At 40.1% G+C, this 57,671-nt stretch carries 48 protein-coding genes and 1 tRNA gene (2 of these 49 cut by a window edge); 24 read left to right on the top strand and 25 right to left on the bottom strand.

Annotated elements, in window-relative coordinates; genetic code table 11:
• Positions 1 to 3,151 carry the 3' portion of a T9SS type B sorting domain-containing protein gene (locus GR160_RS17320; protein WP_160751155.1) on the top strand. The gene continues 791 nt to the left of window position 1, outside the view, so the window shows 3,151 of its 3,942 coding nt (coding positions 792–3,942); the start codon falls outside the window, past its left edge; the stop codon is at positions 3,149 to 3,151.
• 163 nt (positions 3,152 to 3,314) lie between these two features.
• Here GR160_RS17320 and tpiA read toward each other — a convergent pair whose 3' ends face one another.
• From tpiA to GR160_RS17295, 5 genes are all read right to left on the bottom strand, one after another.
• The gene (gene tpiA, locus GR160_RS17315) at positions 3,315 to 4,067 is read right to left on the bottom strand and encodes a triose-phosphate isomerase (protein WP_160751154.1); all 753 of its coding nucleotides are present in this window, start codon (positions 4,065 to 4,067) and stop codon (positions 3,315 to 3,317) included.
• Positions 4,067 to 4,567 carry a TlpA disulfide reductase family protein gene (locus GR160_RS17310; protein ID WP_160751153.1) on the bottom strand — a complete coding sequence of 167 codons (501 nt, stop codon included), beginning with the start codon at positions 4,565 to 4,567 and terminating at the stop codon, positions 4,067 to 4,069. Before GR160_RS17310 ends, tpiA begins: the two co-directional genes overlap by 1 nt.
• A gap of 211 nt (positions 4,568 to 4,778) precedes the next feature.
• Positions 4,779 to 5,855 (bottom strand): ABC transporter permease, encoded by a 1,077-nt coding sequence (locus GR160_RS17305; RefSeq protein ID WP_160751152.1) that lies wholly within the window; start codon positions 5,853 to 5,855, stop codon positions 4,779 to 4,781.
• A gap of 117 nt (positions 5,856 to 5,972) precedes the next feature.
• Entirely contained in the window at positions 5,973 to 7,079 is a 1,107-nt protein-coding gene (locus GR160_RS17300; protein ID WP_160751151.1) for a MauE/DoxX family redox-associated membrane protein, read from the bottom strand.
• 58 nt (positions 7,080 to 7,137) lie between these two features.
• Entirely contained in the window at positions 7,138 to 7,680 is a 543-nt protein-coding gene (locus GR160_RS17295) for a DUF1599 domain-containing protein (RefSeq protein WP_160751150.1), read from the bottom strand.
• 168 nt (positions 7,681 to 7,848) lie between these two features.
• Between GR160_RS17295 and folP the strand changes: the two genes are divergently transcribed.
• The 5 genes from folP to GR160_RS17270 all read left to right on the top strand — a co-directional run bounded on the left by folP (position 7,849) and on the right by GR160_RS17270 (position 13,522).
• Positions 7,849 to 8,676 carry a dihydropteroate synthase gene (gene folP / locus GR160_RS17290; RefSeq protein WP_160751149.1) on the top strand — a complete coding sequence of 276 codons (828 nt, stop codon included), beginning with the start codon at positions 7,849 to 7,851 and terminating at the stop codon, positions 8,674 to 8,676.
• A 206-nt stretch (positions 8,677 to 8,882) separates the two neighbouring features.
• Entirely contained in the window at positions 8,883 to 10,799 is a 1,917-nt protein-coding gene (gene mutL, locus GR160_RS17285) for a DNA mismatch repair endonuclease MutL (RefSeq protein ID WP_160751148.1), read from the top strand.
• Positions 10,796 to 11,545: a rhomboid family intramembrane serine protease gene (locus GR160_RS17280; RefSeq protein WP_160751147.1), complete on the top strand. Its 750-nt coding sequence runs from the start codon at positions 10,796 to 10,798 to the stop codon at positions 11,543 to 11,545. Before mutL ends, GR160_RS17280 begins: the two co-directional genes overlap by 4 nt.
• 3 nt (positions 11,546 to 11,548) lie before the next feature.
• The gene (locus tag GR160_RS17275) at positions 11,549 to 12,457 is read left to right on the top strand and encodes a rhomboid family intramembrane serine protease (RefSeq protein ID WP_160751146.1); all 909 of its coding nucleotides are present in this window, start codon (positions 11,549 to 11,551) and stop codon (positions 12,455 to 12,457) included.
• Between the two features lie 27 nt (positions 12,458 to 12,484).
• Positions 12,485 to 13,522, top strand: a complete 1,038-nt coding sequence (locus GR160_RS17270) for an endonuclease/exonuclease/phosphatase family protein (RefSeq protein ID WP_160751145.1) — start codon at positions 12,485 to 12,487, stop codon at positions 13,520 to 13,522.
• A gap of 1 nt (position 13,523) precedes the next feature.
• Here GR160_RS17270 and GR160_RS17265 read toward each other — a convergent pair whose 3' ends face one another.
• The 8 genes from GR160_RS17265 to GR160_RS17230 all read right to left on the bottom strand — a co-directional run bounded on the left by GR160_RS17265 (position 13,524) and on the right by GR160_RS17230 (position 22,059).
• Complete coding sequence (locus GR160_RS17265) at positions 13,524 to 14,138, bottom strand: WbqC family protein (RefSeq protein ID WP_160751144.1); 615 nt, start codon at positions 14,136 to 14,138, stop codon at positions 13,524 to 13,526.
• Positions 14,139 to 14,272: 134 nt separating this feature from the next.
• Complete coding sequence (gene lepB, locus GR160_RS17260; protein ID WP_160751143.1) at positions 14,273 to 15,976, bottom strand: signal peptidase I; 1,704 nt, start codon at positions 15,974 to 15,976, stop codon at positions 14,273 to 14,275.
• Positions 15,977 to 16,020: 44 nt separating this feature from the next.
• Complete coding sequence (dapB, locus tag GR160_RS17255) at positions 16,021 to 16,719, bottom strand: 4-hydroxy-tetrahydrodipicolinate reductase (protein ID WP_160751142.1); 699 nt, start codon at positions 16,717 to 16,719, stop codon at positions 16,021 to 16,023.
• Positions 16,720 to 16,727: 8 nt separating this feature from the next.
• On the bottom strand, positions 16,728 to 17,297 hold the full coding sequence (locus GR160_RS17250; RefSeq protein WP_160751141.1) for a DUF5683 domain-containing protein: 570 nt from the start codon (positions 17,295 to 17,297) through the stop codon (positions 16,728 to 16,730).
• Complete coding sequence (locus GR160_RS17245; RefSeq protein ID WP_160751140.1) at positions 17,297 to 18,202, bottom strand: ParB/RepB/Spo0J family partition protein; 906 nt, start codon at positions 18,200 to 18,202, stop codon at positions 17,297 to 17,299. Before GR160_RS17245 ends, GR160_RS17250 begins: the two co-directional genes overlap by 1 nt.
• Complete coding sequence (locus GR160_RS17240) at positions 18,199 to 18,975, bottom strand: ParA family protein (protein ID WP_160751139.1); 777 nt, start codon at positions 18,973 to 18,975, stop codon at positions 18,199 to 18,201. The genes GR160_RS17245 and GR160_RS17240 overlap by 4 nt, the downstream gene beginning before the upstream one ends.
• Positions 18,976 to 19,100: 125 nt before the next feature.
• Positions 19,101 to 20,924 (bottom strand): T9SS type A sorting domain-containing protein, encoded by a 1,824-nt coding sequence (locus tag GR160_RS17235; protein ID WP_160751138.1) that lies wholly within the window; start codon positions 20,922 to 20,924, stop codon positions 19,101 to 19,103.
• Positions 20,925 to 21,177: 253 nt separating this feature from the next.
• Positions 21,178 to 22,059 carry an SDR family oxidoreductase gene (locus tag GR160_RS17230; protein ID WP_160751137.1) on the bottom strand — a complete coding sequence of 294 codons (882 nt, stop codon included), beginning with the start codon at positions 22,057 to 22,059 and terminating at the stop codon, positions 21,178 to 21,180.
• Between the two features lie 158 nt (positions 22,060 to 22,217).
• On the opposite strand from GR160_RS17230, the gene GR160_RS17225 reads away from it, so the two are divergent.
• On the top strand, positions 22,218 to 22,700 hold the full coding sequence (locus tag GR160_RS17225) for a hypothetical protein (RefSeq protein ID WP_160751136.1): 483 nt from the start codon (positions 22,218 to 22,220) through the stop codon (positions 22,698 to 22,700).
• Between the two features lie 3 nt (positions 22,701 to 22,703).
• Positions 22,704 to 23,441 carry a hypothetical protein gene (locus tag GR160_RS17220; protein ID WP_160751135.1) on the top strand — a complete coding sequence of 246 codons (738 nt, stop codon included), beginning with the start codon at positions 22,704 to 22,706 and terminating at the stop codon, positions 23,439 to 23,441.
• 109 nt (positions 23,442 to 23,550) lie between these two features.
• Here the strand turns inward: GR160_RS17220 and GR160_RS17215 are convergent, their stop codons facing one another.
• The 10 genes from GR160_RS17215 to GR160_RS17170 form a co-directional block, all read right to left on the bottom strand.
• Positions 23,551 to 23,760, bottom strand: coding sequence for a hypothetical protein (locus GR160_RS17215; RefSeq protein WP_160751134.1), 210 nt, complete (start codon positions 23,758 to 23,760; stop codon positions 23,551 to 23,553).
• 247 nt (positions 23,761 to 24,007) lie between these two features.
• Entirely contained in the window at positions 24,008 to 25,294 is a 1,287-nt protein-coding gene (locus tag GR160_RS17210) for a Glu/Leu/Phe/Val dehydrogenase (protein ID WP_202390810.1), read from the bottom strand.
• 587 nt (positions 25,295 to 25,881) lie between these two features.
• Positions 25,882 to 26,235 carry a 50S ribosomal protein L19 gene (gene rplS / locus GR160_RS17205; RefSeq protein ID WP_160751133.1) on the bottom strand — a complete coding sequence of 118 codons (354 nt, stop codon included), beginning with the start codon at positions 26,233 to 26,235 and terminating at the stop codon, positions 25,882 to 25,884.
• A gap of 579 nt (positions 26,236 to 26,814) precedes the next feature.
• Positions 26,815 to 27,516: a DUF4919 domain-containing protein gene (locus GR160_RS17200; protein WP_160751132.1), complete on the bottom strand. Its 702-nt coding sequence runs from the start codon at positions 27,514 to 27,516 to the stop codon at positions 26,815 to 26,817.
• A gap of 104 nt (positions 27,517 to 27,620) precedes the next feature.
• Complete coding sequence (locus GR160_RS17195; protein WP_160751131.1) at positions 27,621 to 27,863, bottom strand: type II toxin-antitoxin system HicA family toxin; 243 nt, start codon at positions 27,861 to 27,863, stop codon at positions 27,621 to 27,623.
• Position 27,864: 1 nt separating this feature from the next.
• The gene (locus tag GR160_RS17190) at positions 27,865 to 28,335 is read right to left on the bottom strand and encodes a DUF4365 domain-containing protein (RefSeq protein ID WP_160751130.1); all 471 of its coding nucleotides are present in this window, start codon (positions 28,333 to 28,335) and stop codon (positions 27,865 to 27,867) included.
• A 106-nt stretch (positions 28,336 to 28,441) separates the two neighbouring features.
• The gene (gene purL, locus GR160_RS17185) at positions 28,442 to 32,113 is read right to left on the bottom strand and encodes a phosphoribosylformylglycinamidine synthase (RefSeq protein ID WP_160751129.1); all 3,672 of its coding nucleotides are present in this window, start codon (positions 32,111 to 32,113) and stop codon (positions 28,442 to 28,444) included.
• A gap of 238 nt (positions 32,114 to 32,351) precedes the next feature.
• Entirely contained in the window at positions 32,352 to 32,738 is a 387-nt protein-coding gene (locus tag GR160_RS17180) for an endonuclease domain-containing protein (RefSeq protein ID WP_160751162.1), read from the bottom strand.
• 156 nt (positions 32,739 to 32,894) lie between these two features.
• Positions 32,895 to 33,545: a DUF1579 domain-containing protein gene (locus GR160_RS17175; RefSeq protein ID WP_160751128.1), complete on the bottom strand. Its 651-nt coding sequence runs from the start codon at positions 33,543 to 33,545 to the stop codon at positions 32,895 to 32,897.
• Between the two features lie 62 nt (positions 33,546 to 33,607).
• The gene (locus GR160_RS17170; protein ID WP_160751127.1) at positions 33,608 to 35,236 is read right to left on the bottom strand and encodes a hypothetical protein; all 1,629 of its coding nucleotides are present in this window, start codon (positions 35,234 to 35,236) and stop codon (positions 33,608 to 33,610) included.
• 200 nt (positions 35,237 to 35,436) lie between these two features.
• On the opposite strand from GR160_RS17170, the gene GR160_RS17165 reads away from it, so the two are divergent.
• The 7 genes from GR160_RS17165 to GR160_RS17135 all read left to right on the top strand — a co-directional run bounded on the left by GR160_RS17165 (position 35,437) and on the right by GR160_RS17135 (position 43,299).
• Positions 35,437 to 35,862, top strand: a complete 426-nt coding sequence (locus GR160_RS17165) for a PaaI family thioesterase (RefSeq protein ID WP_160751126.1) — start codon at positions 35,437 to 35,439, stop codon at positions 35,860 to 35,862.
• 101 nt (positions 35,863 to 35,963) lie between these two features.
• The gene (locus tag GR160_RS17160; RefSeq protein WP_160751125.1) at positions 35,964 to 37,019 is read left to right on the top strand and encodes an isochorismate synthase; all 1,056 of its coding nucleotides are present in this window, start codon (positions 35,964 to 35,966) and stop codon (positions 37,017 to 37,019) included.
• A gap of 104 nt (positions 37,020 to 37,123) precedes the next feature.
• Positions 37,124 to 37,840 (top strand): bacillithiol biosynthesis deacetylase BshB1, encoded by a 717-nt coding sequence (bshB1, locus tag GR160_RS17155; RefSeq protein WP_160751124.1) that lies wholly within the window; start codon positions 37,124 to 37,126, stop codon positions 37,838 to 37,840.
• Positions 37,841 to 37,904: 64 nt separating this feature from the next.
• Positions 37,905 to 37,980 (top strand) — tRNA-His (locus tag GR160_RS17150).
• 160 nt (positions 37,981 to 38,140) lie between these two features.
• Positions 38,141 to 38,398, top strand: coding sequence for a hypothetical protein (locus GR160_RS17145; RefSeq protein ID WP_160751123.1), 258 nt, complete (start codon positions 38,141 to 38,143; stop codon positions 38,396 to 38,398).
• 629 nt (positions 38,399 to 39,027) lie between these two features.
• Positions 39,028 to 42,312 (top strand): T9SS type B sorting domain-containing protein, encoded by a 3,285-nt coding sequence (locus GR160_RS17140; RefSeq protein WP_160751122.1) that lies wholly within the window; start codon positions 39,028 to 39,030, stop codon positions 42,310 to 42,312.
• 108 nt (positions 42,313 to 42,420) lie between these two features.
• Entirely contained in the window at positions 42,421 to 43,299 is an 879-nt protein-coding gene (locus GR160_RS17135) for a phosphatase PAP2 family protein (RefSeq protein ID WP_160751121.1), read from the top strand.
• Between the two features lie 68 nt (positions 43,300 to 43,367).
• Here GR160_RS17135 and GR160_RS17130 read toward each other — a convergent pair whose 3' ends face one another.
• A complete protein-coding gene (locus tag GR160_RS17130; protein ID WP_160751120.1) occupies positions 43,368 to 43,949 on the bottom strand; it encodes an alkylphosphonate utilization protein in 582 nt (193 codons plus the stop codon).
• A 131-nt stretch (positions 43,950 to 44,080) separates the two neighbouring features.
• Between GR160_RS17130 and GR160_RS17125 the strand changes: the two genes are divergently transcribed.
• The gene (locus GR160_RS17125) at positions 44,081 to 45,490 is read left to right on the top strand and encodes an FAD-binding oxidoreductase (RefSeq protein WP_160751119.1); all 1,410 of its coding nucleotides are present in this window, start codon (positions 44,081 to 44,083) and stop codon (positions 45,488 to 45,490) included.
• A gap of 22 nt (positions 45,491 to 45,512) precedes the next feature.
• On the opposite strand, the gene GR160_RS17120 is transcribed toward GR160_RS17125, so the two are convergent.
• Positions 45,513 to 46,652: an MFS transporter gene (locus tag GR160_RS17120; protein WP_160751118.1), complete on the bottom strand. Its 1,140-nt coding sequence runs from the start codon at positions 46,650 to 46,652 to the stop codon at positions 45,513 to 45,515.
• 672 nt (positions 46,653 to 47,324) lie between these two features.
• Here GR160_RS17120 and araA point away from each other — a divergent pair.
• The 8 genes from araA to GR160_RS17080 form a co-directional block, all read left to right on the top strand.
• A complete protein-coding gene (gene araA / locus GR160_RS17115) occupies positions 47,325 to 48,815 on the top strand; it encodes an L-arabinose isomerase (RefSeq protein WP_160751117.1) in 1,491 nt (496 codons plus the stop codon).
• A gap of 59 nt (positions 48,816 to 48,874) precedes the next feature.
• Positions 48,875 to 50,578, top strand: coding sequence for a sodium/solute symporter (locus tag GR160_RS17110; protein ID WP_160751116.1), 1,704 nt, complete (start codon positions 48,875 to 48,877; stop codon positions 50,576 to 50,578).
• Between the two features lie 20 nt (positions 50,579 to 50,598).
• A complete protein-coding gene (gene fsa, locus GR160_RS17105; protein ID WP_160751115.1) occupies positions 50,599 to 51,264 on the top strand; it encodes a fructose-6-phosphate aldolase in 666 nt (221 codons plus the stop codon).
• Positions 51,265 to 51,269: 5 nt separating this feature from the next.
• Positions 51,270 to 52,115, top strand: coding sequence for a transketolase (locus GR160_RS17100; protein ID WP_160751114.1), 846 nt, complete (start codon positions 51,270 to 51,272; stop codon positions 52,113 to 52,115).
• 96 nt (positions 52,116 to 52,211) lie between these two features.
• Entirely contained in the window at positions 52,212 to 53,174 is a 963-nt protein-coding gene (locus GR160_RS17095) for a transketolase family protein (RefSeq protein ID WP_160751113.1), read from the top strand.
• Between the two features lie 666 nt (positions 53,175 to 53,840).
• A complete protein-coding gene (gene asnB / locus GR160_RS17090) occupies positions 53,841 to 55,457 on the top strand; it encodes an asparagine synthase B (RefSeq protein WP_160751112.1) in 1,617 nt (538 codons plus the stop codon).
• 251 nt (positions 55,458 to 55,708) lie between these two features.
• Entirely contained in the window at positions 55,709 to 57,649 is a 1,941-nt protein-coding gene (gyrB, locus tag GR160_RS17085) for a DNA topoisomerase (ATP-hydrolyzing) subunit B (protein ID WP_160751111.1), read from the top strand.
• On the top strand, positions 57,642 to 57,671 hold the beginning of the coding sequence (locus GR160_RS17080) for a DUF6588 family protein (RefSeq protein ID WP_237421245.1). The gene runs 978 nt beyond the window's last position; the window shows 30 of its 1,008 coding nt (coding positions 1–30); its start codon is at positions 57,642 to 57,644; the stop codon falls past the right edge of the window. The genes gyrB and GR160_RS17080 overlap by 8 nt, the downstream gene beginning before the upstream one ends.

Raw genomic sequence — 57,671 nt, 5'->3', positions numbered from 1 at the left:
CACCGAGCCGGGAACGACGGTTCAGGTAAGGAACTACAATGCAGCTGGTCAACAGCTTGGCACACCCAGAACGTATAACCTTGCCAACGGTGGAGATTTTCAGAGCATACACCATGGCGACGGCATCAACCAATACTCGAGCACCTTTATGGTAGCAAATAAACCAGTAATAGTATATTCGGGAACGGCAGTGAACTGTGAGACTGACATTTCTACGGTACTGCCTATCGGCGGATGTAGTGGCACGACTAATATTATAACTAAAAAGTTTATAGACTATGCAGGCAACAACCTCCCTTATTTTGCTTTTACAATTATAGAAAGTGCTACCGAACCAGTTTTGCTAAACAGTCAGGGTCTTGAAACGCTTACAGGTTTGCCAAGGGTACGCATAGGTACTACCGGTTTTTATATGTTAAGGTTTGATAATGATGCTATTGGTAATCCGCAGGACATAACCATAACCTCTAATGCAAGGCTTACAACAAGCATTGTACAGCAGGGAGACGGTTTTTCTATGTCTGGATTTTTCTCCGCTTTTAGCGATAGTCCTGAACCGCCCACAAGGGTCAGCAGTTCAGATCCGTGTATAGCCACATTAAGTACTACGCCAGGTCTTGCTCCTTACCAATGGTATCTTGACGGGGTTCTTATATCCGGTGAGGATACTGATACCCTGCAAACAAGCCAGTCAGGTAATTATAGTGTAGTGGGTACGAGACCATGTGGTATTACCTTACCATCGGCACCCGTATATGTATCGGTTGCAGGGTGCAGTAATTTAAAGGTAGAAAAGCAGGTGCTATCCATAAACGGAAATCAGGCCGTGTTTGAGGTTAAAGCTCTAAATACAGGCGGTACGGATGATACTAATGTACAGGTAACTGATTTGTTGCCTAATGGGTATCAATATGTCTCATCTACTGTAACATCAGGAACTTATGATCCGGTTACAGGATTATGGAATATAGGAAACCTTGCAGCGGGGGCGGCAGCGACTTTAATGGTTACTGTTACTATAAACAGCACGGGCAATAATGTAAATATAGCTACAATATTGGGCACCAATGTAGATATTAACCCGACAGACAATACGGCGCAGGCGATAGCACAAATCTCAGAATTGCAACTTACCAAAATTGCGCAGCAGCCTGTTTATCATAATGTAGGCGAGGTGGTGGTTTATGATCTTGTATTGACCAATTCTGGACAAACCACTATTACTAATATTACAGTTACCGATGCTAATGCGGATGCAGGAACGGTAATGCCATCTATTATTGCCACGCTTGCCCCAGGGCAAAGCGTTACCATATCGGCATCGCACACCGTTACAGCAGCCGATGCTCTTGTCGGAAATGTAACCAATCAGGCAGCTGCACAGGGCAATAATCCTTCGGGCACGGTTGTAAGCACTGTTTCAGATGATCCGTCGACCACAACTCCTGATGACGCCACCATTACCCCGGTTTTGCTGCGCAGTGCCGATATTGTTACGGTTAAGACAAACAATCAAACTACCTATCAGGCAGGAACGTCTACTACCTATACCATAACCGTTACCAACAATGGGCCTGATGATGCAACTAATATAACGATAACCGATGCTATTCCGGTAGGAATAACAGTTATGAACTGGACAGGTAACGGCGCTTCAGGCAACGGTATTCTTAATAATAACATTCCCTTACTAACAGCAGGAACATCAGTAACCTATCAGGTATCAGTGGATATTCCGCAAAACTTTACAGGTAATTTGGTTAATACTGTGGTGGTAGTTAGCCCTGATGTTACCGATCCTGACCCAACCTGCCTTCAATGTATCGATACTGATACACCTTGCGCAACCCCGGTTATCCAGAATCCTTCAAATCTTGTAGTTTGTGATGATGCTGTAGCCGATGGGCTGACAAGGGTTAACCTGACCGATAAAAATGCAGAAATAACTCTTTCTAACCCTGACCTTGAAGTAACTTATTATCTTGATAATACACAATTGCAATTAGGAAATGCTATAAGCAATCCGCAGGGGTTTGATATTACAACGCCATTTTTACAAACGGTTGTTGCAGAAGTTGTAAACAGATTGACAGGTTGTAAGATACAAACACAGCTTACTATAGTGGTTGACTCTAAACCACAACCCTTAACTTATTTAGAAAAGCATTTATGCCAAACCTCAAACGACCTGTATGATCTGACAGCCTATGAGCAGGAAATTTTAAATAACCAGACAGGTATAATCGTATCAGGCTATTTTACGAGCCTTGCCGATGCAAATGCTAATACAAATGCAATTGTAAGCGAAAATGCCTATCGTATTACATCATCAACCCAAACACTGTATGTTCGCTCAGAGAACAGTGCAGGCTGCCATGCTGTAACTGAACTCAAGCTGAATATATCCGGAGTTATTACCCTTAATTTGCCCAATCAATATAATCTTTGCCTCGATGTTAATGGTAATGTAATGGCCCCTGTCCAAATAAATACAGGCCTGCCGGCAACACAATATTCCTTTAAATGGTATAAAGATGGTGCATTGCTGCCTTCTGCTGAGCCATTTATAAATGTGTCGCAACAGGGTAGCTACAGGGTAGAGGTAACCAATAATTTAGGATGTTCGGGTATTGCTGCTACTGTAAGTGTAGGTGTATCGGCCGGGCCATTATCGTTGACCGCGCGGGTAACTACAGGATATTTTTCTGACAATCCAACCGTTGTGGCTTTTGCGGGGGGCAGTCGTAATTTTGTGTTTTGGATGGATAATGGCCAAGAGCAGAGCAGTACAACATTTACCAACGTGAGTGCGGGTCTTCATACTGTATATGTTAGAGATTTAGGTGGGTGTGGCAACATTTTGTCTTTCGATGTTTTGGTAATTGACTATCCTAAGTTTTTTACACCTAATGGAGATGGTATAAACGATTACTGGAATATTAGGGGGCTTCCACAAAACAGTAATGCCATTATTTATATTTTTGATCGCTATGGTAAACTTATAACCTCTATACTACCCCGCAATACATGGGGCTGGGACGGCACATTAAACGACCGACCATTACCAGCAACAGACTACTGGTTTAAAATTATTTACTTTGAAAACCAACAGCAAAAAGAGTTTAAAGCGCATTTTTCTTTGCTGAGGTAAGTGTTTAGTAACTGTATAATCGCTCAGTTTTGAGATAGTTTTTTTAGTGGAAAATCGCCTGGAGGAATTCAGGCGATTTTTGGTTTCCTATTAATGATCAGACAAATAAAAAAACCGTCTTAAAATCAATTTAAGACGGTTCAGTATTTTTGTATGTTAGGATTTATATTCCTGCAACAATAGCAAGAAAATCATCGGCTTTAAGAGCAGCACCGCCAATAAGGCCACCGTCTACATCCGGTTTAGAGAAAATCTCACGTGCATTGTCTGGTTTAACACTGCCTCCATAAAGGATAGAAGTAGCCTCTGCAATAGCACTGCTAACGTTTGTGCTTATCAGGTTACGGATAAACGCATGCATTTCCTGTGCCTGCTCCGGTGAAGCTGTTAAGCCTGTGCCAATAGCCCATACAGGCTCATAAGCCAATACAACATTAGCCCAGTCTGCCTGGCTGATGTGGAATAATCCTTCTTTCAACTGGCTTTCTACCACGTTAAAATGGTTGTCAGACTGTCTGTCGGCAAGTTCTTCGCCAAAACAAAAAATAATGGTAAGGTTATGTTTTAAAGCTGTAGTAACTTTTTGTGCAAGAAGTGCGTTGGTTTCGCCAAAATAAGCCCTGCGCTCTGAATGGCCTAAAATTACAGTGTTTACTTTAATGCTTTTAAGCATGTTAACAGATATTTCTCCTGTATAAGCACCACTTTCGGCCTGGTGTACGTTTTGTGCAGCAACAATAATGTTGGTTCCGGCAGTTTGTTTTACCGCAGCCTGAAGGTTTACAAATGTAGGTGCTACCACAATTTTAGCCTCTGTAAATTCAGGTTTTTTAGCAAGCAGTTCTTCAAGCAATGCTTCGGTCTGCTGGCTGTCGTTGTTCATCTTCCAGTTTCCTGCAACGATTTTTTTTCTCATTATTTAAGGTTTTTTAGTGTCTCAATAAGTTTAGCGTCGTCGGCTTCAATAGCTTTAAATAATGCTATTTTTCCGTTTTTATCAACCACCATATAACGCGGAATCCAATCCAGTTTTATGGCTTCGGCAAAAGCACCTTCTTTCATGCTTGTACCCACATGGTAGTTATCGCCCACCACTTTATATTTTTCAATACCCTGTTTCCATTTATCATCCTGCCTGTCGTAAGACAGAAAAAGATATTTTACATCTGGAAACTGCTGTTGCAGCGCATGCACTTTAGGCATGCCTTTAATACAATCAGGACACCATGAGGCCCAAACATCTATTACAACCGTTTTGCCTTTGTATTGGCTAAGGATGTCTTTAAAAGCAATTTCTTTACCGTCTAAGGTTTTCATTTTGGCAGAAAGGGCTTCATCGGTAAAAGCCGTTTGCTGTGCCTGAGAGCACGATACCATTGCAAAAAGCAGTATAGGCAATATGAGTAGTTTTTTCATTATACAGAATTAAAGTGTAACAAATTTACGATAACAGTATAAATTAACAGCCTGAATAGCTGCTTTTTTTGAGATTTGAAATGATGAATTGCATATAAAAATTCACTATTTCGATGTAGTGTGTTTGATTTAAAAATTGAAGAATTGAAAGATTGAAAAATTCCAGCTTTGGTAAACCTGCAATAGCTTTTTTATAGCTCAAAACATTAAACTAACTGAGTCTTATCCTTGGGTCGAGCCATGCATAAATAATATCTACCAGTATGTTTATCACTACAAAGGTAGCGGCAATAACCAGTACGCTGCCCATTATTACCGGGAGATCGAGAGTATTGAGGGCTTCCACCACCTCTTTGCCAAGGCCGTTCCATCCAAAAATATATTCTACAAATACGGCACCGGCAAGCATACTTGCAAACCAACCTGAAATGGCTGTAACTACGGGGTTCAATGCGTTTTTAAGTGCATGGCGGTGAATTATATTCAGTTCGCTTAAACCTTTGGCCCGTGCTGTACGAATATAATCCTGGCCCAATACTTCAAGCAGTGAGTTGCGCATTAGTTGTATTACCACACCCAACGGGCGTATGCCTAAAACTACAGAGGGTAGTATAATGTTTTTCCATTTAATGTAAGAGCCTTCGCCAAAATCGTCTACTTCATACAGGCTGCCTGTCATGTCTAAATTGGTGTATTTGTGCAGCACAAAACCAAACAGCCAGGCAAACAATATAGCAGCAAAAAACGATGGCAGGCTCATACCCAGCGTGCTTACCAATGCTATAACCCTGTCAAGCCAACTGTCTTTATATAATGCCGAAACAATACCTAACGCAATGCCAATTACTATAGCTATTACTATTGCAAAACATGCGAGCACTACGGTATTAGGCAGTGTGTCGCCTATAACCTGTGTTACTTTTTTACCACTTTTTTGGAAGCTCTCACGTAGGTAAGGTGCTTTTAAAACTGTAATTGTGCTACCCGCAGTAAAGAGCTTTGCTGCCGTATATTTCCCTTCCGTAAGAAAAGTATAATCGTCAGGATTCGTGCTGTGAAAGGACACAGGCGAAAGATCGTTTAAATAATAAAAATACTGGGTGCTTACAGGCTTGTCAAAGCCATATTTTTTTTTGATGATTGCAAGCTGCTCGCTGTTTTCATTCTGGTCGAGCATCATGCGGGCAGGATCTCCGGGCAGTACTGTAAACAAAAAGAATATGACCGTTACCACCCCAAAGAGCGTTAGCAGAGCATATCCGGTTTTATTTAAAAGGTACTTTATCAAAGTAATGAATTAGTGTTTTTTGTAATCAAAATCAGATCGCTTCTTGCCTCGCAATAACGGTACATGAAAAAAAGTGAAATCTGCATTTGCGTAAGCATCCATGTCATTCGCGTTCCCTTATTTTTTATAAGGCTTGTTATACGCCTTCATAAAATCGGAAACGGTAAACTTCTCTTCGTTAATACCATTCCATTCGGCAATTTTATTGCCATTCCACAGGTAAACCACGCCCGGGGTGTCTTTGCTGTTGCCCAAAAACTTCCAAAACGAAATAACATCCAGTACTTTATAAGGATATTCGGCTCCGGCAACTTTAAAGAAGTCAGGAATAACTTCTGACTCCTCATCCATAAACACAATTTTAAGCTCGGGGAAGTTTTTGTTTTTAGCCCTTAATTCTGTAAGGTCTTTTGCAACGCCCCTGCAATGTTCGCAACCCGGTGCAAAAAGCCCGACTATTTTTTTGCCTTTATCGGCATCAGCAAAATATTGCGAGTATATAGACCTTGCCTGTGCCGGTTCGTTAGCCACTGGCTTAGCTGTCTCAGTCGCTTTAACAGCAGGGTTCTCGGTAGTCTGCGCATCGATAGATGTTGTTGCTTCAGGTGCGGTTGTTGTTACAGTATCTGTAATTTCAGGTTCTACAGGAGCACCTTCAAGTTCAAAAGTGTTTGTAGTTTCTATAGTTGGCTGCTGGTTGCGGGGCTGTATAGGTGCAAGCATGTACACCATTAAAATGCATGCAAGCGTTACGGTTGTAAGCACCCAAAAGTTAGTTTTATCGCCGCTGTTTGGCAATAATTTGTATAGCCATATTAATAAACCTACGGCAACAATGTTTTTAATAATAGCTTCAATTGGTGTCATTGGCAAAAGGCTGCCAAAGCACCCACAGTTGCCCGAATTGCCACCATTACTTATGGTTTCTATACTCAGGTGAATTATGAAAACCACCAGCATTAATATAGTGGCAGGTGTTACTATTTTTTTTAGGTAATGGGGCTGTAACAATAAAAAACCTAAAGCAAACTCAATGCCTATAAGCGTACGCGAAAAATATACGGCCAACTCTTCCGAAAAGCCAAGCGGGTACAATTGCTTAACCTCGAAGGTAGAAATTGCGAAGTAAGGCGACGGATACATTTTGGCTATTGCCGATATAATGAACAAAAAAGAAATTATGCCGCGAAGTATATAAGGCAGATATGTTTTAAAGTCTTTCATTGGTAATACGTTTTTCCAAAAATAATGTTAACGGGGCGTTTTGCCTGTTAATGACTTGTTATTTAGCAAAGCCCATTAAAATAAGGGCAAACACCGCATAGTTCAGCATATCCTGATAGTTGGCATCTATTCCTTCAGAAACCAGTGTTTTACCTTTGTTGTCTTCTATTTGCTTTACGCGAAGCAGCTTTTGAAGTATCAGGTCGGTCAGGCTGCTCACACGCATGTCGCGCCACGCTTCGCCATAGTCATGATTTTTGGCAATCATCAGATTTTTGGTAAGCAGTACCTTTTCGTCATACAATTTTGTGGCTTCGGCAACATCAAGATCAGGTTGCGTAGCTGCACCTTTCTCGAGCGAAATAAGTGCCATTATAGAATAGTTGATGATGGCAATAAACTCGCCCGTTTCGTCTTCGTCTACCATGCGCACCTCATTTTCCTGAAGGCTGCGAATGCGTTGTGCTTTAATAAATATCTGATCCGTTAACGACGGAAGGCGCAAAATACGCCAGGCACTGCCATAATCGGTCATTTTATTAATGTATAATTGCCTGCAAACAGCAATAACCTTGTCAAATTCGGCAGAGGTGTTACTCATTATAAGTAGTATCTTTGTGTTGATTTTTTTTCAAAAGTAATAAAAAACGAACAGTAAGCCACGAATTGCGCTAATCTTCACAAATTTAGTTCTCCACTAATCAGTGATTATTCAGGAACAGAATGAATTAATGTTAATTTGTGTCATTCGCGGCAAAAAAATAAATATATGCTGATTAACTGTAAAGGCAGGCTTATAGACCTTGACGAACCCAAGGTTATGGGAATACTGAATTGTACGCCCGACTCTTTTTTTGATGGAGGTAAATACCATAACGAAACAGAACTGCTAAAACAGGCTGAGAAAATGCTTGCCGATGGCGCCGATTTTATAGATATTGGAGCATACAGCAGTAAACCCAATGCCGAGTTTGTTAGTGAAGAGCAGGAGTTGCAACGTATTGTGCCTGTGGTGCAATTGCTTATAAAACATTTTCCTGATGTAATACTTTCTATAGATACGTTTAGGGCTAAGGTTGCCGAAGCTTCTGTGGAAAACGGTGCAGCTATTATTAACGATATTGCAGCAGGATTGCTTGACGATGCTATGTTGCCAACGGTGGGCAAGCTAAAAGTGCCTTACATAATGATGCACATGCGCGGCACACCCCAAACCATGGTAAAGTTAACACAGTATGACGATATTATTAAAGAAATGCTGTTCTATTTTTCTGAAAGAATTGCTGCAGCACGCAGCTATGGCATAGAAGATATTATTATAGACCCCGGATTTGGCTTTGCTAAAACATTGCAGCAAAATTATGAAGTGTTAAATAAAATGGAATTGTTTGATATTGCCGGATTTCCAATTTTAGCAGGAATGTCGCGCAAATCGATGATATACAAACTGCTTAATATTACCCCACAGGAAGCTTTGAACGGAACCACTGTTTTAAACACCATTGCACTGAATAAAGGAGCTAAAATTTTGAGGGTACACGATGTTAAAGAAGCTGTTGAGGTGGTAAAGATATGGAGGTCTGTTGTGGCTGGGTAGTGTAGTCTAAATTTGTCCATTCCCTTTGTTTTCTCTTGATTTTTCTATTTGAATTCTCTACTTAGTCCCCGTAAATTTCAGTTTTACCTCATTTATCTAAAATTTAATGGGTTATGTAAGAGATCTATTTCAAATGGCGGTATTTATCCCATCCCGCAAAAATTCGTACCTTTGGGCTACTAATAAAAACGCTTTAAACCCACACAATGTCGAGCATTATACAGTTACTTCCAGACCATGTTGCCAACCAGATTGCTGCCGGAGAGGTGGTGCAACGTCCGGCATCGGTAGTTAAGGAACTGATAGAAAATGCCGTTGATGCCCGCAGTACCGAAATTAAACTTATAGTTAAAGATGCGGGTAAAACCTTAATTCAGGTAATAGACAATGGGCAGGGTATGAGTGTTACCGATGCGCGACTGTGTTTTGAGCGTCATGCCACTTCAAAGATACGCATTGCCGAAGATCTTTTTGCACTAAATACAAAGGGTTTCAGGGGAGAGGCTTTGGCCTCTATAGCGGCAATTGCCCATGTAGAGCTAAAAACCCGTCAGGAGCAGGACGAGCTGGGTACGCACCTTGTTATAGAAGGTAGCAAATTTACCAGCCAGGATGTGGCGGTGTTGTCCAAGGGAACATCATTTTCGGTAAAAAACCTGTTTTTCAATATTCCGGCAAGGCGCAACTTTTTAAAGAGCGATACCGTAGAGTTCCGCCATGTAGTAGACGAGTTTGAGCGTGTGGCATTGGCTCATCCAAACATTAGCTTTATGCTGTATCATAACGGCAGCGAAATGTTTAACCTGCCAGCCAGCAACAGTCGTCAGCGTATTGTAAATATTTTTGGCGGGCGTACTAACGAGAAGCTTGTTCCTATAAACGAAAGCACCGAGATAGTGGGGCTACAGGGATTTGTAACCAAACCCGAGTTTGCCAAGAAGAGCAGGGGAGAGCAGTTTTTCTTTGTAAACAACCGCTTTATAAAAAGCGCCTATTTGCACCATGCTGTTATGGCAGCCTATGAAGGTTTGCTGAAAGACGGTAGTCAGCCCGGTTATTTTATTTACCTTGATGTGCCGCCCAATACTATAGATATTAATATTCACCCTACAAAGACAGAGATAAAGTTTGACGATGAGCATGCCATGTATGCCATAATGCGATCGTCGATAAAGCATTCGTTGGGTCAGTTTAACGTAAGTCCTGTACTCGATTTTGACCGTGATGCCAATCTCGATACTCCTTACAGTTATGAATCTAAGGCCGCTGCGGTGCCGCTTATAGAGGTAGACCGCAACTACAACCCTTTTGCAGTAGAGGATAAGCCTGAGCGTGTCGAACCTTCATATTCGGGCGGAAGTTTTTCATCCGGTGGTTCATTTTCATCGGGTGGTGGCAGTTTTTCATCTCCTTCATCTTTCCGAAAAACACAATCGCAGGCCTCTTGGGAAAGCCTGTACACAGGTATAAGTACCTCTAACGAAGAAATTGCCGAGATAAACTTTGAGTCGGAGGAAGTTACAGGTTCGCTGTTTGACGAAGCTGAGGTAGAGCAAACTGTTTATAAAACCTACCAGTTACACAAAAAATATATAGTGAGCCCTATAAAGTCGGGCCTGCTCATATTAGACCAAAAACGTGCTCATCAACGCATACTGTATGAGCAATTTTTGCGTAATATTACTGTGCAGCATGCAGCCAGCCAGCAATTGCTGTTTCCGCTAGTGTTGCATTATAACAAAACCGAACTCGAACTGATTAAAGAAATGCAGGATGCCCTCCAAAATACAGGCTTTGTATTTGCCGAGTTTAATACCGACCATATTGTGGTAAGCGGATTGCCTGTAAATGTGGCAGAGAGCGAGGTGTCTATTTTGCTTGAAGAATTAATAAACGACCTGCAACAGGAGGTGCCGGATAGCAGTTTTAGCCAAAGCGACAGTATAGCAAAATCTATGGCACGAAGTTTGGCTGTTAAAACAGGCACACTGCTAAACGAAAAAGAGCAGGAAAACATGGTAAACTCCCTCTTTGCATGCAAAGAGCCGGATGTTTCTCCTTTTAATAAACCAACTTTCATTACAATGAGTGTGGAAGACCTTGATAAACGATTTGCAATATGATGCGTATAACCGAGACTGTTAAGCATTTAATTATAATTAATGTTATTGTTTTTATTGTCGTCCAATTTTCCGGAGAGGGAGTTTATAGTTTGTTATCACTTCATTATCCTGAAAATACTTCTTTCAAACCATGGCAATTAATTACTCACATATTTATGCATGCCAGTATTGGACATTTGCTTTCCAATATGCTTGGTTTATTCTTTTTTGGACCGTCACTCGAGGAACGCTGGGGAACCAGTAAGTTTCTGTTTTTTTATATTTCATGTGGTTTGGGGGCAGCCCTTGCTCAAATAGGAATAAGTTATCTTTTCTTTCATCGTTCTGTAGATGCACTGATAGAGTTAGGCGTTCAAAAGGATTATATCATGTATACGTTGAAACAAGGTCTTGTTGATAGAAGATGGGCTGAACAGCTTACATCTATAGATTATAATAATTTAGAAGGGAATTTTTTTGCGATTAATTTAGGTGCTTCAGGGGCGATATACGGTATACTTGTGGCATTTGCTTTCCTTTTTCCTAATGTAAATATGTATCTCTTTTTATTACCAATTCCTATTAAAGCCAAATATTTTGTGACCGGAATCATTGCTATAGATCTTTTTTCTGCTCTTAAAGGTCAATCGCTGTTAGGTTCTGTTGGTGGGATTGCGCATTTTGCGCATCTTGGAGGGGCGTTACTTGGTTTTATTATGATGTGGTATTGGAACAAAAATCAATTCAATAATAACCGCTGGAATTAATTTATGAGCATTATAAACGACCTTAAACTCGAATATAAAATGGGAGGCATTACCCAGCGCCTCATTTTTTGGAATGTTGGCCTGTTTGCCATTCCTCTCATTATATTCAGTATCTTAAAGCTTTCGGGAGTTGATGTTTCGGCAGTAGACTGGACCTCCAATTTTTACAACGGAGATTTTTTCAGCCTGTCTTCAAACCCTGCCGATCTGCTTTGGAAACCATGGTCGTTGCTCGGCTACGCTTTTTTGCACAAAGGTTTTTTACACATACTTTTTAATATGCTCATGCTTGTTTTTGCAGCGAGGGTATTTCTTACATTTTTTACACAAAAACAACTGTTTGGGATATATGTGCTTTCGGCCATTTTTGCAGGATTAGTGTATATAGCAGGCTATGCTTTTTTACCCATGCTTGCAGGCCAAATTACAGGTATGGTTGGGGCTTCGGCTGCGATTATGGCCATACTTATCGCTGCGGCTATTTATGCGCCTTATTACAATGTTCGCCTTTTACTTATAGGCACAGTAAAGATTTGGCACGTAGCTATTGTGTTTGTTGTGCTCGACCTTATCAATGCTTCAGTAGAGAACAGCGGGGGGCATATTGCCCATCTTGCAGGTGCTGCATTTGGTTTTGTTTACATAAAACTCCTTCAAAATGGTACAGACCTTACCATTGGTGTATCCCGAACGTTAGATTTTTTTGGTAATTTGTTCAAACCTAAAAAAAAGCAACCTTTTACAAAGGTGTACCGCAATACGGCACCACCCACTCCTAAAGCTGCAGGTATGAGGTCTAAAAATATGACTCAGCAACAAATAGACGATATTTTAGATAAAATTAGCCGTTCGGGCTACGAAAGCCTTACCAAAGATGAGAAAGATTTTTTGTTTAAAGTTGGTAAGAATTAGTTAGCTTTGGTTAAGTAAAACGGCTTAATGAAAAATCTTTCGTGGTTTAATAGAATAATGTTTTTCCTTAATATAGTGCTAACCGTGCTTACGGCTATAGCCTATATTTTGCCGTTCATGGCACCCAAACTTTTCCCTTTGCTTTCAGTATTTACGTTGGTATTGCCATTAATGCTGGTACTTAATTTTGTATGTTTTTTGTATTGGCTCATACAGGCTAAAAAGCAAATGCTGCTAAGTGGCTTAATACTTTTGTTGGGCATAACCTTTATAAGTAAGTTTTATCGTTTTACAGGCACCAATGCTCCCGAAGATAAAGACGATTTTACGCTCATGAGCTACAACGTCAGGTTGTTTAACCTTTACGGATGGCTGCCCGCTCAGGATATACCTTTTGTTATTCCGGCATTTATTAAAGAAAAAGATCCCGATATATTGTGCCTGCAGGAGTACAATAAAATTGGGAATGCTTCAATAAAAGGGTATAAATACAAATATATTTTTAGTATGGAAGGCCAAACGGGTCAGGCAATCTATTCGCGTTTCCCTATAATAGGCAAGGGAGATATACAGTTTCCGGGTTCGGCTAATAATGCGGTATATGCCGATATTAAAAAAGGTAAGGATACCCTACGTGTGTACAGCATGCACTTGCAGTCAATAAAGATAAGCCCTGATATACATGAAAGTATTGACGAAGAAAAATCTAAGGTTATTTTTAACCGTATCAGTGCCGCGTTTACTAAACAGCAACTCCAGGCCGAACTGGTAGAGAAACATAAAAATGAATGCCCTTATCCTATGATAATTTGCGGAGACTTAAATAACAGTGCATTTTCTTATGTATACAGAAGCGTTAAGGGCAACATGAATGATGCTTTTGAAGAGGCAGGAAAGGGCTTTGGAAAGTCTTACAATTTTAAATACTACCCGGCACGTATAGATTATGTGTTTACTGATAAAACTTTGGAAGTAAAAGAATACGCTACTTTTTCAAGTTTTGTAAACTCCGATCATTTTCCTATCATGACACGCTTGTGCTTTGAACCAAAGGAAGAAGAATAAATTACAGCTTTTGTTTTTTAAGATAGTCAAGTGCATAGCGGCCTTCATTAAATAAAAGGTCGAGTATGCTAAGGTTGTTTAAATAGCCGTGTTTATCGCCAAAAACCTGGGTATAGGCATCGAACTCTAAACTGTCTTTTTTTCCATTGGCAAGAGTACGTAAATCGGTCATGTCTTTAGGTTCTCTAAAATATTCTATAGTCTTATTATAGGTTAGGTCTAATCCCAAACATGAAGCTACGATCTCTATAGCTTCAAAGTTGAGGTCCATCATATAGGTGTGTTTTTTTTCAAATAAAGGACGTATATCATCTTCAAAATACTCAAAAAACGGAGATGATCTGTAGGCTGCCTCAAGCGATTTAAAGTGCTGTTTTTGCCAGTCAAAAGCTGGTTCTATTTTTACATCCTTAAACAACTGCCTTTGATTATCTTCGTTGTGCTTTACAGGTATGTTTAGCAATTGCATTCCGTTAGGACTGTAAATATACATGCGGTTACGATTGGTTTGCTTTTGGAAGTTGTCTTCCACTTCAAACGTAATACCATCTGCCTGCACTATGGCTACAAAATGACTTACAGACGGAAAGTAGGTAGGATGTATGAGGATATTCATTCGTTGATTTGGTAATTTGAGAATTCGGTAATTTGAAAATTTTGTTTGAATTAAAAAAAGAAGACACAAATTTCACAAATTTTCATGAATCATATTTGTGAAAATTTGTGGAATTCGTGTCTAAAAAAAAACTATTATGCCTTAACTGCTTTCTTCTTGCGGAAATAATCGAATACAAAATAAGCAATTAGCAATCCAACAAAATATTTAAAATAAGATACAGGTTCGCCATCACCTCCTACGGTTGTAAACATTCTGTCCCAACGTATCTTTTTAGAGATGTTGCTCCATTTCTCATTTTGGTCAATGCTCATCCATATCAGTACAGGTTTGCCCACAATGTGATCCTCCGGAACAAAACCAAAATAACGGCTGTCTAAAGAGTTATGGCGGTTGTCACCCATCATCCAGTAATAGTTTTGTTTAAAGGTGTATGATGTGGCTGTTTTACCGTTAATAATAATATCATTACCTGCAACTTTAAGGTCGTTACGCTCATAATCGCCAATAATAAGCTTATAGAAAGGCAGGTTTTCTTTGGTCAATTGTACCGTTTCTCCTTCTTTAGGAATGCTTATAGGTCCCATATTATCCTGAGACCAGTTAGGCTGGTTACCAGGAAAAACATTGCCACCATTGCCCGGTTCAGATATGACTCTTTCTACAGAAGCTATACCAGCCATTTTTTTAAGCTTATCGGCTTTTTCAAAAGTCAGGTTAGCTACAAAAGAGTTGCCTCCGCCTTCGGTAAGTTTTATCTGTTGCTCTGTTAAAAGGTTTAGAGGGATGCCGTTAAGGTCGGTAATGATATATAGCGAGCCGTCGTTTAGCTGTTTGTAGCCTTTAACATAATAACGTATGGCCTGTAATTGGTCGTTTGTAAAACCCGGAGCAAGAGTATATGATTTTGTAAGATCTGTAATGCCCAGCTTTTCAAGTTCTGCGGCAGAGACCTCGCCGTTTTTAGTTACGGTGTAGTTGTATTGAACCCTAGCCCTATCAGACAGTTTTAGCTCTTGGCCATTTACAAAAACAATCCCGTTCTTAACCTCAATTTTATCGCCTGCTATGCCTACGCAACGTTTTACGTAGTTCATCTTTTTATCTATTGGTTTTTTAACCAATCCGCTGTTCGGGTTGGTCCAGTCAACCAGCGTATCGGTAGGCCAGTTAAAAACCACAATGTCATTTTTCTTTACTTTTTCAAAGCCCGGCAATCTGAAATAAGGCAGTTGAGGCCAGTTGCTGTAAGATTTTACATTAACAACCGGAATAGAGTCATGTACCATAGGTGCACCAATGGTAGTAATAGGTGTACGTGCACCATAATGTATTTTGCTAACGAAAAGGAAGTCGCCTATTAACAATGTTTTTTCTAACGATGCGGTTGGTATAGTAAAAGGCTGAATTACATAAGTGTGAACAATAGTTGCCACTACAACGGCAAACAGTAATGAGCTTACTGTATCTCCTGATTTGCTTTTTGGTTTAAGATCTCTTTCCGGCAAATAGTTTAGTTCCTGTGTATAGTTAATGTAGTAAATGTAAAAGCCAAGGGTTACAACACCAAGAACGGTATCTGTAGTCGTGTTTTTACCAAAGCTTCTTAGCGTTTCTACCCATACTACAGGGAACATGATGAGGTTTACAATAGGCACGAACAGCAGTATTGTCCACCAAGGAGAACGGCGGATAATTTTCATTAAAACTACCGCATTATAAACCGGCACTGCGGCTTCCCAAGGTTTCCTGCCTGCTTTTTGATACAGTTTCCAAGTACCTAAAAAATGTATTACCTGTACTGCCAGGAAAAATATAAACCATTGTAATAATGTCATCTTCTATAAATTTTTATTTATATGTATTGCTTTATATCAAAATGTTACAGCCCCAGTACATCTTTCATGCTATAGATGCCCTGTTTGCCGGCAAGCCACTCGGCAGCGATAACGGCACCAAGGGCAAAACCTTCACGGTTGTGGGCAGTGTGTTTAATTTCTATGGCATCTACCACACTGTTGTAGGTAACGGTGTGTGTGCCGGGCACGCCTTCTATGCGTTTGGCATCTATAAAAATTTCATCTTCTTTAGCGTTGCCAATTGCCCAACCCGAATAGTCGCTGTGGTTTATAATGTCTTTTGCAAGTGTAATGGCTGTACCGCTTGGTGCATCAAGCTTTTGGGTGTGGTGCACTTCTTCCATACTAACCTTGTATTCTTTAAGGTTAGCCATCATTTTGGCTAAGTAAGTATTCAGTTCAAAGAAAATGTTTACGCCAAGGCTAAAGTTAGAACCATAAATAAAGGCACCGTTTTTTTCTTCGCAAAGCTGAGCCATTTCATGGTAGCGTTCCAGCCATCCGGTTGTGCCGCTAACCACCGGAATATTAGTGTTTAAACAGGCAGATATATTACCTACAGCAGCATCAGGAATACTGAAGTCTATAGCAACATCGGCATTTTCAAGGCCGTCAAAACTATCGGTTCCGGTTTTTTTCAAAACTATTTCGTGGCCTCTCTGCAAAGCTATATTTTCTATTACTTTGCCCATTTTGCCGTAGCCTAACAATGCAATTTTCATGATGTGGTTTAAAATTGGTAATTAAGTGTAAAACCCATATTAACCCTGTTGTCTGTAGGACTTTGTATTACAGCAGGATTAAAAGTAAGGTTTTCGTTTACATTAAACTGTTTAAGGTGGGCATCTACATTGGCATCTACAATATTTAAAATGTATATGCCTATGGTAATAAACATAGAAAGATCACGGTTACGCCTGTAAAAACGCTGCCCCCTTATAAGCCTGTCTCCGTTAAGTTCAGAAAGTTCTCCGGTAACCGGCCGGCCGGCAAGCAGGTCTTTATAAGCATCCCTGTAAACATTGTATTGTTTGCTGTTCCAGGTGTAGTAGTAAATACTAAGCCCCATACCACCCCATGCTATTGGAGCTTTCCAGTAGCGCTTGTTATATATTTGTCCAAGCCCGGGCACGAGCCCCGAAAAAAACGCGGCCTTGGCGGGCGCAAGCGGGTCTATAGTATAAGGTTTTAGCAGCAGCGAGTCCTGTTTTGTAAGCTCAACTTTAAGTTCCTCGTCTTGTGCAAAGGCGGGGAAAGAAAAAAATAAGGCTGCTATGAGTATGAAAAATATGTTTTTCACTAACCTTTTATAAGTTTTAGTATCCTGTTAAAATCTTCTTCCGACCTGAAAGGTATCGTAATTTTCCCTTTTCCTTTGGCATCTACCTTTACATCTACTTTTGCTCCAAAAAAACTGGTCATTAGCAAACGCTCGTCGTTAGGTACTTCAAAAGAAGCTGCTGCTCCGGTCTTGTTTTCAGGCAGGGCAGGGGCAGGAGTTCCTTCATGGTAGCTTTTAACCAAAGCTTCGGTTTCACGAACCGATAGATTTTCGCTTACTATTTTGTGGTAAATATCAGCCTGTGCATCAAGATCTTCTATGTTGATGATGGCGCGGCCGTGACCCATACTGATAAAGCCATCGCGAATGCCGGTCTGTATAACCGGGTCAAGTTTAAGCAAACGAAGGTAATTGGCTATTGTAGAACGTTTTTTGCCCACGCGGTCGCTCATTTGCTCCTGTGTAAGCTGTATTTCGTCCATAAGCCTTTGGTAAGAAAGTGCGATCTCTATAGGGTCAAGGTCGTGGCGTTGTATGTTCTCTACAAGTGCCATTACCAGCGAGTCGTTATCGTTGGCAATTCTAATATATGCAGGAATATGGGTTAAACCCGCAAGCTTAGAGGCACGCAACCTGCGCTCACCACTAATAAGCTGGTATTTGTTATAGTCCATTTTACGTACAGTAATGGGCTGTATAACACCAAGCTCTTTAATAGAGGTGCTGAGTTCGCGCAGCGATTCTTCGTTAAAATTTGTCCTTGGCTGAAAAGGGTTTATCTCAATGGCATCTAACTCAAGCTCTATGATATTACCCACAACTTTGTCGGCATTCTTATCCTCTACCGATTTGATGTCGTTTTCAGGGTCTTTTAATAATGCCGATAATCCCCTTCCAAGGGCCTGCTTTTTCATGGCTTTCATAAACCTACTTTACTGTTTTTCTTTATAATCTCTTCAGCCAGCTGCAGGTAGTTTGTAGCTCCTTTGCTGGTAGCGTCATAGTTAATAATGCTTTCACCATAGCTCGGGGCTTCGCTAAGCTTAATATTACGCTGTATCACGGTGTTAAATACCATATCGTTAAAGTGTTTCTGCACTTCTTCGACTACCTGGTTAGACAGGCGAAGACGTGAGTCATACATTGTTAACAGCAGCCCTTCTATATCAAGATCAGGGTTGTGTATCTTTTGTACGCTTTTTATGGTGTTTAACAGCTTGCCCAAACCTTCCAGTGCAAAATATTCGCACTGTATCGGTATAACAACGCTGTCTGCAGCTGTAAGCGCATTAAGCGTTAGCAATCCTAACGACGGGGCACAGTCTATTAGTATATAATCATACTCGTCTTTAACACTTTCCAGTGCCTGTTTAAGCATATATTCCCTGTTTTCCTTATCTACAAGTTCTATTTCGATAGCCACAAGGTCTATGTGTGCAGGTATTACCCAAACGTTTGGAGCCGTACATTCTAAAGTAGCTTCTTTAGGGGTATAGCTATGTTCCAGTATTTGGTAAGTGCCTATTTCAACAGATTCTACATCAATGCCCAGGCCACTACTTGCGTTAGCCTGCGGGTCGGCATCAATGAGCAGTACTTTCTTTTCAAGAACACCCAGCGATGCTGCCAGGTTAACCGTAGTTGTTGTTTTTCCCACGCCGCCCTTTTGGTTGGCAATAGCAATTATTTTACCCATTGTTGTTTGAAATTTTGGAACGGTAAAAATACAATTATTTATGGTACCTAAAAACGGAAATTGTTAACAATGCCAAATAAAAAAGCCGCACATTGTGCGGCTTAGTATAAAAAAAGAGGTTGGTTTTATTTGATGATAAGTTTTTGAGTGGCAGAGAAATTGCCAGACTCTAACTTAACTACATACATACCTGCAGACAAAGAAGACAGGCTGATGTTTTGTGTATTGCCGCTTACAGCAGTTTCAAAAACTTTAGCACCTGTAACAGTGTACACACTTACACGTCCATTGTTGATGTTGTTGTAAGCAAGGGTTACGTTTTTATCTGTAGTTGGGTTAGGGAAGATACGGAAAGTATTAGTTTTAAACGCATCTCTGTCAGTTGTTGCAGATTGCCAAGAAACGTTGTCTAAAGCAATTGCAGTATGTTGAGCAGTAGCTGTTACCTGGAAAGCAATATATTTTTGTGTAGTTGATTCAGGAAGAACCCAGTCGTTAATCTGTATAGCTTCGGTAGTAGATTCAACTGCTATTGGATTACCAAATGGAACAAAAGTAGTGTAGTCATCAACTATACTTAATGTACCTACCTGTACGCTTATAGAGCTGCCCGGCATAATCGGTGCCTGCCTGATTACTGAAAAAGATAGCTCATGGTTGCCATCCATTGTAGAAACTTCAGGAGAAACTACATAAATAGGAGTGTTAGCGCTAAAGAAGCTATAAACAGTTACATATTTTTCTTCGCTTCCTTCTGCTTCGGCATCAATAGATGTCATAGGAGCCTGATGGCTTGATGTCCAGCAGTTTTGAGGAAAAGCACCATCTGCGAAGTTGGTAAAATCTTCATCTATAGTTGCAACAGGAGCACATGCAGGAGCAGGAACTTCTTCCCAAACTACGTTGTCTAAAGCAATTGCAGTATGTTGAGCAGTAGCTGTTACCTGGAAAGTAATATATTTTTGTGTAGTTGATTCAGGAAGAACCCAGTCGTCAATCTGTATAGCTTCGGTAGTAGATTCAACTGCTATTGGATTACCAAATGGAACAAAAGTAGTGTAGTCATCAACTATACTTAATGTACCTACCTGTACGCTTATAGAGCTGCCCGGCATAACCGGAGCCTGCCTGATTACTGAAAAAGATAGCTCATGGTTGCCATCCATTGTAGAAACTTCAGGAGAAACTACATAAATAGGAGTGTTAGGGCTAAAGAAACTGTAAACTGTTACTGATTTTTCTTCACTGCCTTCAGCATCTGCATCGATTGATGTCATTGGGTAAGCGTGGCTTGTAGTCCAGCAATTTTGAGGGAAAGCACCTGTAGAGAACCCTGTAAAATCTTCATCAATAGTTGCAACAGCCTCACATGCAGGAGCAGGAACTTCTTCCCAAACAACATCGTCTATAGCAAGTGCATTGTGTTGAGTATCTGCAGATAGTCTGAAAGCAATATGGCTTCCTGCAGCTACCTGTGGTATTATTATTTCACTAAAAGTTTGTACGCCTTCAGTTGATACTGTAAAAGCATCTCCAAATGGTACAAACGTAGTGCCGTCTGCCACATTTGTAATTGTTCCTACCTGTATAGTAACTATACCAGCAGGAGTAGAACCGTTACGGGCTACTTTCCATGTAGAGAAAGAAAGTTGATGCTCTCCGTCGAAAGTAGATACTTCAGGGCCAATAAGGTATGAATATACATTTACAGCAGTTGATGCATAAAAAGTCATAAATTTGTTAGCAGGCGCACCTTCCTGTGCAGTATATACCATACCACCGTTAGGGTAACCAAGAGCTATTTTGTTCCAGCAGTTTTCGCCACCGGCCCAGCTTGTGCTGACTGTAAAGTCAGAAAAATCTTCGTTAAGTGTTGTCTGAGGCTCACATTGTGCACTTGCAATAAGCGAAGCACAAAGCATACCTGCAGATAGTAAAATTCTTTTCATGTTGTTATTTAGATTTATTAAGAATAAATTTCTGCGCAAATATAAAAATTAATTTAAACCAATTCTAAATAAAACATGTTAATTTATGATGAAAATTAGTGCAGGTTTGTAATGAGAGTCTGTCTTTGTTATAAGTTGCAGTCGCAGTTTACAGTCTCAGTCACAGTTTTCAGTTGTAGTATGTATTAAGATACCGATCAGATTGTAAACTGTGACTGTAAACTGTGACTGTAAACTGAGACTACGACTGAAACTATTTACTCTTCTTCGCTTTTATCATTTCTTCGAGCATATCCCACATTTCCTCGGGTATGGCCTCTAAAATATTAAACTGCCCTGCGCCTTTAAGCCATTCGCCACCATCTATAGTAATAACTTCGCCATTTACATAAGCTGAAAAGTCAGATACTAAATAGGCAGCAATATTAGCCAGCTCCTGATGGTCGCCTACACGCTTTAAAGGGACTTTTTGCGCAAGGTCAAATTTTTCTTTTAGATCGCCCGGCAGTAATCTGTCCCATGCACCTTTGGTAGGGAAGGGTCCGGGAGCAATGGCGTTACTGCGAATGCCATATTTTGCCCATTCTACGGCAAGGCTGCGGGTCATGGCTAATACACCGGCTTTTGCAGTGGCACTTGGCACTACGTATGCCGATCCTGTCCAGGCATAAGTAGTAACAATATTAAGTATTACAGATGAGGGCTGTTTGCTGTCTATCCAATGCTTGCCAAATGCAAGAGTACAGTTTTTAGAGCCTTTTAGTACAATGTCTATAACTGTATCGAATGCATTTGCCGATAAACGCTCTGTGGGCGATATAAAGTTTCCGGCAGCGTTGTTCAGTAAAACATCGGCTTTGCCATATGTTTCCAGGACCTGTTTTAGCATGGCTTCAACCTGATCGTAATGACGAACATCACATTGCACAGCAAGACATTCACCTCCGGTTTGCTGCTCCAGTTCTTTAGCTGTAGCCTGCAGTTTTTCAAGATCGCGAGATGTGATGGCAACTTTGGCACCAAGTTCCATAAAATATTTAGTCATGGCCTTGCCCAGGCCACTGCCTCCACCGGTTACTACAATAACTTTATCTTTTAACGCGCCATCGCGCAGCATTTTATCAGAATAACTCATAGCTGTATGTGTTTGTTATTGTAAATATATAAAATATTATGCGGGCATTGTTTATTATTTCTCAGTTAGATAGCTTAATATTATGTAAATATTACTAATTTTTAAATCTACGCAACCTTTTAACATTTACTGCATCTTTGCTAAAAACCAATCGCATAATGAAGTATTTTAAGATAACAGTTATTGTTTCAGTGCTGCTTTTGCTGGCAGGATGCTGGGGCACTGATGATGATTTTTCCGGGTCGCAATACCGCGCTATTGTTATGAAGCGTGAGGCTTTGGAGCGTTCTGTAGAGTTACAGTCTCCACAGGCGGTGGGTCGTCCGGGTAAGATCTATATTAAAGATGGCTTGCTGTTTGTAACCGAAATTAACAAAGGTTTTCATGTGTACAATTATCAAAACCAGCAAAGTCCCGTGCCTTTAGCATTTATAAAAGTTCCCGGAGCTACAGATGTTGCCGTTCGCGGTACAAGCCTTTATATTAATCAGGCTACCGATCTGGTTACGCTTAATTACAGTAATAATGCAATTGCTGTTACAGGACGTAACCGCAATGTTTTTCCACAAAAGATGTCGCCCGACGATTCGTATATAAATGTTAATGAGAATGATATTATAACCGACTGGGTATTAAAATAGACTATGAAAAAACTTTACACCTTATTTTGTCTTACATTATTGTTTCTGACAGGATGTTCATCTGATAGCGATAGCAATGCAGCTACTTCGGGCGATGGGACAGGAGGATCTACCGCGATTTTTGTGTTGAAAGGCGACTATCTGTATGCTGTTGATGATGCTAACCTTACGGTATTTTCGTTGCTTAATGCCAACGGCCCTGTAAAAATAAACGATATGTACGTGGGTTTCCGTATCGAAACCCTCTTTGCTGATGGTAATTACCTGTATGTAGGGTCGCGCAACGGTATGTATATCTATTCGTTAGAACATCCTGAAAATCCAGAATACATGTCATCGGCTCAGCATTTTACTGCCTGCGATCCTGTAGTTGCCAACAATACACATGCTTTTGTAACGCTGCACTCTAACACACGCTGCGGCAACAATATAAATCAGTTGCAGATATATAATATTGCCAACCCACAGGCTCCCCAAATGATACACGCCCGTAACCTTGTGAGTCCTAAGGGGCTTGGTTTGTATGGCAACTACCTTATAGTGTGCGATGACGTTATTAAGATTTTCGATATTAGCAATGCTGCCGAGCCGGTTCTTGCCACATCGATACAGGCAGAATGCCATGATGTTATTATTGATGGGAACACACTTTTTGCTATTGGCAACCGGGCAGTGTTTAACTATACACTAAATGCTGCTAATATAACACAGCATACACTAAACAGCAGGGTTGAGTTTTAATCACTGTACTATTTGTTTTTGTTGAGCAGTCCTGAAAAGGGCTGCTTTTTTATGTAAAAAAGCCGGATGCTGATGCATCCGGCTCGTGATTTTTCTAAATTTATATAGCTTACTTTTTAACTCTTATTGGTATAAGCTTCTTTTGATTGTTTTTAATCTGTACAAACCCTAAAGCCATAAATGCAGCAAATACAGGATATAGTGCAAAAAATACAGTATGTACTGGCAGGCTTAAAATCAGGGCAAAAGCTATATGCAGTAGCGAAATTACGATCATGCCAACGGTTCCGATAGTAAAAAAGGGATTTAGATTTTTCATTTCCTTTTATTAGGGGATTAATTAATTATAAATTTACGGTTTTATAAAGTTTGTTTATGTTAAATAAATTAACTTTTTTATCCTCGTACTTCATATTTAACTTACCTGCAATTTTTGTGCCTTATTATTTGATTTAGAGCTTTAAATAAGTGTATAAAATTGTATTAATGCAATTTAAGAGGCTAATTTTGCTAACGTGTAATTAAAAAATAATTATATTTTATAGTATCAGCCCCGATTTTGCCTTTTAATTTTGTTTAAAACTGACAGAATTATTCAAAGACCTATTGATCATATAGGTTTGTGCAACCTTTTTAACTGCAAGTATATAGGCAGCAATGCGTAGGGTTGCATTATATTGTGCGGCTGTATTGTAAACCTCATTAAAACTTTGCTCGAGTATATCGTTAAGCCTGTAGTTTACCTGTTCAATTGCCCACGATTCATTGAGTGAGTTTTGAAGCCACTCAAAGTAAGATACGGTTACACCGCCTGCATTGGCTACAATGTCGGGCACAACGGTAATGTTCTTATCTTTTAAAATAGCATCAGCATCACTGCTAACCGGACCGTTAGCCCCCTCAACAATAAGGTTGGCTTTTATAAATGGCGCATTTGCAGCAGTAATTACATCTTCTTTTGCAGCAGGTATCAGAACATTTACAGGAAGCAGCAACAATTCGTCGTGTTCAATAGATTGTGTTTTAGGGTATCCTGTAATAGATTTGTTGTTAAGGTTGTAATATAAAATCAGCTCCGGTATGTTAATACCTGCCGGATTATACAATGCCGTGTTTATATCGCTAACAGCAACAATTTTAAGTCCGGCTTCATGTAAAAATAACGCAGTGTGAAGGCCTACATTTCCAAATCCCTGTACAGCTACCGTAGAATGCCCGGTGTATAAACCTAATTTTTGCAAAGCCAATAGTGTTATAATGCTAACGCCGCGGCCTGTAGCTTCGGTGCGGCCCAAAGACCCGCCCGCATTAAGGTGCTTGCCTGTTACCACAGCATGAATGGTTTTGCCGTGCAATAAAGAAAACTCATCCATAAGCCAGCCCATTTCATCGGGGCCTGTGCCCATATCGGGGGCGGGTACGTCTTTATCTGGGCCGAAAATATCTGCAAGGGCTTTGGTGTAGGCACGTGTAATGCGTTCCAGTTCGGCTTTAGAGTGCTGTTTTGGGTCTACTACTATGCCGCCCTTTGCACCACCAAACGGTATGCCGGTAACGGCCGATTTCCATGTCATCCAGGCTGCTAAGGCTTTAACTTCTTCAAGGTTTACAGCGGTGTCATAACGAATGCCACCTTTAGATGGTCCCAGCGTTGTGGAGTGTATAATGCGGTAGCCGTCAAAGTTTTTTTCTTCGCCGTTATCCAGCCTTACTGAGAAGTTTATCAGTACCTGTTTTTCCGGTTGCTGTAGTTTATGTCTTAAAGATGGTTCTAAGTTTAATATATCGGCTGCGGTGTTATACCTGTCCAGCATCGATTGAAAAGGATTTTGTTGTATGGCTTGTGTGCTCATTGTTAATATTGATAATGATGATATGTTGAAATTGATTATGCTAATTGCATGCCCGTATTTTGGCGGATTTTTAATAGGTTGACCTACAACAGTCTGAATGGTAATCCTGAATAATGCTATATTCAAACCTTATCAAAATAATAAGGTGTGGTATTTCAAAATGAGAGTGTGTAGAATTCATGTTTAGCTAAGAAGTGAGTAAAATAAAAAGCCCTTTTACATAGTTGCAAAGGGCTTGAGTATATTGGTAGGTATATATTTTACGCACAAATGCAACACGATATAGGTTTCGTGCAGCAGCAGTTGGTAATGTATTTAGATGGAAGGGTCATAAACTTGCATATTGATGCAGCAAATGTAGTAATAATTTTATTAGTCTACTTATTTTGTAGAGTAATAAATGAAAAAATATTTATCTTTAGTTGTAATTATTTGATTTATAGTTTTTTGATCTTAAAAAAAAATCGGAAGCATGGATGTTAGGAAGAATGCTTTAGTACTAGAATTAGCCGTTAGATTCGTAACTGCTTAAAATAAAAAAATCCCTATCGTTGCCGATAGGGATCCTGTATAATTTGAAACGAAGATTAGCCTCTTCTTTTCTCTTTGATCTTAGCTTTTTTACCTGTAAGGTCTCTAAAGTAAAATATACGTGCTCTTCTAACTTTACCACGCTGATTAACTTCAATTTTTTGAAGTGCAGGCATGTTTAAAGGAAATATACGCTCTACACCTACAGCACCGCTCATTTTACGGATAGTAAATGTTTGTGTAATACCGGCACCTCTTTTTTGGATAACTACACCCTTAAAGAACTGTGTCCTTGTTTTTTCACCCTCTTTAATTTCATAATACACAGTTAGTGTATCACCTGCATTAAATTCAGGAAAATCTTTTTTAGCAACAAACTCGTCTTGTACGAATTTAATTAAATCAGACATGATTTTTTATTTTAAATGTTTATATCAGAGCAACATATACACGATTTTCGCCAGAGGTTGACCCGAATGAGGGTGCAAATATAAACTTATTTTTTGAGATGCAAATAAAAATTTACGTTAAGCATTGTAAATGATATTGTTTTTTGTTAGAGAGTTTTGGGTCTTAGGTTTTGGGTAAAAGTTTATACTCTTAACTTTATTTTGAATATGTAGTATACTACTGTTGATAGGGAGTGATAATATATATTAGACTTATAATTAATAATATTACAGTTCTTAACCAAATATTGTTTTTGATAAATACTCTAAAAATAAACCAACAGTGTAAAAGGCATAGAAGGATGTATGTGCAGATATAAACATTTTCATATTTTTCTCCGGCAGTAGCAGAACCTGAACCTTCCCCGAAAATATACCAGTGCAAGATGATTCCCGAAAATATTAAAAAAGCAGGTACAAACAAACTTATAATAAATATAAGTGTTTTAAAAATAGTTTGCATACACGGAGATGATAATCAGTTTTGTAAGGTCATGCTATTTGAGGTTGAGAGGTTTTAACTTGCGCACATGTAAGTATTTATTTTTTCTTCATCTTTTCTCTCATTTTTTTCATCGCATGATCTATATTAAAATTAAATATAGCTTCTTTGTTCTTAAATGTAGTGCTAAGTATGTCAATAAAGTAGCCATTTTCGTCCGATCCTGATCCCATGTCTCCAAGAGGTGCTTCTATGAAATATTTAATAAAGTATTGTCCATCTTTGGGTCCAAGCGCAAACATAGCTTCATTAATATTAATACCTGTTGATTTGGAGCTATAAAACATTGCGTTATATATTTTTCCTGTTCTTATCATATATTGCTCAGCTTTTTCATTTTCCCCCTTTTGTGAATAAGCGTAAGCCATTTCGCGCAATATTGGAATTATAAACGGTTTTTGTGCAAGTATAGCTTTTCCCTGAGCAATGGCCTCATCAAACTTTTTTTCTTCATTTAGGTCATAAATAGTCTTGTCCAAAAAAATATCGGCATAAGGGTCATAATTTTTGCTTTCAGTAAAGCCTATCAGAAGAGCTAATACTTCAAGATTAGTTTGTGATTCGTTGTTGTTGTATTTTTGCAGTTGTGTTTCATATAAATAATTACTTCCTCTTTTTTTGGATTCTTTGACAATAAGTTCAAAATGTTTTTTATAGTTGAATTGTTGAATTGTATCGAGACTTTGTGACTTAGAAATAAACGAAAGCAGAATAAGTAATATGAGAAATGTTTTTTTCATCGTATAAAGAATATGTTTATTCCCAAATATAATAATTGTGGCATTTATTTTAGCAAAAAAAACGCCCCCATTCCTGGAGGCGTCTGTTATATTATTTATTGAGATTACATTGCTAAATCCAAATCTCTTTCAAAGGTTTCGTTAGATGCTACACCGTTAGAAACAATGTGCCTTTTTATCGAGGCCAGGGTACTTTGCGAAATAATCCTGTCAGTACTGGGTATCACTATTTGCGAATCAACATCATCGTTTTTGTAAACATTATGATTGCCGGTTGTTTTCATGTATTTATAACCATATTTATCTAAAATAGGTATTACCTTACTTACAGTTACTGTTTTTTTCATTTTAGATATATTTTGTGTTTTTAATAATTGCTAATTGTAATAACGCTTTTTCGTTAAAAATATTTTCAACCGGAATTCTTACGGTTTGTCCTTTAAAATATTCTTTGGCCTCAAAGTTTTCCTGAATGTGATACCAATAGGCATCATCATTTTTTGCATCATAAATTATCAATATTACAGGGTCATATTCGTTACTCCAGTAATCTAAGTCCGCTGCTTCAACTGTAAACGATATGAATTCTCCTGTAGCATTAACGTTTAAATTGTCTGTTGCCTTCAGTTGTACATAAATACTCCCGTTCTCAATTCCGCCATATATATCATACGTATAAATTATACTGTCTATACCATAGTCTTTCGCAATTACCTCATAAGAAAATCCTAATCTTAAGGCAATCTTCTCTACATAATTTGAACTTAAATCGGCAATAATATGTTCTCTTGTTCTGGTTTTTCTGTTCTTCTTGCCCAAATTATAGTATGATATTCAGACAAAATTAATAATATAAAACGAAAATACCAAAAAAACGCCCCCATTCCTGGAGGCGTCTGTCATCTATTATCTTACGTCTAAAAGTCTATCTCTTCTCAATCCACTTACGTGCATTTACAAACGCTTCGTGCCACGGAGTAACCTCGTCGTTACGGCCTTCAGGGTAGTAGGCCCAGTTCCATTGGAACATAGAGCGCTCTATGTGAGGCATCATAACCAGGTGGCGGCCGTCGTTACTGCTCATCATGGCAATATCAAAGTGGCTGCCGTTAGGGTTTGCCGGGTATCCGTTGTAGGCATATTTAGCCACTACGTTGTATTTATCTTCTTCATACGGCAGGCTGAATTTCCCCTCGCCGTGGCTAATCCAAACACCAAGCGTGCTGCCAGCAAGTGTGCTTAGCATTACCGAAGTGTTTTCCTGCACTGTAACCGATGTAAACCCACTCTCGTGTTTTTTACTGTCGTTGTGCAGCATGCGTGGTTTTACCTCATGGTCAGGGTTTATAAGGCCAAGCTCAATGAATAGCTGGCAACCGTTACAAATACCAACCGATAGCGTGTCTTCGCGCTTAAAGAAATTCTCCAACGCAGTTTTGGCTTTTTCGTTGTATAAGAAAGCACCTGCCCAGCCTTTAGCCGAACCCAGTACGTCGCTGTTAGAAAAACCTCCCACAGCACCTATAAACTGTATGTCTTCAAGTGTCTCGCGACCCGAAATAAGGTCGGTCATGTGTACGTCTTTTACATCAAAACCTGCAAGGTACATAGCGTTTGCCATTTCGCGCTCGCTGTTGCTGCCTTTCTCTCGGATGATAGCTGCTTTTGGGCGTGCCCCCCTCTCCTTTGGAGAGGGGTTGGGGGTGAGGATTTTACCATCAAACTGGCTTGGGAAATTATAAACCAACGGTTGTGTTTTGTAGTTTACATAGCGCTCTTTGGCTTTCTGAACACCACTTTGTTTTTGGTCTAACAGGTATGATGTTTTAAACCACGTATCGCGGGTTTCGGTAATATCAAAGCTGTAGTTAACATCGCCATTTTTAACGGTAACTTTACCGCCTTCTTTTGGCTGTCCTATCAGCGTAAATGCAACATTGTTTTTAGTAAACATTTCTTCAACAGCTGCATCGGCCTGAATTACAAGCGCAATGTTTTCTGCAAAAAGGGCTTTAATAGTATCGGCTTCGTTCAGTGCTGTAAGGTCATATTCTGCACCAAGGTTTACTTCGGCAAAGCTCATTTCAAGCAGGGTAGTAATTAAACCGCCGCTGCCTATGTCGTGGCCTGCTGCAATTTTGCCGTCTTTAATTAAGTCCTGAATGGTGTTGAATGCCGTTTTAAAATTGGCGGCATTTTTAATGGTTGGCACTTCATTGCCCACTTTGTTCAGCACCTGTGCGAACGATGATCCACCCAGTTTAAAGGCATCACCACTAAGGTTAATGTAGTAAATGTTGCCGCCATTGCGTTTCAGCACAGGCTCTACAACCTTACGGATGTCGCTGCAGTTTCCTGCCGCCGATATAATAACAGTACCCGGGGCAATAACATCGCCGTCAGGATATTTTTGTTTCATAGAAAGCGAGTCCTTACCGGTTGGTATGTTGATGCCCAACTCTATAGCAAAGTCGCTACAGCCCTGTACAGCCTCATACAAACGGGCATCTTCGCCTTCGTTTTTACACGCCCACATCCAGTTAGCCGAAAGCGATACGCTTGCCAAACCGTCTTTTAGCGGTGCAAAAACAATATTGCTTAATGCTTCGCCAATAGAGTTGCGGCTGCCCGCCACAGGATCTACCAACGCCGAAACAGGCGAATGGCCTATGGTGGTAGCTATACCTTCTTTACCTGCAAAATCGAGCGCCATAACCCCCACGTTGTTAAGTGGCAATTGTAGTGGCCCAGCGGTTTGCTGCTTGGCAACACGCCCGCCCACACAACGGTCTACCTTATTGGTTAACCAGTCTTTACTGGCCACAGCTTCAAGTTGCAGCACCTGGTCAAGGTATTCGTATATTTTTTCTTGAATATAAGTAACCTCACTGTAATTAGCAGCAACGGTTTTGTCTTCCATTATGGTTTTTGGCGATGAGCCAAACATATCTTCCAGTGCAAAATCCATAGGCTTCGCACCTGTAGTAGCACTTTCAAACGTAAAGCGGTGGTCGCCTGTTACATCGCCCACGGCATACATTGGCGAACGTTCACGGTCGGCAATACGCTGCAATGTGTCAATATCTTTTTGGCCAATAACCAAGCCCATACGTTCCTGGCTTTCGTTGCCTATAATTTCTTTGGCCGATAGGGTAGGGTCACCCACAGGCAGTTTGTCAAGGTCTATTTTACCACCTGTTTCCTCTACAAGTTCGCTAAGGCAGTTTAAGTGTCCGCCTGCACCGTGGTCGTGAATAGAAACAATTGGGTTAATATCAGCTTCAACCAGTCCGCGCACGGCATTGGCAGCACGTTTTTGCATTTCCGGGTTAGAACGCTGCACGGCATTAAGTTCAATACCCGATGCAAATGCACCCGTATCGGCACTCGATACTGCCGCGCCACCCATACCAATGCGGTAGTTTTCGCCACCCAGTATCACTATTTTGTCGCCTGTTTGCGGTTTTTGTTTGGCAGCCTGGCTTTCTTTACCGTAGCCAATACCACCTGCAAGCATGATAACTTTATCAAAGCCCAGTTTGCGTGCTTCTTCCTGATGTTCAAATGTTAAAACCGAACCTGTAATTAGCGGTTGCCCGAATTTATTACCAAAGTCGGACGCACCGTTAGATGCTTTTATAAGGATGTCCATTGGGGTTTGGTACAGCCATTTGCGCTCGTCCATACCGTTTTCCCATGTCCTGCCTTCTTCCAGCCTTGAGTAAGCCGTCATGTACACAGCTGTACCTGCAAGTGGCAACGAGCCCTGACCACCGGCCAGCCTGTCGCGAATTTCGCCGCCGGCACCTGTAGCCGCACCATTAAAAGGCTCCACTGTGGTAGGGAAATTGTGTGTTTCGGCTTTTATGGAGATAACCGAATCAAACTCCTTAACCTCATAAAAATCGGGTTTGTCGGCAGTTTTAGGTGCAAATTGCTGTACGCGTGGGCCTTTTATAAACGCCACGTTGTCTTTATAGGCCGAAACAATATCGCCCGGATTTTCCTGCGATGTTTTTTTGATCAGTTTGAAAAGCGACGATGGTTTTTCTTCGCCATCAATTACAAACGTACCGTTGAATATCTTGTGGCGGCAGTGCTCGCTGTTTACCTGAGAGAAGCCAAACACTTCGCTGTCGGTTAGTTTCCTGCCCAGTTTAGTTGAAAGGTTGTTAAGGTAGTCTACTTCTTCCGCGCTAAGCGAAAGACCTTCCTGTTTGTTGTAAGCCGCAATATCCTCAATTTCAAGGATAGCCTCCGGCTGTATGTTTATGGTGTAAATGTCCTGTGTAAGGCTATTATATTTTTGCGAAAGCATAGGGTCGAAGCCTGTAAAGCTTTCTTCAACCTTAAAAAACTCCTCGATGCGGATAATGCCTGTAATACCCATGTTTTGGGTAATTTCTACGGCATTAGTGCTCCATGGGGTAATCATTGTTGCGCGTGGGCCAACAAAAAAATCCGTAAGTACGGATTTCTCTATTTTATGCGCGTCGCCAAAAAGCCAGTTTAGTTTTGAAATATCCTCTGCCGAAAGCTGGTTTTGCGACTGTACTGCAAAAACCGTATTGGTCTGGTTTCCGAAGAAATGGATCATTTTTATGTGTGTTGTTGTTTAAGGCGCAAAATTAATCTAAAAAACGGAATTGGGCAACATTGTGAATTTGGAAATTTGATGATTTGTTAATTTGAAAATTCGTTTGTTTGGTCATTTGAAGATAAAAGAGGATGTGTTGGTCAACTTAGTCAGAAGACTTCAAAGGAAAAGAAATTTGTCAAATTTAGTACCTTAATTTTTTAGGTTATGAGTGAAGCTGTTCCCCTCTCAAGAGGGGTTAGGGGTGTGTCTGACTTTCAAAATCGATAATGAACTGTTCAATTACCCTAATAACATTTTCCATGTCTTTCATAACCTGATAATCCGAGAATCGAAGTACAGTAATTCCAAATTCACTCATCCGTTTTTCTTTTATGATGTCTTTATTATATACCTCTAAAAACTCGTGCGAATATCCGTCTACCTCAATTCCCATCATTAGTTCATGACAAAAAAAGTCAAGGATATAGTTATCTATAGGCTTCTGTCTGTGAAAGTCATATCCATACATCTGTTTACACTTTATTTTTTGCCATAACATTATTTCGGACTGAGTGCTTTTATTTCTAAGCTGTCGTGCTAATTCTGTCAGGGCAGGATTGTATGGAATTATTTTTCTTTTCATAGTTTGTCTTGAACACATCCCTAACCCCTCTTGAGAGGGGAACAGCTTCACTCTTGCGTGAATAAGGCAGATTTGTTGATTAACATCAATAAAAAATCCGGCAATTAGCCGGATTCAATAGTATCAAATAAATGTATGCCTAAGTGGAGGAAAACCTTACTTCTTCCTCTTCATCACAATTTCCATGCTTTTATATTCTTCCTGACCTTCTTTAGTGTCAAAAGTTTCAAGCTTTCGGGTGTTGGCATCTACAATGGTGTACACTTCACGAACGGTAATGTTTTTTCCTGTAATAGGGTCAACCATATCGCCTTTCATGTTCAGGGCTTTTGTGGTATCGTCATAATGCCCTTTTACGATCATCATTCCTGTGCCCATATTATCTATCCATGTTGAGGTAAACTCACCGCTCTTATTATTAAATGCTACGGTGCTTTTGCCTTCAAAAGGCATTCCCATCATGGTGCCGCTGTAGGTGGTTTCCTGATACTTTCCGTCGAGTATCATTTTAGATTGTGCAGTAGAGGTATATTTTTCAGGCTGCCCGTTGGCTTCCATCCAAAACGTCATCTCAACGTTCCATGTTCCGGTTTCATCGGCCAGCATTTTGTGCTGCACGCCCGGTGTAGCATAGGCCTTCCAGGCTTCCTGTATTGCTGCGGAGTCCATAGGTTCTTCTTTTACCTCGGGCTTTTTAACGATAGTTGTCGAGTCGGTTTCGGTTGTTATAGTTTCAACGGTCACTTCTTTTTTGCACGATGCAAAACACAGTGCAAGAGCCGACAGGGTTACAAATACATTTTTCATAATTGGTTGTTTTTTGTTGTTAACCATAAAGTTAGCAAAAACAATCCTTAAAAAAATGTAAATTATTCGGTCGGTGCAGGCTGGCTCTCATAAGCACCAATATCGGGTGCCGATGTATTGCGGCTTACTCCATTAATATCTAACGGAACAGTAGCTGCTACGGCAGGGTCGGCACTGCCCTCGGGGCCGGGGTTATCTGCATTAGCCGTTTCGTTGGTAATAAGATTTAGCTTATTGTTGCGCGCATCTTCAAAGGCAGGGCGATTGTTGTTAGAGGTTCTCCCAACAACAGTGCCTGGAAAATAAGTGTCATTATCGATTGTATTAGTAGCATAGCGGTATAGCGGATTGCTGTTTAGCTGGTTGCCAAGGTCTACCAGTTTTATCAGGCAGTGGTTAAATACAGCTTTGAAAGTGGTAGCGTTAGGATTGGTTTCCGGTACAAATTTTTCCATAGATAACCCTAAATTGCCTGACCCATATAATATACAATTCTCAAAAGTTGCATTAACATCAGACATATAACGGGTATCTTCGGTGTCTCTGTAATTATTGATAAGCACCGGAACCTGATTGTAGCTGTTAAAGTAATTGGCAAAAGTACAGTGTTTAAAATTATAGTCGCCCCCTTGTATAAAGGCTACACTTGCCTGTCCGGCATTGTTGGCAACAACATTTGTTCCTGTTATGTTTGCGTGTACACCAAGAAGCCCAAAGTTGGAATTATTGTATATCTGCGAATTACTGATGTTTAATCGGGGTCTAGTGGTGTTATCTCCTATGGGAGCAATGGCATAAATACCTATGTTAGCATTTTTTAGGGTAAGGTGGTTTATGGTATTTTCTTCTGCCGACATAAGGAGTATTGCAGTCCATTGCCCTGCAACATCTGCAAAGCCGGGCTCAAGCCTGTCGCCTTCAAAAATTACTTCGTTCTCTAATTCAGTTGTTGCAGATCGTGAACCGTTGATCTCTAATTTTCCGCCGGGGCGCACCATAAGTCCAGAGTCGGCGTGGAAATGTACTCTTGCGCCGGGATCTACTATTAACGTTTCTCCTTCGGGTACTGTCGCATAGCCATAAACGACATAAGGCTTTGTGTTGTTCCAATGATATTCATCATCATTGTCGGTATGGTTTAAGTAAAAACCATAAACATAGGTTTCTTCATCGGGGTTATTGCCGCTGTCAAAACGTACAGCTTCATAAAGTCCTTCGTCGTTACGTTGCGGATATAAAAAATAGGCATCCTGAACAAGGGTTACCAGTTCTACCTGTTGTATGCCGTTAGAGCTGCTAAACTGTATATTATCTGTATATAAAAAGTTGGTATCGTCGTTTGCATATTCGCTGTAATCTATAGTGGTTTCTATAAAAACGAACATGCTGTCTTTTGCTAAAAGCTCTATATCGTTAAATACTTTTCCGGGGATGCCGTCTACCATAAGACGATATTTGCTGCTTTCGCCCTGACCGAGAGCAATGCGCGGAATTTTAATATCCTTATTGCTGCGGTTATACACTTTTAAGGTATAGGTGCTTGAGCCAATATTTGTAAATACAGTATCCAGATATACAGTATCGCGCGAAAATTCGAGGCCGCCTGTACTGGTCTCAAATTCAAAATCATCGCGGCATGAAGTAAAAGTAATGGCAAAACCCAGTAAAAGCAATAGTAGCAGTTGACGCATGGCGGTTAACAATTTTTGGTAAAAATAGCTATTAATTTATAAAGTTTAAAAGCAATATAAACGTTAACGTGGGTTTGGAGTTTTTAGTTTATTTTTTGCGGTCTAATGTTTAATGTTTGTTGCTCTTTCCATTACGACTGCCCTGATACTTAATATTTCCATCTTAATACTATTTCTTACCTTTACAAAAACTAACATTCATGTCATTCGATAAAGAAAAAGTACTTAAAATGTGCAACGATTACTGCAAAAATACCCTGATGGAAACGCTCGATATAGTGTTTACGGATGCGGGAGAAGACTTTTTGCAGGCCACTATGCCCGTAAATCCAAGAGTGCACCAGCCCATGGGATTATTGCATGGCGGGGCAAGCGTGGCACTTGCCGAAAGTGTTGGCAGCGCGGCATCTATAATGTTTGTTAATCCTAAGCTACAGGAAGTGCGCGGCATAGAAATTTCGGCAAACCATTTGAGAAGTAAAAAGGAGGGAGTTGTAACTGCCACGGCACGAATTGTGCATCAGGGCAGGAGCCTGCACCTGTGGGAAGTAAAAATTACTGATGAACAGGACAGGCTGATATCGCTTTGTAAAATAACAAATATGGTACTGCCTAAAAGGAATTAGGTTTTTGGTTATCAGTTGTCAGGCGTTAGCAAAAACTAACAACCAACAACTAACAACCAACAACTAGCAACCAACAACTGTCAACCATCAACCAACAACTAATGAACAATGTTTTCTTAAAAATAAAAGAACAGCTTGCCGCAAGACTGCCTTTTGCTATGTATGCAAAACCGGGAAGTGATATTGTAACAGCTGTCTTTCAGAAAGATAATACAAGCTATGAGCCCGATCATTCGGCTCAGGGATTTGTGTTTGCGCCTTTTAATGGCAAAGCTGTTTTTATACCCGCTGAAAGTGCTACTGCTGTTACTGCGCAAATTAAACATGGCAATTATAAAAAGATACAGCCAAAATCGTTTGACATAGATAAACAGGCTAAGGCTGCCTTTGAGAATTTGGTATCGCAAAGTGTTGCTGCTATTAAAAGCGGTATGTATAAAAAGCTGGTGACTTCCAGAAAAGAAATTGTAGAATTGCATGATGATGATTTTACAGTTGTTTACCAAAAACTGCTGGAAACATATCCTGCTGCATTTCGCTACTGTTTTTACAGTGAGCAAAGCGGCTTATGGATGGGTGCCACGCCAGAGCAGCTACTAAAGGTAAAAGACAACACGCTGCACACGGTTGCCCTTGCAGGAACCCAGGCTTTTAAAGATGGTGAAGAAACCGTTTGGGAAGAAAAAGAACAGCAGGAGCAACAGTTTGTTACCGATTATATTTTAGGGCAGTTGCAGCAACAAACCAATCAAATAGACGCTACAACCCCATATACTTTTAGGGCTGGCAATTTAGTGCATATAAAAACAGATATTTCGGCACGGTTGGACGAAAGCTGTTCCCTGCATGACGTAATAAATACACTGCACCCTACACCGGCAGTTTGCGGACTGCCCAAACAGCAGGCAAAAGACTTCTTGTTAGAACACGAGGGGTACAACAGAGAGTTTTATTCGGGTTATCTGGGTGAACTGAACTTTGATTTTGAGACAGGAGAGTCTAAAACCGATCTTTTTGTTAACCTGCGTTGCATGAAAGTAGAGCAGGGGGCAGCACACCTGTATATTGGATGCGGTATTACTAAAGACAGTGTGCCCGAAAAGGAGTTTTTTGAGACTGTTAATAAAAGTATGACCATGCGCAAAGTGATAGGGTAATTTTTAATGTAGTATTTTTTATGACAGTTTTATGCTGTTTACATAAATGATGGCTACCTTTGCTGCATAGTTGCATTATAGCATATAATAAAGAATTTAAAAGAATGAAATTAGATATACTTGCCTTTGGAGCCCACCCCGATGATGTTGAACTGAGTTGTGGAGGTACACTGGCTAAAGAAATTTCGCTTGGGAAAAAAGTAGGGATCGTAGATCTTACCCGTGGCGAACTTGGAACCCGTGGCACAGCCGATATCAGAGATGAAGAAGCTGCCAATGCTGCAAAAATTCTTGGTGTTTCTGTTAGGGAGAACCTGCTTTTCAGAGATGCTTTTTTTGTGAATAACGAAGAGCATCAATTAAAGATAATTAAAAAGATCCGTAAATACCGACCGGATATTGTTATTGCAAATGCTATAGATGATCGTCATATAGACCATGCTAAGGGAAGTAAATTGGTATCTGACGCCTGTTTTTTGGCTGGCCTGCGCAGGATAGAAACGGTTTATGAAGGCGAAGCGCAGGAGGCATGGAGGCCGCAGGTAGTATATCATTATATACAATGGAAAGATCTTACGCCAGATGTTGTAGTAGACATTACAGGCTTTATAGATATAAAAGTGGAATCGCTTATGGCATATAGATCCCAATTTTATGACCCGAACAGCACTGAGCCTGTTACGCCAATAGCTACAAAAAACTTTAAAGAGAGTATAATTTACCGCGCTGCTAACCTCGGGAGGCTTATAAATACAGATTATGCCGAAGGTTTTACTGCCGAAAGGTATGTGGCAGTGAGCAGCTTAAGTAATTTGATATAAAAAAGTATAATTTGTGCTTGCAAAAAACATTAAAGTGTTCTATATTTGCACTCGCAAAATAAATGGTGATTGTAGCTCAGTTGGTTAGAGCGTTGGATTGTGGTTCCAAAGGTCGGGGGTTCGAGACCCCTCATTCACCCTTCAGCAAGCCTTCTAAAGAAATTTAGGAGGCTTTTTTTATGGATCATATTTTGCTGTATAAAAATCTTTGGCTTTTTTATATCAATTCTTATTGTAACTACGTTAATAATAACATTACGGTCTCTTTTAATTTTATAAAGAGTATTTGTAAATTTGGTTATGAAGTTATCAGAGTACAAAATGTTAGATGAAAAAAAGCAGTATGATGTGCTGTGGAATGAAGGCGTTTTAATAGATGCCTGTTTTGATGGTTCTGTAAAAAAGCTTTTATATGCCATTAGTAACTTTTTCGTAGAACTTTGGTTTGATGCTGTATCTAACAAAATACTCTGGAAGCTGAGCTTTAAACAAGGTGTGCTCCTTGAAAAATACCTCAATAAATACCCTCTTTCTATAGATATTGATGATGTTTTTTAAGGAGTTTAATTTCTTCACATTCTCATTTCTGCTTTTTTAGGGCACTAACGTGTTTTTTTCCTCTTTTTTGCATGGTACAACTATGTTACCGAATTGTTTTTTCAATGCCTCTTTTTTCTTAAAAAACGTTGGTTTTTTTAGCAATTTACCTCATGTTAACTTTTGTTTTGTAAACCAAAATCACCGATTTGATGATTTAACACTTTGTTTATCAGTGTTTTTGTAAGATAAATAGTGTAGCGACTATATTGCTAAATTCTTAAAATTTTGAATATTATGCCGTTTATGGGTGTTTTAGGTGTGTTTTATTTATCTATTTATTAAATCTAATGAAAATCGAGATAAAATATCAAAATTTTAACATTATTCAAAAAAATACTATGTTTCATTTTTAAACATTAAAAATCTACTGTTTATCAGTGTTTTGTGTGTTTTTTAAAATATTTAAAAAATGAATATTACAAATATCTCCGATCAAATACAAGCTCAAGTACTTAATAATCAATTATTTATAAACTAAATTTTGGTATCATTGCAATGTGATAGGATGACTGCCAGGTTAGATGTAAGAAGTTGTGTCTTACAAAAGATTTGGTAAATAATGAAAATGATAATTTATTCGAGCTTGTATGAGAAAAATTAAAAACGCCGCCTTACTATTTTTACTATTGTTTGCTGTTAACCTAAATGCACAATTATCTGATTTTAATTTTACAGTAGAAAAAACGGATGAAACCTGTTTAGGTAACGGTTCAATGACATTTACAGTTGCTAACACAACTGCTAATTCTTCTATTCTGTATCAAATTTACAAACTGCCAAATACCAGTCAAGCCATTTCGGTTACGCAGGAAAGCTACATTGGTGGTCTTAATTCGGGCAACTATAAAGTTGTTGCGCTGCAAACTTTGGGCAGTATGCAAAACTCTAAAGAGCAAACCGTATCAATAGCTGACAGGAAAGTGCCTTTTAATTTTGTAGTATCTTCTTCAAACCTTAACTGTGCTGCCGGAGGTACTATGGTTGTAAGGGCAACGAGTGGTGTTATAGCGTCATGCGAAATTATTTCGGGGCCCGTTACTATGCCGCTTCAAAGCTCTAATGTATTTAATGATATGCCTGCCGGAAACTATAATGTAAGAGCTTATAGCGAATGTGGCGCATCAAGGGTAAAATCATTTACACTTAGTCTTGTAAACTCTGTGCTTGAAATATCAGATACTTTTTATCCGGATACTATTGCCCAGTGCGATTCTATAACAGTTAGCAATACTATTACATCATCTTCAGGTACTATTAATTATCCGATTACTGTAAGGCATACCCTAAGCAGTATGGATATTGGAGGTAACAGTATTGTTATGGAGAAAGTATTTGAAACGGGTAATCCTACTGCTCAGGAAGTATCGGTAGTTATGCCAAGGTATATGAATACGGAGTACACTTATGATATGGAAGTGATAGACTATTGTCGTACTTACCCTAAAGAAGGGATACCGGTGGATCAAAATATCAGCCTGTCTTTGTCTCCTGGCAATGCCCTTTGCGGAGAAAAATACTTAAGATTAAGTGTTGCTAAATTTACGGGTTCTTACAGGGTAGAGTTTATAAGTGTGCCTCAAACCACACCGGCTTTCTCTGTGCTTACTTATAACGATACGCCGCTTGGGCCATTTACAGAGGGCACTGTTCAATATGGCGACGAAGACCTTTCATTGCCGTTTGGTAATTATACGATAAGAGTAACAGATGATTGCGGCAGGACAGCTACAGAAGATGTTTTACTTGAGTTTACACCTCTTAGACCTTCTGTGACTAAAGCGAATAACGGATGTTTCTCGCACTTTGGATATATCAATATAAGTATCCCGAGGCAAAAGATACTAACGGCGGTAATTACTCAGGCTCCGGCAGATTATACAGGGCCTCTTGAAGTAACATCAAAAATTAATAATAACGGAGTGCTTAACCTTAGAGACCTTCCTTTAGGATGGTACACCATAGAGCTTACAGATGATTGCGGCTTTGATTATACAGAGCGTGTAGAGGTTCCTGAATACAGAGACAAACTATATAATATTACAGCATTGCCTTCTTGTAGCCCTGGTTTTGGTACGGTTCGTTTTAGAAGTAATAATGGTGATCTTGACGGAAAAGGTCTTGTAGAAGCTAAAATTACTGAGGCTCCTGCCGAGTTTATGCGCGACCATGCACTGCCTTATGATGTAACATCTTTGATCAATAATGCAAATGAGCTTTATATTGATAATCTTCCGGAAGGTAGCTACAAATTTTGGGGTAACGACGTTTGTGGTGTAATATCAGAATTACCTATAAATGTAGAAGGATATATACTTCCTGTAAATCCTGTAACAGTAACTCCTAAATGTGGTGGTTTTTCAATAAAACTTGAAGACAGGAGCAACGGTCTTGAAGGAGCGTCTTACTGGCTGCAAAAATTTAATACCACAACAGGTAAATGGGGACACCTTTCAAATACCAATAGCTATGTAGAAGGACAGGTGCCAACAGCCAGCAACGCTGTACAGATAAGCAATAATGCAACAAGGAATAATCTTAACTATTCAGGCCATTTCAGGGTGGTTAAAAAGTTTGAATGTTTTGGTAACGGTACTTCTACAAATACACAATGTGTAAGCGTACTTAGTGAGTTTGATTATACAGAGCAGTTTGCTATTAATACAGTTTACAGCCTTGCATGTTTAAACAGGCCTAACGATGTAATGGTGGAGGTAACAGGATATCCTACGGCATACAGGATAACAAAAAAAGACGGCAGAAGTTTTATTGTTAACAATGGAACAAATAACGTTTTTACAAACCTTGGACCGGGCGAATATGTTTTTGAGATACAGGATGACTGTGGTAATATTGAGCCTAAAACAGTATTTATACAAACGCTACCTACAAGCAGCGACCCTATCAAACCGAAAGATATGGTGTTATGTGCAAATAAAGGTGAAACTGTAAATAATGTTTATCATCTTACAGATCAAAACCCTCAGATTCTTGGGCCGCTTCATAGTGCAATGTATGACATTACATTCCACTTAACCCAGGAAGATGCAGATGCAGGCACAAATGCTTTGCCGGAGTTCTATACAAGCACCCACGATGGACAAACCATTTATGTAAGGATGCAAAACAATGTAATTGAACTATGTGGTGGTACAACAAGCTTTAAGTTGTTTAAGGGCTTTAATCTGGAGCCGGTTATAACTAAAGAAGGTGTTCTTTGTAACGATGGCATGATAAAACTTACTGCTGATGCCGGTTATGATAAATACCAATGGTCTACAGGCGAGACTACAAGATCTATCTTTGTTAACGAAGGCGGGGATTATACAGTGAGTGTATTCAAAAAATATGGTGATAACTTTGGTTGCCCAGGCGAAACATCGGTTTCAATAGAGCAGTCTTTCACTCCTGTAGTTACTAAAGTATTGACTGAAGACTGGACAACAGACCAAAATATGATAACTGTAATTACGCAGGGGGCAGACAGCTATGAATATTCTTTAGATGGTGTAAAATATCAAACTTCTAATGTATTTACAGGGCTTGAAGCAGGCAAATATACAGTACACGTAAAAGATTCTAAAGGCTGCGGAAAAGTAACCTATGAAGTAGTATTGTTAAACTACCCTAAGTTCTTTACTCCTAATGGTGATGGTTCTAACGAAACATGGCAAATTAAAAACTCTGCCACAGAACCACACATGCACGTTACCATTTTTGACAGATATGGTAAGCTTATAACCACTTTTGGCTCCAACGAAAAAGGTTGGGACGGTACTCTTAATGGCATCCAACTACCATCTACAGATTATTGGTTTGTGGTTACAAGAGAAGACGGCAGGGAACTTAAAGGACACTTCTCAATGATGAGATAAAAAAGTAAGTAGTTTACTAAAATCCCCTCGATACTGGAGGGGATTTTTTTTTATTGTACATTTACAAAATGTATGTAGCGTTTGTTAGTCATTAGGTAATGTAGCAGTATGAAGAAAATTATACCTGTAGTTCTGTTTTTTATAAGTCTTTTTCAAAGTGTCAGTGCGCAAACGGATAGCCTTGCTGTGAGTTATGCCGATACACTGCCTCCTAAAAAAATATGGAGCAATTTTAAAACCGATGCGGTAAGTGTGGGCGGTGGCTTTATTTATGCTTTGAGCCAACCTGTAAGGTGGGAAAAAAAAGATTATTACAGGTTAGCCGGGACAGTGGCTGCTGTAGGAATACTCTATACTGTAGACCAGCAAACCAGCGACTTTTTTACAAAAAATGAAGAAGGAGCACCTGCGTTGCTTAAAAATTTTGGCTGGTATTTTGGCAGTCCTCAAATAAACTATGGTGTAACCGGGAGTATTTATTTGGCAGGTTTGCTTACAAACCATGAAAAACTAAGGCGCACTGGTGTTTTGATGATTACTTCGGCCAGTGTGTCTGGATTTATACAGCAGGTAAGCAAATCAGTAACAGGGCGTGCCAGGCCACAAACAGGTTTTGGCAAAAATCACTTTCGCCCATTTGGCGGAGACGCGGGGTATCGTTCTTTCCCATCGGGGCATACGGTACTTTCTGTAACTACAATGTACTCATTAAGCAAGCAATTTGAAAGCCCGTGGCTAAAAGGTACGTGCTATGTTGTAGGTGCTATACCTCCATTAAGCCGACTATGGGAAGGTGCCCACTGGCTTACAGATGTCGTGCTGAGCGGCATTATAAGTGTTGCTGTAGTAGAATGTGTAGACCGTTACCTTGACGAGAAAAAACATTATGGAAAAAAAGACCCAAATGCACCTGAGGAAAAACCTAAAAAAATAAGCTGGAATCTTAGAGCCGGACCTAACACAGTTGGGTTAGTGGGAGTGTTTTAAAGATAAATATGAGATGAATTCCACAAATTTAAACCTGTCAATTCGTGGAATTCGTGTTGTAAAACCAACTATTGCTTCTTTACATATTTTGTAAGGATAACAATAAGCTGCCCATCTATTTTGCCTTCAATTTGCTCAGTATTATCGTGAACCAACCTTATGTTGCGTACTGCGGTGCCCACTTTGGCATTTATAGTAGATCCTTTAACGTCAAGGTCTTTAATAAGTGTTACGGTGTCGCCCTGTTGCAGTATGTTGCCGTTACTGTCTTTATGAAACTGTACACTGGCATCGCCTGTATGGTCTCCGGTTGCTTTAGCCCACTCTAACTGATCGTCTTCTATATACATCATGTCAAGCGCATCGGCAGCCCAGCTTTCATTTCTAAAACGGTTCAGCATACGCCACGATACCACCTTTACAGCCGATACCTCACTCCACATGCTTGTAGGCAATATGTTTTCCCAAAAAGCAGCATCGGGTTCTTCTTTCTTTTCTATCTGGTTGAGGCATTTTTCGCTTATCAGGATAAAACCGTCAGCACCGCGGTTAATGGCAGGCGGAACTTCATAAGATGTAAGATTTCCGGTTTCACCACTAAGTTCGCATTGGTTGCCGCTGCGTTGCTGCAGTTGTTGTTCTGTTGTCATTGTATAGAAATTTATGGCGCAAATGTAATGATTTTAAAAAAGTATGCTGTCTGAAATTAAATAATAATAAAATTCTTACAATAATCTTTATTGTAATTTTCCTAATTTTGATGCCTTACACGCGAATATTTATGCATACCATACCACTTTCTCAGGAAGCTATAACAGCCCTGCAAAACATAGTTAGCCCTGCCTATCTTTTTTTAGATCAGGAGACGCTTGCAAATTACGGGCACGACGAAACCGAAGATTACAGTTTTCCGCCGTCGGTTGTAGTGAAGCCGGGTACGGTTGATGAGGTATCAGCTATCATGAAGCTGGCCAATCAATATAACATTCCTGTAGTGCCTATAGGTGCGCGCACCGGGCTTAGTGGTGGTGCACTTAGCATTTATGGAGGCATTGGCCTTTCTATGGAGCGTTTTAACAGTATAGAAATAGACGAAAAAAATCTGCAGGCAATAGTGGGGCCTGCTGTTATAACGCAGGTATTGCGCGAAACTGCTTTCGAAAAGGGACTGTTCTATCCGCCAGACCCAAGTAGTCAGGGCAGTTGTACTATTGGTGGCAACGTTGCAGAGAACAGTGGGGGGGCACGGGCTGTAAAATATGGGGTGACTAAAGATTATGTGCTAAACCTTGAGGTTGTTTTGCCAAACGGCGATGTAATATGGACAGGTGCTAACACTCTTAAAAATTCTACGGGTTACAACCTTACGCAATTAATGGTGGGCAGTGAAGGTACGCTTGGAGTTATTACAACAATTGTTATGAAACTGTTGCCTAAGAACACGCATAATATACTCATGCTTATTCCGTTTTTTAATGCAGGGCAGGCATGCGAGGCCGTGGCCCAAATTTTTAGGGCAGGAATTGTGCCCAGTGCCTTAGAATTCATGGAGCGAGATGCTATAGACTGGGGGCTTAAATATTTAGATAGCGTAAACCTGGATATTAAAGATGAGGTTCAGGCGCATTTGCTGGTGGAGGTAGACGGGAATTATCCTGATGTGCTTTTTGCCGAAGCTGAAAAAATAATGCAGGCAGTGGAGCATTTTGATATAGATGAAATACTTTTTGCCGACACTGAAGATCAGAAAAATGCCCTTTGGAAACTACGCAGAACGGTGGCTGAGGCTGTGAAATCTAATTCGGTTTATAAGGAAGAAGATACTGTGGTTCCCCGCTATGCATTGCCTCAATTGCTCGATGGTATTAAGGCCATTGGCAAAAAATATGGTTTTCATTCAGTGTGCTATGGCCACGCAGGCGATGGTAACCTGCATGTAAATATCATAAAGGGAAATATGACTGATGAAAACTGGAAGAACGAAGTGCCGAAAGGCATACGCGAAATATTTGAGCTTACCGTATCGCTCAACGGAACCCTTTCAGGAGAACATGGCATAGGCTATGTACAAAAAAACTATATGGATATTGCCTTTACACCTTATCATTTACAGTTAATGAAAGGCATTAAGCAATTGTTCGATCCTAACAATATTTTAAATCCGGGCAAAATATTGCCGGATGCCCTTTAGTTGTACTTAAGACCGCCTTGGGTTAAACCTTAGCCTTTGTAGAAAAGGCAATGACGCAAACACCCATGACTGCTAAGAATACAAACGATATTTTAAGGGTAAAAAGGCCTGCTAAAAATCCTATTACAGGCGGGCCTATTAAAAAACCTAAAAAGCTTATAGTAGATACTGCTGCAATGGCTGCGCCGGGTTTCATGGTTAACGATCGTCCGGCGGCACTATACACCATTGGTACTACAGATGATATTCCTGCTCCCACAAACATAAAACCAATAATGGCAGGATAGAGGTACGGGAAAATTACAAGTGTTAAAAGTCCGATAGTGCTCAATGCACCGCTAACCTGTAGTGTGGCTTTAAGCCCAAATTTGTGCGAAAACCAGTCGGCAACAAAACGTCCGGCGGCCATAAAACACATTCCGGCAGTATATCCTGCTCCCTGCCATGCGCCTACAGCCATAATTACTTTTTTAAAGTATATCACACTCCAGTCAAACATGGCTCCCTCTATAACCATCGAGCAAAATGCTATAACCCCAAGGGTTATTAACGATTTATCGGGCATTACAAATGCGCGTGTTTTTTCTCCATCGGTTTTTTTAGCACCGTCTTCATGAAAATACTTCCAACAAATAAAAATGGTTGTTGTGCTCACTATGGCAATTCCGCTAAAATGAATTACTGGCATTATATTGTAGCCTATCATTAGTGTGCCAATACCTGCACCTAAAAATCCGGCAAGGCTCCATAACCCGTGAAAAGATGCTAATATAGGTTTAGGATACATGGCTTCTGTTGCTACGGCCTGTGTGTTGACCGATATGTTTACGGCATTGCTGCCAAGACCAAAAACTACCAGGCAGCCTACCAGCATAGGTACAGTAGTAGAGAGCCCCAGGCTTATAAGTGCCAGCCCATATAAAGTTAGTGCAGCGGCGAGCACCTTTTTACTGCCAATTTTTGTAACCGCCCACCCCGATATTGGTAATGATAATATTAAACCAACCGGAAGTGCAAACAATACCGCTCCTAATTCAGCTTCAGATAAGTTCAGCTTTTGCTGAATAGTACCAATGCGAGATGCCCAGCTCGAAAAAATTAGTCCAGCCATAAAGAACATGGCAGATACAGCAATGCGTATTACTTTAGGAGGGTGTGTCATTATGTTTCAAGGTATAATTGGATGCAAAGATAATTTATTAAGTGTATTGTAAACACTTTTTATTGTTTAATAATGAAGCTATGTAAAAATCATCGTCACAGTATTGGAAATATAGTTTAAGAAAATATTTTAACAATAATTTGTAAATACAATTTTATTTATGGTATATTTGACTATAAGTTGAAATTGTATCATTTACCTATTTTAAGCAGATTATATTTTTTGAATATGAAAAATAAAAGGGTTTTACTTTGCTGCAGTTGCTTTATTAATAATAAAGCTGATATAATGCAAAGTTGTAGTGTTGGCGGTACTATCCGTTGGAAGGGAAGCTAATATCCTGGTTTTTTATAATTGTAGGCTTAGGCTGAATTAACACTTTTTTAAGAACATATATCCTTTGTTCAATAAAATTATAAAAAGCAAATCCGGCAAATTTTCCTGAATATTCCATATTAAAATATGTTTATATTTGCGATTTGCTATGGTTAAATTATACATTTTTTATTTTTTTTACCAAACGCTTGTGTATGTCAAAAAATTAGTGTTATTTCGACACTTATTAAATTTTTCGTTTTTCTTAACGTTTTCCGCCATGGGTGTATAGTAAAGAGTGAGGGATTTAAAAAGTTTATAACCAGCCATTAATTAATACTTTATAATAAACATAGCATGATCAATTTAAAAACATTCGAAGTTTGGTTTGTAACGGGCAGCCAGCACTTATATGGAGAAGAAACTCTTAATCTTGTTGCCGAGCATTCAAAAGCAATTGCAGCAGGTTTAGACAGCGCATCAGAAATTCCTGTTCGCGTAGTTTTTAAACCTACAGTAAAAACAACACAGGAAATATACGATACATTATTGGCAGCTAACTCTGCTGAGAATGTAATAGGTGTTATTACCTGGATGCACACGTTCTCTCCGGCTAAGATGTGGATCCGTGGCCTGAGTGTTCTTAAAAAACCACTTCTTCATTTCCATACTCAGTTTAACCGCGACATTCCGTGGAGTACTATGGATATGGATTTCATGAACCTTAACCAGAGCGCACACGGCGACAGGGAATTTGGTTTCATGGTATCGCGCATGCGCAAAAACCGCAAAGTAGTTGTTGGTCACTGGCAGGATAGCGAAGCACTTACTCAAATAGGTACATGGGCAAGGGCAGCAGCAGGCTGGTATGACTGGCAAGGTGCTAAATTTGCACGTTTTGGCGATAATATGCGTTTTGTTGCCGTTACAGATGGCGATAAAGTAGAGGCAGAACTTAAGTTTGGCTTCTCGGTAAATAGTTATGGTATTGGCGACCTTGTGGCTTTAATTGATGCTGTTAGCGATAACGATATAAAAGCGCTTGTTGCTGAATATGAGGCTACTTATACAGTTGCCGATGATCTTAAAACAGGAGGTGAAAGACATTCATCTGTGTATGAGGCGGCAAGAATTGAGATCGCTTTACGTAAATTTTTAGTTGATGGTGGATTTAAAGGATTTAGTGATACCTTTGAGGACCTTCACGGAATGGTGCAATTGCCGGGCCTTGCAGTACAGCGTTTGCTTGCTGACGGTTTTGGTTTTGCCGGTGAGGGAGATTGGAAAACGGCTGCTTTAGTGCGTGCGTTTAAAGTAATGGGTAGCGGCCTTGAGGGTGGTAACGGTTTTATGGAAGATTACACCTACCATTTCGATCCGTCTAATTCATTAGTACTCGGATCGCACATGCTTGAGATCGATGCTTCGTTAGCAGCCACAAAACCAACCCTTGAAGTTCATCCTCTTGGAATTGGAGGTAAGGCAGATCCGGCAAGGCTTGTATTTAACGTAGCCGGAGGTGCTGCTCTAAACGCATCATTAATAGATATGGGTAACCGTTTCCGTTTACTTGTAAATACAGTTGATGCTGTAGAAGTAACAGAAGAATTGCCTAAACTGCCTGTAGCACGCGTGCTTTGGCAACCACACCCTGACATGAAAACAGGATGTGCAGCATGGATATATGCAGGTGGTGCACACCACACAGCATACAGCCAAAACTTATCTGCAGAGCTAATTCAGGATTTTGCAGAAATGGCGGATATAGAGTTTTTACTGATAGGCAAAGATACCCGTTTGAGCGAATTTAAAAATGAGCTAAGATGGAACGATATTGCTTATAAATAATATAAACCAATGGCCGCAACAGCATGTTGCGGCCTTTTTAACAAACATAATTAACATTTATGGGCAAGTTCTCTACAATTGATTACGTAATTTTTATTGTCTATTTCCTTGTTGTATCTGGCTATGGTTACTGGATTTATAAAAGCAAGAAGAAAGAAGAAGGAGCATCTGACTCTAAAGATTTCTTCTTAGCCGAAGGTTCACTTACATGGTGGGCTATTGGTGCATCGCTTATTGCATCTAACATTTCTGCAGAACAGTTTATCGGTATGAGTGGTAACGGTTTTGTTGTGGGTGTTGCTGTAGCAGCCTACGAGTGGATTGCTGCCGTTGCCCTTATTATTGTGGCGGTATGGTTTATACCAATGTATCTTAAAAATAAGATATTTACAATGCCGCAGTTCCTTGAAACGCGCTATAACCAAACTACCAGCCTTATTATGGCTATCTTTTGGCTTTTCTTATACGTATTCGTAAACCTTACTTCTATTTTATATCTTGGCGCAATCGCTATAGCTAATATGGCGGGGCCTGAGCATTTTCATGCTATTGTTATAGCAATGGCTATTTTTTCTCTTATCATTACCCTTGGAGGTATGAAGGTTATCGGTTTTACCGATGTTATACAGGTAGTTGTACTTGTATTGGGTGGTCTTGCCACTACATATATTGCACTAACTTTGGTTAGTGAGCACTTTGGCCTTGGCCAGGATGCACTTGCGGGCTTTACTACTATGATGAAGGAAGCGCCCGATCACTTTACAATGATGATAGATAAGCCGGGGCCTGGTGCGTCTCAGGCTGAAGTAAATAAATATTTAATGCTTCCTGGTATTGCACTTTATTTTGCAGGTATCTGGATCGTGAACCTTAACTACTGGGGCTGTAACCAATACATTACACAACGTGCTCTTGGTGCCGACCTTAAAACAGCACGTACAGGTATTCTTTTTGCAGGTTTAATGAAACTTGCCATGCCAATAATAGTTATGCTTCCGGGTATTGCTGCTTATGTGCTTTATAAAGACGGAGCGTTACAAACAGAAATGGGTATTGGCGAGAACTTTAATGCCGATAATGCATATTCTGCTATACTTGGTTTCCTTCCTACAGGATTAAAAGGTCTTTCGGTTGCGGCATTAACTGCTGCTATTGTGGCATCGCTTGCAGGTAAGGCAAACAGTATTTCTACCATCTTTACGCTTGATATTTACAAAAGATATATAAACAAAGATGCTGAAGAGAAAAAACTTGTAATTGTAGGCCGACTTGCAATTCTTGTGGCAATTATATTCTCTGTAGTGCTTACATGGAATGATGCTCTTGGTATAGGTGGTGAAGGTGGTTTTACCTTTATCCAAAAATATACAGGTTTCTTTAGTCCGGGTGTATTTGCTATTTTCCTTTTGGGTATGTTCTGGAAACGTACTACAGGTTCAGCGGCTGTTGCAGGCGTAATTGCAGGTTTCTTGCTGTCAATCTTTTTTAATAGCTACGCAGTTGGTATCTTTGGCCACGATAATATTTTATACACCGCTTATTTAAACAAAGCAGGCGAATATGAGATTCCATTCCTTATCTGTATGGGCTGGTCGTTCTTCTTCACCATGGTGTTAATGATCGTTATGAGCCTTGCAGGTCCTAAGATCAGTGCTAAATCATTCGAAGTCGACTCTAAAATGTTTAAAGTGGAGCCGTCTACACTTGCTCTTATAGTAATTACATTATTACTTGTAGCAGGTCTTTATATTACATTCTGGTAAACTTAACTAAAACAAAGAATATGAAATTTTTTATTGACACAGCAAACCTTGCACAAATTAAGGAAGCTCATGAACTTGGCGTTCTTGACGGTGTTACAACAAACCCGTCGTTAATGGCAAAAGAGGGCATTACCGGCAAAGAGAAAGTGTTACAGCACTACATTGACATTTGTAATATTACTGATGGTGATGTAAGTGCCGAGGTTATTGCAACTACTTTTGATGAAATGATCGCTGAAGGCGAAGAGCTTGCTGCCCTGCATGAGCGTATTGTAGTTAAACTGCCAATGATAAAAGACGGTGTTAAAGCCGCTAAATATTTTGCTGAAAAAGGTATTAAAACAAACGTAACACTTGTGTTCTCTGCTGGTCAGGCATTGCTTGCTGCAAAAGCAGGTGCTACTTATGTATCTCCGTTCGTAGGCCGCCTTGACGATATTTCTACCGATGGTCTTGGACTAATTGAAGAAATCCGTCTTATTTATGATAACTATGGTTTCGAGACAGAAATTCTTGCAGCTTCTGTTCGTCATACAATGCATATTGTAAATTGTGCCAAATTAGGAGCTGATGTTATTACAGGTCCGCTTAGCGCAATCGAATCTTTACTTAAACACCCGCTTACTGATAACGGTCTTGCTCAGTTCCTTGCAGATCACGCTAAAGCAGCAGCGGCAGCAAAATAATTGTTATGAAACACGAAATATCATATTTAGAAAGCGTAGCATCTCAGGTGCGCCGCGATATTGTACGTATGGTACACGGCTGCCAAAGCGGCCACCCGGGAGGTTCTCTTGGTTGTACTGATTTTTTAGTTGCCCTTTATTTTGAGGTAATGAACCGTAAAGAAGGTTTTGATATGGACGGTGTAGGCGAAGATCTTTTCTTCCTTTCTAACGGTCATATCTCTCCTGTATTCTACAGTGTTTTGGCACACGCAGGTTACTTCGATAAATCAGAGCTTGCTACTTTCCGTAAACTTGACTCACGTTTGCAGGGACATCCTACAACGCATGAGCACCTACCGGGCGTTCGCATTGCTTCGGGTTCTCTTGGTCAGGGTCTAAGTGTTGCTATTGGTGCAGCCCTTGCTAAAAAACTAAATGGAGATAAGTCTTTAGTGTATACACTTCACGGAGATGGCGAACTTCAGGAAGGTCAGATATGGGAAGCAGCTATGTTTGCTCCACACAATAGGGTAGACAACCTTATTGCAACAATTGACTATAACGGACAGCAGATAGACGGCCCTACAAGCCAGGTACTTTCTTTAGGCGACCTTAAAGCTAAATTTGCTGCCTTTGACTGGACTGTTCTTGAAAGCGAAGGTAACGATATGGCTCAGGTAATTAAAGTTCTTGAAGAAGCAAAATCGCTTACAGGCCAAGGCAAACCTATCGCCATCCTGCTTAAAACAGGCATGGGACATGGTGTAGACTATATGATGGGTAGCCACAAATGGCACGGTGCCGCGCCAAACGACGCCCAGCTTGATGCTGCTCTTGCTCAACTTGAAGAAACACTTGGTGATTATTAATTTAGAATTGAGATGTTAGATGTGAGATATTAGACTGTATGATAAAAAGTCTTATGCTCATCTCAATACTCAATACTAATTACTGAATTCTATAAAATGAAAAAATACACATACACAGAAAAAAAAGATACACGTTCGGGGTTTGGCGACGGGCTTTTAGAAGCCGGTAAGCGCAACGAGAATGTGGTGGCACTTTGTGCCGACCTTGTGGCTTCGCTTAAAATGCAGGACTTCATCAATAACTTCCCTGACCGTTTTGTGCAGGTAGGTATTGCTGAGGCGAACATGATTGGTATTGCTGCAGGTCTTACCATTGGAGGTAAAATTCCTTTTACAGGTACGTTTGCCAACTTCTCTACAGGAAGGGTTTACGATCAGATACGCCAGTCGGTAGCTTATTCAGACAAGAATGTAAAAATATGTGCTTCTCACGCGGGTCTTACCCTTGGTGAAGATGGTGCTACACACCAGATATTGGAAGATATAGGTTTAATGAAAATGCTTCCGGGCATGACCGTTATCAACCCATGCGATTACAATCAGACAAAAGCGGCGACTATAGCAATTGCTGAGCACGAAGGCCCGGTTTATCTTCGCTTTGGTCGTCCGGTAGTGCCTATTTTTACTGATGCCGACCAGAAATTTGAAATCGGTAAAGCATGGATGGTAAACGAAGGTGCTGATGTTTCTATCTTCGCTACAGGACACCTTGTATGGGAAGCTATACAGGCAGGTGAGAAACTTGCTGAGATGGGAATTGATGCTGAGATTATCAACATCCACACGATTAAGCCACTTGATGCAGAGGCGGTATTAAAATCGGTAGCCAAAACAGGCTGCGTGGTTACTGCCGAAGAGCACAACAGGCTTGGTGGCCTTGGCGACAGCATTGCCCAGCTTCTTGCTACAAACAACCCAACTCCGCAGGAGTATGTGGCTGTAAACGACAGTTTTGGCGAAAGCGGAACTCCTGCACAGCTTATGACTAAATACGGTCTTGATGCAGAACACATTATAAAAGCTGTACAAAAAGTTATTGCACGCAAAAAAGCACAGTAATTACTGCTTTTTTAAAATAACAGCCGCCTTATGGAGTAATATCTGTAAGGCGGTTTTTTTATGAGTATTATACCATTTATCAATATAGATTAGTCTTTTTCAAACAATGGTTAAAATGATTGTTTCTTACCACAAAGTGCACTAAGTTTTCACGAAGTGCAAAAGGTATTACGCTTTGCTTTTAAGCTCACAAAGCTATATTTGCCAACAGCACTAGCACTGTTCACAATGCCTTGTGAACTTCGTAAGACAACTTGTTGTCCGTTGTGGGCTATTATAATACCCGTGTAACCTTGTGCACTTCGTGAAAACTTAGTGCACTTCGTGGTAAAATCATCCAATTGAATTTTACAGGCTAAACTAATGATAATTGGTGTAGTTGAAGTGTATCGTAAAGGTTGTTTCGGAGGTTTTAATAAAAGGCTTGTACTATTTGAAGATTAAAAATATTTGGTCACAATAACTAAGGTATTTTACTAACTGTAACCTTACACCTTTAAATTACTGCCTTTTGCTTAGCAATTGTTTTAATTTAAAGGTTTTTTGTTTTAATTTGAAATCATATTATTAATTTGTGTTTTTCAATTGAAACTAAAAATGCAATTTTGTCTTGTTGAAAATAACTAAATGCTTGTTTTTAACATACAATTTTAATCAGAAGATAATATGTGCGGAATTTTAGCAATTATAGGAAAAGGAAAAGATGAGGCTTTAGTAAAACAGCTTTCTAAAAGGATGTCGCACCGCGGCCCCGACGAAAGCGATGTGCATGTAACGCCAAAAGGGCACATGCTGGGGCATGAGCGTTTATCTATAATTGACCTTAATACGGGTAAGCAGCCTATACAGGGGGCTAAAGATGCCTGGATGGTGCACAATGGTGAAATATACAACCACCAAAAGTTGCGTGACACCGTATTAAGCCACCACACATTCAGGACTACTTCTGACTCTGAAGTTATCGTACACCTGTATGAGGAATACGGCTATGAGTTTTGCGACATGCTGGACGGTATCTTCTCATTCGTTGTAATTGACGGAGATGATTATATTGCAGGCCGTGACCCGCTTGGGGTTAAGCCTTTATACTATGGCCTTGACGAAAGGGGCAGGATGTACTTTGCCTCTGAAATGAAAGCTATTGCAGACCAGTGCCAAACATTCTCTACATTCCCTCCGGGGCATTACTACACGCCTAAAACCGGTTTTGTAAAATACTATAGACCGCAATGGGAAGATGCTAAAAAAGCGGTTGAAGAAGTTGATTATGAAAAGATCCGCCAAACGCTTACGCAAGCGGTAGAAAAAAGGCTGATGAGCGATGTGCCTATCGGGGTGTTGCTTTCAGGTGGGTTAGATTCTTCGCTTACTTCTTCAATAGCGGCAAGGCTTATGAAAGGTGGTTCGCAAAAACTGCATTCGTTCTCTATCGGCCTTGATGCCATGGCACCCGATGCTGTTGCTGCCCGCAAGGTAGCCGAATTTTTAGGTACAGAACACCACGAAGTGCACTTTACCATAGAGCAGGGCATTGAGATACTTGATAAACTTATCTGGCACTTGGAAACGTATGATGTTACATCGATAAGGGCCAGTACGCCTATGTATTTTTTAAGTAAGGCTATTACCGATATGGGTATTAAAGTGGTGCTTTCGGGCGAAGGGGCAGATGAGATATTTGGAGGTTACCTTTATTTCCGCAATGCGCCATCTGCGACCGATTTCCAGAAAGAAACCATAGAAAGAGTACAAAAACTGGCCACTGCCGATTTGCTTCGTGCCGATAAAAGCACTATGGCACATGGCCTTGAAGCCCGTGTACCATTCCTGGATAAGGCTTTCTTAGAAATGGCTATTAAAATTCAGCCGGAAGAAAAGCAGCCTAAAACTTATGACGGTATTGAGAAATATATACTTCGCAAAGCGTTTGATACGCCGGAGCAGCCTTACCTGCCACAGGAAGTGCTGTGGAGGCAGAAAGAGCAGTTTAGCGATGGGGTAGGGTATAACTGGATTGATACTTTAATTGAATACTGTGCAAGTCAGGTAACCGATGAGGAGTTTGAGACAGCAGCGGAACGTTTTCCTTACAATACCCCGGCTACTAAAGAGGCATATTACTACAGATCGGTTTTCTATAAGCATTTTCCACAGGTTAATGCAGCACAAACTGTGCGTAAGTGGATACCGAAATGGCAGGCTAATACAGACCCAAGCGGTCGTGCCAATGCCGCACACGTTAATGCAGATACTGCCATAGCGCAGTCTAAGATAGTTGTTTAATTTCAAGGAAAGGTTTTTTTGGAATTTTAGTTTGTTTGTTTGTGGAGAAGCGTCCTGCGGTTAGCAGGACGTTTTTTATTTATATCATATTCCTAAATACTGTATGTATGCGCTAAAGAAAGTGTGGTGCAGGATAAAATTTAATAAAATGTTGATAACTTAAGTCCTAAAAGGAGGCTTAAAATAGCATTATCGGTCGCGTTTCCTTATATTTGTTCGTTAAACTTAAAATTTCGTTAAGATAAAATTTTATGAGTGAGGAGATAAAGAAAAACAGTTATTCGGCAGACAGTATTCAGGCACTGGAAGGTATGGAGCACGTAAGGATGCGTCCTTCCATGTATATAGGCGATGTAGGCGTTAGAGGTCTTCACCACCTGGTTTATGAAGTTGTGGATAACTCTATTGATGAGGCCCTTGCCGGTTACTGCGATACCATTTCTGTTGATATAAACGAAGATAACTCTATTACGGTTGAAGATAATGGCCGTGGTATTCCTGTAGACCTTCATAAAAAAGAAGGTGTCAGTGCCCTTGAAGTGGTAATGACCAAAATTGGTGCAGGAGGTAAGTTTGATAAAGATTCCTATAAAGTTTCCGGAGGTTTGCACGGTGTGGGTGTATCGGTGGTAAATGCACTGTCTAACCACATGAAATCTACCGTTTTTAGGGAGGGTAAAATATACGAGCAGGAGTATGAGAAAGGTAAATCTCTTTATCCTGTTAAGCAAATAGGAGATACTGAGAAAAGAGGTACACGCCAAACGTTTATTCCGGACGATACTATATTTACACAGACTACAGAATATTCGTATGATACACTTGCTGCCCGTATGCGTGAGCTTTCGTACTTAAATAAAGGTATAAAAATTACGCTTACCGATAAAAGGCAAAAAGATGATAAAGGCGAGTTTGTTTCGGAGGTTTTTCATTCTGAAGAAGGACTTAAAGAATATATCCGTTTCTTAGACGGTAACCGTGAGCCTATTATTTCTCATGTTATCAGTATGGAGAATGATAAAGGTGAAATACCGGTAGAGGTTGCGCTTATTTACAATACCAGCTATACTGAGAATATTTTTTCTTATGTAAATAATATTAATACACATGAGGGGGGTACACACCTTTCGGGTTTCCGTAGGGGGCTTACCAATACCCTTAAAAAATATGCCGATAGTTCGGGTTTGCTTGAAAAACTAAAATTCGAAATATCGGGCGATGATTTCCGTGAAGGGCTTACTGCAATTATATCGGTTAAAGTGGCAGAGCCTCAGTTTGAGGGTCAGACGAAAACTAAGTTGGGTAACCGCGAAGTGGTTGCTCCTGTAAGTCAGGCGGTGAGCGAAATGCTTGAAAACTATCTTGAAGAAAACCCTAACGATGCCCGTACGATCGTGCAAAAGGTAATACTTGCAGCACAGGCACGCCACGCAGCTAAAAAAGCACGCGAAATGGTACAGCGTAAAACCGTTATGGGTGGTGGCGGACTTCCGGGTAAGCTAAGCGATTGTTCTGAGCAGGATCCTGCAAAATGTGAGGTATTTCTTGTAGAGGGTGATTCTGCAGGCGGTACTGCAAAACAGGGTAGGGACAGGGCTTTTCAGGCGATACTTCCGTTAAGGGGTAAGATCCTTAACGTAGAAAAAGCTATGCATCATAAAGTGTTTGAGAACGAAGAGATTCGTAATATATTTACTGCTCTTGGTGTAACTATCGGTACTGCTGAAGATAGTAAAGCACTTAATCTTGAAAAACTTCGCTATCATAAAGTAGTTATTATGTGTGATGCCGACGTTGACGGCAGCCACATTTCTACACTTATATTGACGTTCTTCTTCCGTTTTATGAAAGAGCTTATAGAGAATGGTCACGTGTATATTGCTACTCCACCTTTGTATCTTGTTAAAAAAGGAAATAAAAAAGAGTATGCCTGGACTGAAAACCAACGCGACATGATTAGTGAGCGTATGGGTGGTGGTGTTACTATACAGCGCTATAAAGGTCTTGGAGAGATGAATGCCGAGCAGCTTTGGGAAACCACGCTAAACCCTGAATATCGCACACTGCGCCAGGTTAGTATTGATAGTCTTGCTGAGGCAGACAGGATATTTTCTATGCTTATGGGTGACGAAGTGCCGCCACGCAGGGAATTTATTGAGAAAAATGCCTCTTACGCAAATATTGATGCGTAAGGTATTTATAAATATACTAACG

It is taken from the genome of Flavobacterium sp. Sd200, from assembly GCF_009826935.1.
Taxonomy (GTDB): Bacteria; Bacteroidota; Bacteroidia; order Flavobacteriales; family Flavobacteriaceae; genus Flavobacterium.
The sequence above is the reverse complement of the archived record's forward strand: the minus strand, read 5'-3'. Positions and strand labels throughout refer to the sequence as shown.

Bases quoted from the DNA above. Each gene is read 5' to 3' on its own strand.
- tpiA (WP_160751154.1), bottom strand. From the start codon at position 4,067: ATGAGAAAAAAAATCGTTGCAGGAAACTGGAAGATGAACAACGACAGC.
- GR160_RS17310 (WP_160751153.1), bottom strand. From the start codon at position 4,567: ATGAAAAAACTACTCATATTGCCTATACTGCTTTTTGCAATGGTATCG.
- GR160_RS17300 (WP_160751151.1), bottom strand. From the start codon at position 7,079: ATGAAAGACTTTAAAACATATCTGCCTTATATACTTCGCGGCATAATT.
- GR160_RS17295 (WP_160751150.1), bottom strand. From the start codon at position 7,680: ATGAGTAACACCTCTGCCGAATTTGACAAGGTTATTGCTGTTTGCAGG.
- folP (WP_160751149.1), top strand. From the start codon at position 7,849: ATGCTGATTAACTGTAAAGGCAGGCTTATAGACCTTGACGAACCCAAG.
- mutL (WP_160751148.1), top strand. From the start codon at position 8,883: ATGTCGAGCATTATACAGTTACTTCCAGACCATGTTGCCAACCAGATT.
- GR160_RS17280 (WP_160751147.1), top strand. From the start codon at position 10,796: ATGATGCGTATAACCGAGACTGTTAAGCATTTAATTATAATTAATGTT.
- GR160_RS17275 (WP_160751146.1), top strand. From the start codon at position 11,549: ATGAGCATTATAAACGACCTTAAACTCGAATATAAAATGGGAGGCATT.
- GR160_RS17270 (WP_160751145.1), top strand. From the start codon at position 12,485: ATGAAAAATCTTTCGTGGTTTAATAGAATAATGTTTTTCCTTAATATA.
- GR160_RS17265 (WP_160751144.1), bottom strand. From the start codon at position 14,138: ATGAATATCCTCATACATCCTACCTACTTTCCGTCTGTAAGTCATTTT.
- lepB (WP_160751143.1), bottom strand. From the start codon at position 15,976: ATGACATTATTACAATGGTTTATATTTTTCCTGGCAGTACAGGTAATA.
- dapB (WP_160751142.1), bottom strand. From the start codon at position 16,719: ATGAAAATTGCATTGTTAGGCTACGGCAAAATGGGCAAAGTAATAGAA.
- GR160_RS17245 (WP_160751140.1), bottom strand. From the start codon at position 18,202: ATGAAAGCCATGAAAAAGCAGGCCCTTGGAAGGGGATTATCGGCATTA.
- GR160_RS17240 (WP_160751139.1), bottom strand. From the start codon at position 18,975: ATGGGTAAAATAATTGCTATTGCCAACCAAAAGGGCGGCGTGGGAAAA.
- GR160_RS17235 (WP_160751138.1), bottom strand. From the start codon at position 20,924: ATGAAAAGAATTTTACTATCTGCAGGTATGCTTTGTGCTTCGCTTATT.
- GR160_RS17230 (WP_160751137.1), bottom strand. From the start codon at position 22,059: ATGAGTTATTCTGATAAAATGCTGCGCGATGGCGCGTTAAAAGATAAA.
- GR160_RS17225 (WP_160751136.1), top strand. From the start codon at position 22,218: ATGAAGTATTTTAAGATAACAGTTATTGTTTCAGTGCTGCTTTTGCTG.
- GR160_RS17220 (WP_160751135.1), top strand. From the start codon at position 22,704: ATGAAAAAACTTTACACCTTATTTTGTCTTACATTATTGTTTCTGACA.
- GR160_RS17215 (WP_160751134.1), bottom strand. From the start codon at position 23,760: ATGAAAAATCTAAATCCCTTTTTTACTATCGGAACCGTTGGCATGATC.
- GR160_RS17210 (WP_202390810.1), bottom strand. From the start codon at position 25,294: ATGAGCACACAAGCCATACAACAAAATCCTTTTCAATCGATGCTGGAC.
- rplS (WP_160751133.1), bottom strand. From the start codon at position 26,235: ATGTCTGATTTAATTAAATTCGTACAAGACGAGTTTGTTGCTAAAAAA.
- GR160_RS17200 (WP_160751132.1), bottom strand. From the start codon at position 27,516: ATGAAAAAAACATTTCTCATATTACTTATTCTGCTTTCGTTTATTTCT.
- GR160_RS17195 (WP_160751131.1), bottom strand. From the start codon at position 27,863: ATGAAAAAAACAGTAACTGTAAGTAAGGTAATACCTATTTTAGATAAA.
- purL (WP_160751129.1), bottom strand. From the start codon at position 32,113: ATGATCCATTTCTTCGGAAACCAGACCAATACGGTTTTTGCAGTACAG.
- GR160_RS17180 (WP_160751162.1), bottom strand. From the start codon at position 32,738: ATGAAAAGAAAAATAATTCCATACAATCCTGCCCTGACAGAATTAGCA.
- GR160_RS17175 (WP_160751128.1), bottom strand. From the start codon at position 33,545: ATGAAAAATGTATTTGTAACCCTGTCGGCTCTTGCACTGTGTTTTGCA.
- GR160_RS17170 (WP_160751127.1), bottom strand. From the start codon at position 35,236: ATGCGTCAACTGCTACTATTGCTTTTACTGGGTTTTGCCATTACTTTT.
- GR160_RS17165 (WP_160751126.1), top strand. From the start codon at position 35,437: ATGTCATTCGATAAAGAAAAAGTACTTAAAATGTGCAACGATTACTGC.
- GR160_RS17160 (WP_160751125.1), top strand. From the start codon at position 35,964: ATGAACAATGTTTTCTTAAAAATAAAAGAACAGCTTGCCGCAAGACTG.
- bshB1 (WP_160751124.1), top strand. From the start codon at position 37,124: ATGAAATTAGATATACTTGCCTTTGGAGCCCACCCCGATGATGTTGAA.
- GR160_RS17145 (WP_160751123.1), top strand. From the start codon at position 38,141: ATGAAGTTATCAGAGTACAAAATGTTAGATGAAAAAAAGCAGTATGAT.
- GR160_RS17140 (WP_160751122.1), top strand. From the start codon at position 39,028: ATGAGAAAAATTAAAAACGCCGCCTTACTATTTTTACTATTGTTTGCT.
- GR160_RS17135 (WP_160751121.1), top strand. From the start codon at position 42,421: ATGAAGAAAATTATACCTGTAGTTCTGTTTTTTATAAGTCTTTTTCAA.
- GR160_RS17130 (WP_160751120.1), bottom strand. From the start codon at position 43,949: ATGACAACAGAACAACAACTGCAGCAACGCAGCGGCAACCAATGCGAA.
- GR160_RS17125 (WP_160751119.1), top strand. From the start codon at position 44,081: ATGCATACCATACCACTTTCTCAGGAAGCTATAACAGCCCTGCAAAAC.
- GR160_RS17120 (WP_160751118.1), bottom strand. From the start codon at position 46,652: ATGACACACCCTCCTAAAGTAATACGCATTGCTGTATCTGCCATGTTC.
- araA (WP_160751117.1), top strand. From the start codon at position 47,325: ATGATCAATTTAAAAACATTCGAAGTTTGGTTTGTAACGGGCAGCCAG.
- GR160_RS17110 (WP_160751116.1), top strand. From the start codon at position 48,875: ATGGGCAAGTTCTCTACAATTGATTACGTAATTTTTATTGTCTATTTC.
- fsa (WP_160751115.1), top strand. From the start codon at position 50,599: ATGAAATTTTTTATTGACACAGCAAACCTTGCACAAATTAAGGAAGCT.
- GR160_RS17100 (WP_160751114.1), top strand. From the start codon at position 51,270: ATGAAACACGAAATATCATATTTAGAAAGCGTAGCATCTCAGGTGCGC.
- GR160_RS17095 (WP_160751113.1), top strand. From the start codon at position 52,212: ATGAAAAAATACACATACACAGAAAAAAAAGATACACGTTCGGGGTTT.
- asnB (WP_160751112.1), top strand. From the start codon at position 53,841: ATGTGCGGAATTTTAGCAATTATAGGAAAAGGAAAAGATGAGGCTTTA.
- gyrB (WP_160751111.1), top strand. From the start codon at position 55,709: ATGAGTGAGGAGATAAAGAAAAACAGTTATTCGGCAGACAGTATTCAG.